Source organism: Deinococcus marmoris DSM 12784 (genome assembly GCF_000701405.1).
Lineage (GTDB): Bacteria > Deinococcota > Deinococci > Deinococcales > Deinococcaceae > Deinococcus > Deinococcus marmoris.
On sequence record NZ_JNIV01000007.1, the window covers coordinates 1 to 55,574 of the forward strand.

Consider the following 55,574-nt stretch of genomic DNA (forward strand, 5'->3'; position numbering starts at 1 on the left):
GCAAAACAGTTTGCAGGGCTGACCACCTGCCAGCTTCGTCAGACGCAGGCTCTGGAGAACCATTGGAATACTGCGTTCTTCGCGCTCAGTCTGGGACGGGCAGAAGTGCTGCTGGAGGCCGCTGGCCTCCAGGGTCGCCCGGCCACTTCACTGGTGTTTTCCTACGAAGACATCAAGCGGCGGGCCTTCAACCGGCTCTTTGCGTGGCGAATACTGAGCAATCTAGGTCTCCAGGCACGATTTGCCGAATTAGGAAAACATCCGTCCAGGCCGCTGGATTTGGGGGTCAAAGCGGCTTGAGGGTGGTCAAAACTGTCCGAACCATTGATTAGAGGGTGACGATCAGAGAATGCCCCCCACCACCTTCACCACGTTTTCCACGCTGAAGCCGAACTTTTCAAACAGGATTTTGGCGGGGGCGCTGAGAGAAGGGTTCGGATTCGGAAGACAGGCACCGTTCGGGCAGAGGACGCTTTATTCTGCTCAGCAATGACTCCTGCCCAGTCCAGTGTCGCCCAGGCCAGAGCCGCGTTCACGGAATATGTCAAGGCGATCCGCAAGGCGCACGGCAAGGGCACGCCGGAAAACACCTATCTGCCGCTGCTCAAGCCTTTATTTGAGGGGCTGCTGCCCGAATATCAGGTCATCACGCATCCCGGCAAGGATGAGCAGGGGCTGCCCGACTTTGCCCTGCGCGAGCCGGGCGGCGCGGAGAATCTGGTGCTGGGCGAGGCCGAGGCGCTGGACGTGCCGCTGGAGAAGAACAAGCACGGCTGGGAACAGGCACGCGGCTACGCGAAACAAGCGCCCACCCTCCTGACCAATTTCCATGATTTCGTGGTGCTGGACGGCGACACCGAGCTGGGCCGCTACACCATCCCGCACGCCGAGCTGACCGGCACGGCCAAACCCGCCGCGCTGGCCGACGCGCATCTGGAGAACCTGAGCGGGCTGCTGGGCGTCTGGGCCAGTGCCAGGGGAAGCCTGAGCCGCCCGCAGAAGATCGCCGGACTGCTGGCCTACCACGCCCGGCAGGCGCTGGCGGCGCTGGACAGCCACGATACCGCCGCCCTCAGTTCGCTGCGAAAGGCGATGGAGGACGCGCTGGGCAGCAGTTTCAGCGTGCCCAAGCCCAAGGCGAGCGGCAAGGCAAACGCCGAGAAGCAGCGGCGCGACGAGGCGAAATGGCGTGAGAAGCAGGAGCATCTGGACCATTTTTTCCGTTCCAGTCTGGTGCAGGCGCTGTTTTACGGGCTGTTCTCGGCGTGGGTGATGGCGGCGCGGCAGGGGCAGGGGGCGCACTTTACCCACAGCGAGGCGGGCCGGTATCTGCGGGTGCCAGTGATTAACCTGCTGTTTGACCAACTGACCGCCAGCAAGCTGGACAAACTGGGGATGCGCCCCGCCGTGGAACGCGCCGTGTCGCTGCTGCGCCGGGTGGACCCGGAGGCGTTCCTCAAGGGGTTTCAGGACGGGCAGGCGGTCACGTACTTCTACGAGCCGTTTCTGGACGCCTTCGATCCGGGGCTGCGCGAGGAACTGGGCGTGTGGTACACCCCGCCCGAACTGATCGCCTACCAGATTCGCCGCGTTCACGCCCTGCTGCAATCCGAACTGGGCATTGCCGACGGGCTGCTGGACCCGCGCGTGACCATTCTGGACCCCGCCACCGGCACGGGCGGCTACCTGCTGGAACTCGGCCACTTCTTGCAGGCCGAGATGCAGCGCCAGGGCACGAAGTTTATTGGGGCCAGACTCAAGGAAGCCTTTCAGACCCGGATTTTTGGCTTCGAGCTGCTTCCGGCCCCCTTCAGCATCGCGCATGTGCAACTGGCGCTGCTGCTTCAGAACGCGGGCGGCGAGTTGAAGGGCAATGAGCGGGTGAACGTGCTGCTGACCAACAGTCTGAACGGCTGGACCCCACAGGGCGACAAGCAGCCCCCGGTGTTTTCCGAGCTGGCCGAGGAACAGACCGCCGCCGAGCAGGTCAAGGGGCAGCAGCAGATCATGGTCATGATCGGCAACCCGCCCTACGCCCGCTTTGCCGACATGCCCGACAACCCGGAAGAACAGGCCCTGATCGCCCCCTACAAACAATGCCTGCGCGAGAGCTGGGGCGTGAAAAAACAACTGCTGGACGATCTGTACATCCGGTTTCTGCGGCTGGCCGAGTGGCGCGTGGCCGAGAACGGCAAGGAAGGCATCGTCAGTTTCGTGACCAACCGCAGTTACCTGACGGGCATCAGCCATCCGGTGATGCGCCAGCACCTGCTGAGCAGCTTCGACCAGATTTACATTGACGATCTGCACGGCAATCAGCGGGCCAACAAAGCGGGAGACGGCAGCGTGTTTACCACCGCCACCAACGGCGGCATTCGCGTGGGCGTGGCGATTGGCACCTTTGTGAAGAAGGCAGGCGTGAAAGGGACAGAGGGAGAACCTGCCGAACCCGCCCAGGTCCATTACCGCGAGTTTTATGGCAGCGGCGCAGGCAAACGGGCCGCGCTGACCGAGGACGAAACGCCCTACGCCCCCGCCTTCACGCCTAAACGGGAACACCGCTACGTCCTGAGACCCCTGAAGGGTGAAGATGCGTACTGGGACTGGCCGACGATTGATGATCTTTTCCCAGTTAGCTTTGATGGCATTAACACCAACTTGGACGCGCACCTAATAAATATTGAATCCGAACAACTTATTTCTAAAATGCAACGTTATTTTGATAAAAGCGTCACATCCGAAGCTCTAAGCGAGAGCTATCCAGGTATTACGGCAGACTTAGGATATAAAAATCTCAAAGACGTTCGCCAGAATCTGTTAAAAATGGGGGGGGGGGTTCGATCATAAGAAAATTCGTCCCTACTCTTATCGCCCGTTTGATAACCGCCACATCTATTTGCATCACGGCGATTCTTTGCTTAATCGCAGCCGCCCGGATTACGATGAGCAAATTGATTCTGAGACAGTCCAGATTTGTATAGCTCAGACCATGAGAAGAGGGTACGACGCCCCGTATTTTTCACGTTCGCCTATCGATTTGCATCTCTCTGACCCGGACGCCGACGCCTTCCCCCTCCGCCTCCGCTTCAAAGAGTTCGTCTCCGACACTGACTATCAATACCTGCCCAACAGCGCCGATTTTTACGATGATCTGGCGCGGGCGGGCGTGCTGAAAGTGTCTGCGCCCAAAGCGGATTCGGCGTGTACGCCCATGCCCAAGCCTGCGCCGGTGCTGTCTCGCTACGGCGTGGTGCGCGGCCCGGACGGCAAACCCAATGCGCTGGCGTGGGAACTGGTCTTTTACCACACGCTGGCGGTCCTCAGCGCCCCCGCCTACCGCGAGGAACACGCCGAATATCTGGCCGAGGACTGGCCGCGCGTGCCCATGCCGCCCCGGCGCGAAACGCTGGAACAGAGCGCGGCGGTGGGGCGGCGCGTGGCGGCCCTGCTGGACCCACAGGCGCGGCCTGAATTGCCGGGCGCGGTGGGCCGTCTGGTACGCGCCGGAACCGATGAGGAAGCGGTGCAGGACCTCCTGACCATTGGCCCCAAGCCCAGTTACGACAGGGTGCGGGAGGTCTACGTGCTGTCGGACACGCTGGAACTGGCCGGGGTGCCGGAACGGGTCTGGGCGTTTACGCTGGGCGGGTATCCGGTGCTGAAAAACTGGGTGGAATACCGCAAGGGCCGCACGCTGACGCTGGACGACGCCGAATGGCTGGAGGGCATCGTGCGGCGGGTGTCGGCGCTGCTGGACCTGGGCGGCGAGCTGGATTTGGCGTATGCGGGGGCGACGGGCCTGAGCTGATTGACGGACAGGCAGAAATACTGCACGGTGCGGTTTCCAGTCTGCCCTGCCCGTCTGACCCCTCCGGCCCTCCGGGCCACCTCCCCTCAAAAGGGAGGCAAGAGTTGCGGAATTGCCCGGCCAGCAGCGCACTCCTGGCTCCCTTTGAGGGGAGCTGGCTGCGAAGCAGACTGGCTGGCACAGCTCCGCAGGAGAGGGGTTCGCCTTCCAACTGGCCGCAGGTTCCGCCTCTTCACTTTGATTTCGCAGTAAGCCCAAGCGCTCTGACCTGCGTCTCAAATGCCTCCCGGCGCATCCCGTATGCTGATTTCCAAACCCGGAGCGTGCGCTCAAGAATTTCTGTCTTCTTCCAGTGTCCCGAAAACCCTGGGCTTTTTGCTCCTCCCTCCTTGCGGGGGAGGCTGGGAGGGGGGAACCGCAAACGCCGTCCCAGCGACGCTCGAAAGTGATGGCATCCAACACACGAACCGCCTCCCACGCTCCCCTACCCCTTTGCCCCCAGGAGTCCCCATGACCACTCAGACCCAACCCAAAATCCTTCGCCCAGCCTCCTATATCTCCGGCCAGTGGCACGCCAACGCCGAGGGGCAGACCCTCGTGGACGCCGTGTATGGCCGCCCCGTCGCCGTGATTTCCTCTGAAGGCGTGGACTTTGCCGGGGCGCTGGCGTATGGCCGCAAAACGGGCGCGGCGCTGCGGAAGATGACCTTTCACACGCGGGCGCGGGCGCTGAAGGCCCTGGGCCTGTACCTGATGGAGCGCAAGGAGGAGTACTACGCCCTGAACCTGCTGACCGGCGCAACCCGCCGCGACGGCTGGGTGGACATCGAGGGCGGCATCGGCACCCTGCTCAGTTACAGCAGCATGGCCCGCCGCGAACTGCCCGACGAGCGCTTTTTGCCCGACGGCAATGTGGAGACGCTGGGCCGGGCCGGAACCTTCGTGGCCCGCCACCTGCTGGTCCCGCGCGAGGGCGTGGCTGTGCAGATCAACGCCTTCAACTTCCCGGTGTGGGGGATGCTGGAAAAACTCGCTCCCGCCTTCATTGCCGGAATGCCCAGTCTGGTCAAGCCCGCCCCCCAGACCGCCTACCTGACCGAGCGCGTGGTGCGCGACATCATCGAATCCGGCCTGCTACCGGAGGGGGCGCTGCAACTGGTGATCGGTGAGCCGGGCGATTTGCTGGACCATGTGCGCGAGCAGGACATGGTGGCCTTCACAGGTTCGGCGGCGACGGCGGCCAAACTCAAGGTCCACCCCAACATCATCGCCCACTCGGTGCCGTTCAACGCCGAGGCCGACAGCCTGAATGCCTCCGTGCTGGGGCTGACCGTCACCCCTAACAGCCCCGAATTCATGCTGTACGTCAAGGAAGTGGCCCGCGAGATCACCGGGAAAGCGGGCCAGAAATGCACCGCCATCCGCCGCGCCATCGTGCCGCAGGGAATGGTGGAGGCGGTGACCGAGGCGCTTCGCAAGGAGTTGGGCAAGGTGACTTTGGGCGATCCGGCGCGCGACGACGTGCGAATGGGCGCACTGGTCAGCGTGGAGCAGCGGGACCGCGTGCGGCAAACGCTGGAGGAACTGGGCAAGGAGGCGCGAGTCGTGATCGGTGGCGGCGCGGAAAGCGAATTGCTGGGCGGGGACCGCGAGAAAGGCGCGTTCCTCGATCCCACCGTGCTGCTGTGCGACTCGCCCCTGACGGCGACGGGACCGCATGAGCTGGAAGCGTTCGGCCCAGTGGCGACGCTGCTGCCCTATGACTCGCTGGACGATGCCATTACGCTGGCCCGCATGGGACGCGGTTCGCTGGCCGGAAGCGTCATCACCCATGACCGCGCCGAGGCCACCGAGCTGGTGCTGGGGCTGGCGAGTACGCACGGGCGAATTCTGGTCCTCAACCGCGACGACGCCAAGGAAAGCACCGGCCACGGCTCCCCGCTGCCCCAGCTTCTGCACGGTGGCCCCGGACGCGCGGGCGGCGGCGCGGAACTGGGCGGCATCGCGGGCGTCAAGCACCACATGAACAAGGTGGCGGTGCAGGCAGACCCCACCACCCTGGCCACGATCACCCGCGAATTCGTGCCGGGCGGTGAGGTACGCGAGGACGTGGTTCACCCCTTCCGCAAATCCTTTGACGAGATTCAGGTTGGGGATAGCCTCCTGACGCACCGCCGCACCGTCACCGAGGCCGACATCGTGAACTTCGCGGGCCTGACTGGCGATCACTTTTACGCCCATGTGGACGAGATCGGTGCAAGGGAGGGCATCTTCGGCAAGCGGGTGGCGCACGGCTACTTCCTGATTTCCGCCGCCGCCGGAATGTTCGTCTCGCCTGCGCCGGGGCCAGTGCTGGCGAACTATGGGCTGGAAAACCTGCGTTTCGTGGAACCGGTGGGCATCGGCGACACCATCCGCACCCGCCTGACCTGCAAGCGCAAGATTCGCAAGGACCTGCGCCCGGACGACAAGCAGTCCACGGGCGTGGTGGAATGGCATTCCGAAATCACCAACCAGAACGATGAACTCGTCGCCACCTACGACATCCTGACCCTGGTGGTGCGGGCGCGCGACAGCTTCGATCCTCCAGCGCAGGGTGGGGGAGAGGGGGCGGCGCAGGCGTAATCCCGAATTGTTGTCTCTGAAGTAGTAGCAAGCTAACTCGATTCTGCTTGCTACGCTTTCTTATATGGCAACCCTGATTACCGGATTCGATCATTTTCAAGTGGAGGCCCCCGCCGGATGCGAGGCCGACGCCCGCGCCTTTTACGGCGGCTTTCTGGGATTGCCCGAACTGCGGAAACCCGCTGCCTTTCTCAACAACGGCGGCGTGTGGTTTGCCCTGCCTGACGGGCGGCAGCTCCATGTGGGCGTCGCTCCCGACTTCGCGCCGCGCGAGAAGGGCCATCCGGCGCTGCGTTGCGACGATATTGGCGCGTTCGGGGCGCACTGCGACACGCACGGCATTCCCTATGTCTCCGATGCGGAGGCAGGTGTGCCGCGCATCTTCCTTAAAGACATCTTCGGCAACCGTCTGGAAGTCGTCGAGGGTTCGCACCCCAGCGTTCTGCTGGAATGACGGAGGACGCGCGGGGAGAACTGCTGGACGGGCGTTTCGATTACCGGGCGCTGAAGGATGGGCGGGTGATCGTGTCTCATTACGGGCGGCCTGTGACGACCCTGGCAGGCAAAGATGCCGAGAGGTTTATCAAAAGGGTGGACGGGCTGGAAGACCACGCCGCGCAACTGCTGATGGCGCGCGTGACCGGGAATTTCAAGCGGGGCAACGAGCGCTGAGCGGGGGGCCGTGCAGGCTGTCCCCATCACGCTTGCGCTGTTTCCTGGCGGCGTCCGAATCTCCCGGCGCGCTGCCCCGCCTGCCGTTTCGCCTATTCTGTGAGAAATGTCCAAGAATGCAACCGATCTGATCCAGTCCTTCTTTGACCCCGGCGCGGTGGTGCGGCTGGCCCAGGCGGTGGGTCTGGAGCCGGAAGTGGCCGGGCGGGTGCTGGAGGCCGGGTTGCCATTGCAGCTCGCGGCGCTGGCCGAATCGGCGAAAACGCCGGACGGCGAGGCCATGATCGCCGAGGCCGTTGGGGCCTTGCCCCCTTTCGGCAGCGTGGCCGAGGCGCTGGAGGAATCGGGCGGCGCGGACAACCTGCGGCAGGCCGGGGAAATGCTGGCCCCCGTGCTGCTGGGAGAGGTGGCAGACGGTCTGCCCGCGCAGGTTTCTACCCAGACGCAGGCGGACCCGGCCAGGGTCCAGACCCTGCTCCAGATAGCGCTGCCGCTGCTGCTGAGCGCGCTGGGTCAGCATGGAATGAAGGCGGGAAATATTGCCCCGATGCTGGCGGGCTTGGGTGGTCTGGGGCTGGCCGGGGCGGCTGGCGCGGATGCAGTCGTCCCAGAGGCGGCAGAGACGGTCATCCCAGCGGCAGTCGAGGCCCCTGAAACGGCCCCCGTCGCGCCAGTTGCGGAAGTGCCAGCCGAAGAAGTGCCAGCCGAAGCACCAGCAGTCGAGCCGCCACCAGTCGTGCCAGTTCCAGTTGAGTCTGCTCCTGTCGCACTGGAGAAACCTGCGTCAGAGGCCATGCCGCCAGAATCGGTGCCAGCAGAGGCCCCAGCGGCACCTGCCGACACCAGCCCTCCTGATCCCAGCACGCCGGAAGGCTTGCTCAAGTACCTCCAGGCGCGGTTTGGTGGTCCGGTGGGGCAGAAGATCGGCGCGGTGGCGGGTTTTGGCGGTGGGGTCCGCAAGCAGGCGGCACTGGCCGCGCTCCCGGTGGTGCTGGCTGCGCTGGTGGGCAAGGCCAGTGGTCAGGGGAATGGGGCCGGAGGAGACCTGGACAAACTGGCCCGTCCCTTCGCGCCGCTGACGGGTGAGGACGGTCAGGTCAACACGGACCTGCTGGACAGCCCGGTGGAGGTCTCGCGCATCGAGGGGCAGGGGCGTGGGCTGCTGGCCTCGTTGTTTGGAGACGTCAATGCCGTGACCGGACGGTTGGGCAGTGCGCTGGGCGGCAGCGGCGACAGCTCGCGCCGCCTGCTGGCGCTGCTAACCCCGCTGGTGCTGTCTGCCCTGACCCGCGCCCATGCGGGCGGCCTGGGTGCGCTGCCCATCGCCGGTCTGGCGGACGGCTTGAAAGCGGCGTTGCCGTCCGGCTTCTCCAGCCTGGGCGTGCTGGTCGGCAGTCTGGTCAGCGGGACGCCTCTGCCTGGAGCGGTCTCCAGCACGGTCCAGACCACGCCGCGCGCCGTCGTGCAGCAGGGTTCGCCCGCCACGCCGCCCAGGCCCTCACCCCTCAAGCCTCCCCGGCCCGCCCGCTTCGAGAAGCCCGCGCCGCCCGTGGCTCCACCGCCCCGCAGGCGCGGCTTTCCGCTGTGGCTGATTCCCTTGCTGCTGCTGTTGCTGCTGGGCGGCTGCTGGGTGCTGCAAAACCGCCAGCCTGCCGTTCCCGCTGTGCCCACGCCCACGTCTCCCACCACGCTTGGCGACAGCGGGACCCTGCCCGGCCTGCCCGTGCAGACGGTCTTCACGGAGCCGCAGCCCGGCGCGGCGGTTCCGGCGAGCGGCTTTACCCTGCGCGGCACGGGCACTGCTGGAGAGAATGTGGACGTCTTCCTGGGTGACGGCAAGGTGGGCAGCGCCCCCGTCGCCCCGGACGGCACCTGGAGTCTGGACGTGGGAGCAGACGCGCCCCAGGGTCCGCAGACCTACACCCTGAAGAACGCGGCGGGCGGGGAAATGGCCACGCTGCCTGTCGTGGTGGGCGGGGCAGACGCCACAGGTGCAGGGTCCACCGAAACCCCGCCCGTGACCGCAGCGCCCACCGATACGCAAGGTGGGGCACTGCCGGAAACTCCAGGGACTGCGCCGGATACGACTGTGCCAGATGCGACAACTCCAGACGCGACAACTCCAGACGCGACAACCCCGCAAATGCCCTCCGCCGATGGCACCACTCCGGCCACTCCCGGCGCAACCGCTCCTGGCACGGTTCCTGTCGTCATCAGCGAACCCTCAGAAGGGGCGCAGGTGCCCTCGGGCGGGCTGACCTTGCGCGGCACCGGTCCGGCGGGCGAGCAGTTCGTACTGTTCCACAGCGGCCTGCGCGCGGGCAGCGTGACCGTGGGACTGGACGGCAACTGGAAGGCCGACATTCTGGCCGGGGCCGCGCTGCCGGGGCCGCAGAGCTATGACCTGCGGAATGCGGCGGGACAGGTCGTCGCCCGCGTGCGCCTTCAGGTCGCGCCGAGTGGTCAGGGCGCGGCGGGGGGCGCATCGGGCAGCGCCTTAGACAGCGCTGGGGCAACTCCGGCAGGCGCGGGCGGGGTCACCGTCAGCAGCCCGGCCAGCGGCGCGCAGGTAGATGGCGCGGGCTTTGCCCTATCGGGGACTGGCCCGGCAGGACAGACCTTCGAGGTGCTGGAGGACGGCGTCAGCATCGGCAGCTTCACCGTGGGCGCGGATGGCAACTGGACCCGGCAGGTATCTGGCCCCAGCGCGGGCGCGAAAACCTACACGGTTCGTTCGGCAGATGGTCAGCAGGTGGCCGCCGTGCCAGTGACCGTGGGTGCGGCCCCCGCCAATGCCCAGGGAGCCGCCTGTACCCAGCCCCTCAGCGTCAGCCTGAAAGACGGCGAGACCGTGACCGCGCCGTACCGTTTCGGCGGCGTGGGGGGCGGCGACGCCTACACCATCACCGTCAAACGCGGCGAGCGGACGGTGGGCAGCAAGACGGTGCCAGTGGGCGCGGGCTGTGTCTGGAATTTTACCAGCAACCCCGGCTCCAGCGCGGGGCAGGCCAGCACGGTCACTTATGAGGTGCGCCCGGCAACCGCCAGCCCCAGCGATGCGCCCGCCGCGAAGCTGACCTTGAACGTCCGGTAGTTTTTCCCGTTGTGTCGCGCCGTCCACCTCTCTTGCCGGGGTGGGCGGCCTCTTTTCTCAGATCAGGGGGCTTGACATGCAGTTCACTGCACGTTCCAACATGGACAGCATGGGAGGCACCTCATATGCCACACCATGAACTGGACTGTTGATCCTCTACCGTCCCGCGATCAGCCCCGCGCCCACCAGCGCCAGCACCACGCCCACCCACTGCGCGGCGCGCAAACCCTCGCGCAGCACGGTCACGGCCAGCAGGGTGGTAAAGGCCGGGTACAGGCTGGACAGCAGCGAACCCACCGCCAGCCCGCCGCCCTGCACCGCCAGCAGATAAAACAGGTTGCCCAGCGTGTCCCCCGGCGCGGAAGACAGGATCAGCAACGGGTTTTTGGGGCGTAGACCCACCAGTCGCGCGGCCAGCGGCAGGGCGATCAGCGAGGACGTGACGCGGGCGGCCCCCAGTGTCCAGAACACCCCCGGCGACTGCGCCTGCCCCAGCAGCGCGAAGAAGAAGCCGAAGCCCAGGCCCGCTGCTAGCCCGATCAGCACGCCGTTGTCCTGCCACCGAACCGCGCCGCCGCCCTCTCCCGGCGTGTAACTGAGCAGGCCCGTGCCCAGCAGCACGCCCAGCGCGCCCAGCCAGCCCAGCAGCCCCAGCACCTCGCCGCCCAGCACGCCGATCACCACAGGCACCAGCGCCGACAGCGCGCCCGCGCCCACCGACACCGCGCCCATCGGTCCCATTGCCAGCGCGCGGTAAAAGGCCAGCACGGCAAACAGGCCCACCGCCCCGGCCAGCGCGCCCCACAGCAGATCGCCCACAGGCGGCAGCGCCTGACCCATCAGCACCGCCAGCAGCAGCATGATCGCCGCGCTGATCGGGTGGGTCAGCGCCACCACCCGCAGCGGCGAATCACGCCGACTGGCCAGCCCCGCCAGAAAATCGCCGACGCCGTAGGTCAGCGCCGACAACAGGCCGGTCACTGCCGGATTCAAGGAAAAAGCCTCACCGCAGGAGTGTACAGGGGGCGCAGATCAGGGGATGGAACCCAGTCCCCGTCACCTGGACAACAAAAAAGACCGGGATGTTTCTCCCGGCCCTCTACTTGCTCAGATGCTTACTTACTCGTCGTTGCCAGTGCGGTTGTTGCTCCAGCCCCGGTCAGCGCGGGCGCGCGGGCGGAAGCCGCCGTCGGTGCCGCCCTCGCTGCCTTCGCGGGGTGCCGGTGCGGCGTCACGGGGGCGGTCATTGCTGGGACGGTCATCGCGCGGGCGGAAGGCCGGACGGTCATCACGGGGCTGATCGCTCCGGGGACGGAAGCCGCCACCCTGTGAACCGCCACGGTCATTGCTGCCCTGGTAGCCGCCGCTGCTCTGTCCACCACGGTCACTGTTGCCACGGTAGCCACCGCCGCCGCCCTGTCCGCCACGGTCCTCGCGGGGACGGAAGCTGCCACCCTGCGAACCGCCACGGTCATCACGGCCCTGGTAGCCGCCGCTGCTCTGGCCGCCACGGTCACTGTTGCCACGGTAGCCGCCGCCGCCCTGTCCACCACGGTCTTCACGGGGACGGAAGCCGCCACCCTGTGAACCGCCACGGTCATCCCGGCCCTGGTAGCCGCCGCTGCTCTGCCCACCACGGTCACTGTTGCCACGGTAGCCGCCGCCCTGGCCGCCACCCTGACGGTCTCCGCCGCCATAGCCGCCCTGCCCGCCACGGTCTTCGCGGGGACGGAAGCTGCCGCCCTGGGGAGCAGGACGGTCACCGCTGGGACGGTCACCCGCAGGACGCTCGCCGCTCTTGAAGCCGCCCTGGCCCTGGCCCTCGCGCATTTCCTTGATCTCGCGGCGCAGGCCACGCAGTTCCTTGCCCTGGGCTTCCAGCATTTCCTTGATCTCGCCCAGCATTTCCAGCAGGTCGTCGGCGTCAATGTACTCGTCTTCCTCGCTTTCCTCACCGTCTTCCGCGCCCTCTCCGTCGTCCTTACCCTGCATCTGCATGGCGTCGTCGCTTTCGTCAGCGTCACTGTCGTCAGCATCATGGTCTTGGCCCTCGGCCTGGGCTTCCTGGGCGTCCAGCACCAGATCCTCGTCTATCTCGCCCTGAAGCTGGGGCAGGATGTCGCGCACTTCGGCGGGCATCTGGTCGTCGGCGGGCTGGCCCTGGTGCGTCTCGTTGTTGTCGGTCATGGTGTTTCTCCTTTTGGCGCGGCCTGAGGTTCATTTTAAACCCGTGCCGCGCTGTTTCCCTGCTGCTGTCGTTCATGACGCTGGCGGCGAAGTCTTCTCACATTCTCGGCCTGTCTGTTTCGGCCAGTGGCACACATTCTGCGTGCCGGGCGCGGGCGCACCCCCGAGTGTATCACTGTCGGGCCTGGGCGGGCACAGGGCAGAAGGCAGCGCTCTGACGATTCTCCTGCCGTCCGGGTACGCTGAACCATGACCCAACCCCTGATAGATGAACAGCCCCAGCACTGGCTTGAGGGCATCCTCGACATCCTGACCGAGGCCGTGGAGGGCGGCACCCCCGGCGAGGGCACCGCGTTTCTGGACGGCACGGCCCAGGACGGCAGCGGCAACCACGGCCTGCTGGCCACCCTGGACAACCTGAGCGCGGCGCAGGCCAGCACGGTCATCCACGGCACTTCTATTGCCGGACATGCCCGCCACTGCGCCCTGCATATGGACGTGGTGGTGCGCTGGGAACGTGACGGTGAGCGGGGGCCGTTCGACTGGAAGGGCAGCTTTCACCCGGCAGAGGTGGACGATGAGGCGTGGGATGATCTGCGCGTCCGCCTGCGCGGGGCCTACGACGCCCTGTGCGCCTTCGCCCGCACCCAGAAGGAGGGCGAGGCGACGGGGGACGCCACTGGAGGCATGACCGGCGCGGTGGCCCACGTCGCCTACCATCTGGGGGCCATCCGGCAGATGGTCAAGGCGCTGGCTTGAGCGGAGGCGCACCCCTGCGGGTCATCATCGGTGCGGGCGAGCAGCGCTGGGACGGCTGGATCCCCACCCAGCAGGCAGACCTGGATCTGCTGGACCGCGCCACCTGGGCCGTGTGGTTCGGGGGCCGCCGGGCCGACGCGCTGCTGTGCGAACACGTCTGGGAACACCTGAGTGAGGCGCAGGGCCGCGCTGCCGCCCACCTGTGCTTCGAGTTCCTCAAGCCTGGCGGTTTCTTGCGCGTGGCCGTGCCGGACGCCAACTTTCCAGATGCTGACTATCAGCGCACCGTGCAGATCGGTGGACCGGGGCCAGCCGATCACCCCGCCGCCGATCACAGAATCGTTTACGACGCCCCGCTGCTGGCCGACGTATTCCGGGGGGCTGGATTCACTGTAAACCTGCTGGAATACTGTGACATGCAGGGCCAGTTTCACGCTCAGGACTGGGACGTGACCACTGGACCGATCTACCGCTCCCTGCGACTGGACCACCGCAATCTGGATCACCGCAATGCGGGCGGGCGGCTGGGTTTCGTTTCCATCATCCTGGACGCCACGAAACCCCTGAAGGTGCCGTGACCGATTCATTTTCCGTTTGCCCCTGCTGACGATGAAGAGGCGGCTGGGTTGCGTGTCGCTGCCGGGTCAGGCTGTCCTGTACCGGAGCGGGTCAGGGAAGGATTGGAAACGGTGGAATCTCCTGGCGGAGAGGAGGCGAGATCCTGTCAGAAGGTCCGCCCTACCTCTTCCCGCCCTGCCTCTTCCAGCTTGTCTTCAGGGTCTCGTCCAGTACGCGCACGCCGCCGCCGCCGCCGCCCTCGGCCACCGCGAAGGTGCCGTCTGACAGGGCCACGACGTCCATCGGGTGGGTCAGGGGCATGGGCTGAATCTCACCGCTGACCAGATCGATGCGGGTCAGTTGTCCGGCGCGGTCCGTGACCAGGGCCACGCTGCCGTTGACGCCCAGTTTGTCCGGGTGGCCGGGCAGGGGCCAGCTCCTGATGACCTCGCCGCCCGCGTTCAGGCGCAGCAACCTTCCCGCTGCATCCAGCGCCAGCACGGTGCCGCCTGCCTCGGGGGCCAGGTCCACGGGCGCGCCGCCCACCACCACGCGCCCGACGACATTCAGGGTTTCGGGGTCCAGCAGGCAGATCTCGCCGGTCAGATGATGGGTCACGAACAGCCTGCCCCCTGAGAGCAGCACACCGTCCATCACGTCGGCCAGCGGCATTCCGTCCTCGCGGGCCACCGTGATCTGGTGCTGCGGGTCGCCCAGGCGGCCTACCGAGCCGCGCACCGTCTTGAAATACACGCGCCCGCCGTCCGCATCGCTGGAAGCGGTCAGCCCCGCCACGCCGTCTGGCACAGGATAGCTGCGGACCACCCTGAGCGGACCCGTCCCCACTTCCAGCACGCGGTCGTTGGCGGCGTCGGCCAGATACACCCGGTCCCCCAGCCGCACGCCCTGGGTGAACCATGCCGGCTGCGCCCCGCCGGAGCGCAGGCTGGCGGTGACCTGATCGCCGCGTAGCAGGTTCAGCGTGCCGCCGCCATCGTTGCTGGCCACCAGCAGGCCGCCTGCCGCCGCCACCACCACCGCCGGGTCTGGCAACGCCGCCGCCGTCCCGCGTGAGGGTGTCAGCAGCGCCCCGAAGGCCAGCAGGCCAGACACCGCCGCCGCGCCCAGCATCAGCGGCCACCAACGGCGGGCGGCGTGTGGGCGGGCCTGGGCTGCCGGGGCCACGGTCTGGGTCTGAATCCGGGTCTGGCGGGCCGCGCTCAGCACCTGCGTTTTCAGGTGGGCGGGCGGCTGCATGGGCGGCACATCTTCTAGCAGTGCCGCTTCCAGCTCACGGAGCAGCGTCAGGTGGGCGTGGCACCCGGGGCAGCCCGCCAGATGGGCGCGCAGTTCGGGGGTGAGAGACTGGCCCAGGCCGACGCGTTCCTCCAGTTGTTGCTGCACCATCTCGCAATGTTGCGCGTCGTTCTCGTTCATTCCAGCCATGTCTCCACCTCCTTTCCCGGTCCTGCTTTCTCCAGCCCTGCACTTTCCAACACCACCCGCAGATGCTTGAGGGCGTAATTCAGCCGGCTCTTGACCGTTCCCACCGGCACGTTCATCGCGCCCGAGATTTCCTCGCGGGATTCCCCGGCCAGATAGGCGCGTTCCACCGTCTCGCGGTGGGCCGCCGACAGTTGCGATAGCGCGGCGCGAATCTGCTCGCGGCGCTGGGCGTCCTCGCTGCGGGCCACCGGTCCCGGCCCGCTGTCGGGCAGGGGCAATTCCGCGCCTTCCTCGGTGAACAGCGGCAGGGTGGCCTTGGTCGCCCGCAGGCGGTCCAGCGCCCGCGAACGCGCCATGACCAGCAAAAAGGTCTTGAGGCCCGCCCGCGCCGGGTCATAACTTTCGGGACGCTCCCACAGCCGCAAAAACACGTCCTGCAATACTTCCTGGGCTGCCGCGTCGCCCAGCAGACGGTTCAGCACTCCGAACACCGCCCCGGAATGCTGGTCATACACCTCCGAGAGTGCTGCCTCGTCGCGCTGGCGCAGGCGCAGGGCCAGCGCAGCGTCGGCCTCCTGCGTCTTCGGTGGCCCGGCCTGGGCGGCCTGAAGACGGCTTTCATCCTGCTCTGCCGCCGCCGGGGGCGGGGAGCGCAGGGAAAAGCGGGAATCAGGCACGGCCAGCCACGTCATATCCAGCATACGGGTCCGGGGGGTGGGAAAGTTCAATGGGCGCTACCAGGACAGGACTGCGGGGGGCGGCTTCCGGCCTGCCCGCCTCAGTTCGCCCGCTTGCCCTGCGCCTGCCGGACCGCGTGCCGGGCGGCCTCGCGGACCTCGGCGTCCTGCCCGCTGGCCAGGGTATCCAGCACCTTGCGGTAACGGTCCTCGACGTCGGCGCGGTCCGACGAGTTCTCGATGTTGGCCAGCGCGTCCTCGCGCACCAGTTCGGCGTGGCGGCGGATCACGGCGCGGCGCTCACCGTCTTTCAGGCACGAGGCGGTGGTGCCGAAGACCTCCAGCATTCGGACCATCACGCTGGGGCTGCCCTTGCCGTACTGGCGGATCATGGAAAACATGCTGTCGGTCAGGCCGCTGAAATCGGTCACGGGGACCACCAGCCGCAGCACCTGCTCCCGGTAGGACACGCCGTCGGGCCAGCGGCGGTCCTGTAAGCTGCACAGCGCGTCGCCGAAGCGGTCCACCACGTCAATGGCCGTCACGGGGTCATTCACGCCGGGGCTGAGGGCGCGGGCGGCCACCTCTGCAAGCTGGCGCACGCTGTATTCCAGGTCCTGCCCCACGGTGCGGCGGTCTCCCAGGCTCAGCGCATCCAGCACGCCTGCGGGCAACCGGGGCACGCCCACCGCGATCACCGAGTTGGGGAACACGTAGTCGCCGGGCCGGACGTGCAGCAGCAGGGCCACGTCCGCCTCCTCGGCCTTCCTGATCAGCAGGTTATTGTCGGTGAGTTGCAGGTAGCCGCCGCTGGGGGCGTGCAGCACCTCGCCGCCCGCCCAGAATTCCGGTGGGGGGGCCACGGCCATGTGGCGGTCCGGGTCCTCTTTCAACGTGGCGCGCATCAGCGAGTCGCGCATGTCGTCTCGCAGCAGGTTGGCCACATGGGTCATGTTGATCGAAGCGGTGATGTGCGCCAGGTAATACACCAGCATGGCGACGCTGGCCAGCGCCAGCCCCAGCGCGAAGGTGACGTTGTAGTGCGGCACGAACGGCTGATCCTCGCTGCCCGTCACCGAGCGCAACGTGTACAAAGAGAAGGCGAAGGTGGCAATAAACGTGCCCAGCGTGAGCTGATTGCCCCGGTCCCGCGTGAAGTTGTCCAGCAGGCGCGGTCCCATCGAACCCGCCGCATACGACAGCGCGGCGATGGTGATGGAAAAAACCGTGCCCGCCACGCCGATGCTGCTGCCCGCGATGGCCGACAGCAGGCTGCGCGAACCTGTCTCGCCTCCGCCGTAGACGAAATTCAGTCCGTCCAGCACGCCGTAGGTTTCCTCGGCGCTGATGCCCGCCTCGGCCAGGACCAGGGCCAGCACGGTCATGACCGCCGGGATGAACCAGAATTCCTGGGTGATCTGGCGAAGGCGCAGCCAGGTGCGTTTCATGGTTGCCGGGCTTCTGGCTGGGGCTGTGCCTGCTCTGGACTTGACTGTGTCTGTCCCTGATTCCGCTGCGCCTCGTGTTCAAGCTGCTGCCTGCTCTTCGGGTTGTCCTGACGGGCGGGCCAGCCCTCGCGCTGCTCCTGGCGGTCCCCGTCCGCCGTCTCGGTCTGATCGTGAAACAGCACCTGCTGGGTGGGGAAGGGCAGATCGAAGCCAGCGGCGGGCAGGGCGTTTTTAATGGCCTCCAGCACGCTGTCCTGCGCCTCCACGGCCTCCTTGCGGATCGGCGGGTCGATCCAGAAGCGCACGTCCAGATTCACCGAGAAGTCGCCCAACTCCTTGACCAGCACATTGGGGGCGGGGTCTTTCAGCAGGCCGTCCAGACCGTCCAGGGTGTCCAGAATCAGCTTGCGGGCCGCCGCGATGTCGTCGCCGTAGCCGATGCCCACCGTGACGGACAGGCGGCGCTGCGGGTAGGCGGTGTTCACGGTCACGCGGTTGGTGTACAGCTCGGAATTGGGGATGACCACCCGGCGGTTGTCGTAGGTCCGCAGCAGCGTGGCGCGCACCTGAATGTCCTCCACGACGCCCTCGTGATCGCCGGACACGATCTGGTCTCCTATGCGGAAGGGCCGCGTGACCAGAATCAGGATGCCTGCCAGCAGGTTCTGGAAGATGTCCTTGAAGGCAAAGCCAATCGCCACGCCGCTGACGCCCAAAGCCCCGAACAGGGAGGCGGCGGTCAGCGTGGGAAAGATCACGGTGAGGGACACCAGCACGCCCACCGCCAGCACCAGCCACGACACGATGCGCGAGAACACCAGTGAGATGCCCTTGGATTGCCCGGCACGCTGCGACAAACTGGTCACGGCGTTGCGGGCAATCCGGGCGATCCCCAGAAAGATCAGGAAGACCAGCAGGCCGATCAGGATGTTGGGAATGGTGACGATAAAGCTCTGGACGAGGTTCTGCACCCGAGTCCAGACGGCGCTCAATTCGAGATTCATGCGCTGTCCAGCGTACTGTGTGGGCGGTCAGCGGCGTGTTCGGGGGGTGTTCATGTCCCTTTGGCCGTTGGCCGGATGGCCCGGCTGATGCTTCCAGCCTGCGGCTCCTGCAACACGCTGATGCGCCCGCCGGATTCCAGCACCGCGAAGGCCACGCCGTCCACGCTGTTGACTCCTGCCTGCCGCAGTTCCTCGTACAGAATGGCGTCCGAGATGCGGGCCTGTTTCATGGCCTCCCGGCGAATCTGCCCGCGTTCCACCAGCACCACCGGCCCGTTGTCGAAGACCCGCTGGGCACGTTTCGAGCGGGCGCTGAGGGCCGAGACAACCGCCTGTAAACCCACCAGCACCAGCACGCTCAGGCTGCTTTCCACGATGCTCTTGCCCAGAATCGCGCTGGCGACCAGCGACCCGGAAGCCACGTTGGTCAGAAAGTCATACGAGGTAAAGGTGGCGAAGGTCCGTGACCCGAAGGTGCGCGCCAGCACGACGATGTACCCGAACAGCAGCAGCGTGCTGAGGACGATCCGCACCACCAGCTGCACGGACCAGCCGTTTTCCGGGGTCAGCAGATCGATGAAGACGGTCCACAGAAGTTCCATACCCCAGTCTGCGGGCTGGGCGCGGCGGGGCCGTGTGCGGGGTGTAGAGGCGGACCTCACGAACAGTCAGAGCGTTGTCGGCGTTGCCTACGCAGGTATGCTGGCACGATGACCGCGCCCGACGCCGAGAAACCCAACTCCTCCACGCCCACTGTGCCCACTTCGGCGCGGGCGGCTTCCCCCCAGCTCGACAACTTCATCACCGAGACCATCGAACGCGACCTGCAAAGCGGCAAGTACGCGGGCGTCGTGACCCGCTTTCCGCCCGAGCCGAACGGCTACCTGCACCTGGGCCACACATTCGCGTCGTTTCTGGACTTCCAGACCGCCGTACAGTACGGGGGCCGCTACCACCTGCGCCTGGACGACACCAACCCGGAGGGAGAGTCCCAGGAATTTGCAGACGGCATCATGGACGATCTGCGCTGGATGGGCTGGGACTGGGGCGAGAACCTGTTCTACGCGTCGGATAACTTCGAGCGGTATTACGGGTATGCCGAGCAACTGATCACTCAGGGCGACGCCTACGTGGACAGCGTCAGCGGTGACGAGATGGCCCGCCTGCGCGGTGACGCCCACACGTCCGGCACGCCCAGCGAATACCGGGAGCGGGGCGTGGAGGAAAATCTGGACCTGTTCCGCCGGATGCGGGCCGGGGAATTTGCGGACGGCGCACACGTCCTGCGTGGCAGGATCGATCTGTCCAGCGCCAACATGAAGTTGCGCGATCCGGTGCTGTACCGCATCAAGCGGGCGTGGCACTACCGCGCCGGGGACGCGTGGTGCATCTATCCCATGTACGACTTCCAGCACCCCCTTCAGGACGCCATCGAGGGCGTGACCCACAGCATGTGCAGCCTGGAATTTGTGGACAACCGCGCCATCTACGATTGGCTGATGGAACGGCTGGCCTTTGCCCCGCGCCCCCACCAGTACGAGTTCGGGCGGCGCAGCCTGGAATACACGATTGTCAGCAAGCGCAAACTGCGCCAGCTCGTCAATGAAGGCCATGTCAGCGGCTGGGACGATCCGCGCATGCCCACCCTGCGCGCCCAGCAGCGGTTGGGGGTCACGCCGGAAGCGGTGCGTGCCTTTGCCAGCCAGATCGGCGTGAGCCGGACCAACCGCACCGTGGACATCGCCGTCTACGAGAACGCCGTGCGCGACGATCTGAACCACAAGGCCCCTCGCGTGATGGCCGTGCTAGACCCGGTGCGCGTGACGCTGGGAAATCTGGACGGGGCACGTACCCTCCAGATTCCGTACTGGCCGCATGACGTGATCGAGGCGTCGGGTGACGGTCTGGTGGCCCTGCCGAATGGCGCGCGGGTTGCGTCTGAACAGGCCGTGCGCGACGTGGCACTGACCCGCGAACTGTTCATCGAGCGCGAGGATTTCAGCGCCGAGCCGCCCAAGGGCTACAAGCGCCTGACCCCTGGCGGCACGGTACGTCTGCGCGGCGCAGGCATCATCCGCGCGGACCGTTTCGACACCGATGACAGCGGCAACGTGACCCACATCCACGCCACGCTGCTCGAAGAGGGCGCGAAGGCAGGCGGCGTGATCCACTGGGTCAGTGCCGAACACGCCATTCCTGCCGAGTTCCGCCTGTATGACCGCCTGTTCCGCGTCGCCAACCCCGAGGGTGAGAACCCGGATGACATCCTCCCCGACTTCGATCCCGAACAGCCCGGCCACGAGAGCGGGCCAGTTGATACTGGATTCCTGCGCTACCTGAACCCTGGCAGCCTGCGGGTCACGCGCGGTTACGTGGAGGCCAGCGTGACCAGCGATTCCCAGGACACCCGCTATCAGTTTGAGCGGCAGGGCTACTTCTGGCGCGATCCGGTGGATAGCCGTGAGGACGCCCTGGTGTTCGGGCGGATCATCACCCTGAAAGACGCCTGGGCGCAGACGCAGAAAGCGGAGAGCGGCAAGCCGAAAGGGGAGGGGAAGAAGCCGAAAGCGGAAGCCGTTGTCGCAGGCGGCGTGCAGCCTGCCCTGACCCCCCAGCAGGAGGCCGGGGTGACGCGCCTGACAGGTCTGGGCGCTGCCGAAGGTGACGCGCGGACGATTGCGCGCGATGAAACGCTGCTGGCCTTCCTGACCGATGCCGCGCCGGGCGATACCTTCGCGCAGGTGGCGTCGTGGACGGTCAACGATCTGGCGACACCATTGCGCGCCGGAGAGGTCAAGGTGCGGGCCGCCGATCTCGCGACGCTGGCGGAACTACTGGCTTCCGGCAAGGTCACGACGCGCGTGGCCCGCGACGCCCTGGCCCTCGCCGCCGCTTCCGGCGAGGCTCCCGCCGCCCTGATCGAGCGCGAGGGCCTGGGTGCCGGGCTGAGTGAGGCCGAACTGGAACGCATCGTGGCCGGGATACTGGAAAAGAACCCTGCCGAGGTGGAGGCGTACCGGGGTGGCAAGACCGCGCTGCTGGGCTTTTTCACGGGTCAGGTCATGCGCGCCACCCAGGGCAAGGCCGAACCGGGGCGCGTGTCGGGCGTGCTGAAAGGGGCGCTGGCGGCCAAGTAGGACGGGCGCTGGTTGGTAATACGGACGCTGGTTGCTGCCGAATCGCTCGAATCTGGCCTCAACCAGACCTGGGCAAGAAGAATCTGCGGCAGGGTTCCAGACCCGTCACTGTTACCGTTATCTGTTGACTCCGCTCCCAGCTTTCCCGCGTGAGGCGTAGGCGGTCCGAGACGACGGGCTGGCCGTCCAGCACATCCCGCGAGAGGCCGTCAGGGCGGTAGCCCAGCTTGCGCGAGACGCCCTGGGAAGCCGCATTGTCCTGAAACACTTCGCTGAGTGCGGCCACTGCGCCCAGTTCGGCAAAAGCCAGATGCAGCAGGGCGGCGCGGGCCTCGGTTCCAAACCCCTGGCCGTGGAAGTCCAGGCCGAGCCAGGAACTGGTTTTGACCTCCCGCAGAATGGAGAAATCGCGCCCCCGCAACGACACCATGCCGACAGGCTCGCCCCCGTGAAAAACGCCTAGTCCCAGACTCCACGCCTCTGGCCGCCACTGCCCGCGCGTCAGCCAGTGCTGCTGGATCACGTACAGGGCGCGTTCTCGGGGCGGAAGATGCGTCCAGGGTGTTAAGAAGGGGCGCTGATCGGGAAGGTGGATTCCCTGTGCCGCCACGTCCGCGATGGCCGCGAGTTCCTCATCATCTGGCGGGCGCAATTCCAGGCGCGGCGTCTGGAGGCGCAGGGCGGCCAGGGGCCAGTGATCGGTCAACACCTCCGCAGGGTAACCGTTTCCCAGGACTGGGCGCGCTAAACTCCGGCTCAATCCAAGTTCTGCCGAGGTTCCGCATGTCCATTCAAATTTCTCCGTTCCTGTGACCGCAAACCTTCCCCTTTCCGACATCCGGGTGGCCGACTTCACGCGCGTCCTGACTGGCCCGTTCTGCACCATGTTGCTGGGCGATCTGGGCGCAGACGTGATCAAGATCGAGCCGCCCGGCGGCGACGACACGCGCGCCTGGGGGCCACCGTTCCAGGAATCTGAGGGGGGGCGCGAGTCCAGCTATTTTCTGAGTGTCAACCGCAACAAGCGCAGCGTGGAGCTGGACCTCAAGACGCCGGAAGGCATGGACGCCGCCCGCAAGCTGATTGCCAGGAGTGACGTGCTGGTGGAGAACTTCCGCCCCGGCACGCTGGACCGCCTGGGCCTGGGCTGGGAGGCGTTACGCGCCGTGCATCCCCGGCTGATCTACGCCAGCATCTCCGGTTTCGGGCAGACCGGGCCGTACAAGGACCGCGCCGGATACGACGTGATCGCGCAGGGCATGGGCGGCATGATGAGCTACAACGGCGAGATTGGTGGCCCGCCGCTGCGGGTGGGGGTGGCGGTGGCTGACGTCTTCGCCGGATCGCTGATCACGCAGGCGATTCTGGCCGCGCTGTTTCAGAGGGAGCGCACCGGCAGGGGCGAACGGGTGGACGTGAACCTGCTGGAAAGCGTGATCGCGCTGGGGTCATCGCAGGTGGGGCGCTATCTGGCCACCGGGGAAATCCCTGTGCCCGTGGGCAATGACCACCGCTCAATCGTGCCGTATGGAACGGTGGCCTGCGGCGACGGCTTCGTGAATATCGCGGTGGGCAACGACGCGTTGTGGCGGCGCTTCTGTGCGGCGCTGGAGCTGGCCGAGCTGGGCGCAGACCCGCGCTTTGCCACCAACGAGGGCCGCGTGAACAGCCGTGCCGAGCTGGACGTGCTGATGCTGGGCGGTCTGGCCCGCTTTACCCGCCAGCAGATCATGGAGCGGCTGGAGCTGGCGGGCGTGCCGTGCGGCCCCGTCAACAACATGGCCGAGGTCTTTGCCGATCCGCATGTGCAGGCGCGTGGCGTGGCGGTGGAGGTGGAACATGCCTCGCTGGGCCACACCACCGTGACCTCGCCGCCGTGGGACATCGGGGGCCAGACGCTGCCTGTGCGCCGCGCCCCGCCCACGCTGGGGCAGCACACGGCAGAGATTCTGGGGGAGCTGGAAGGCTGAATCTGAGGAAACCTGAGCCGCCTTTCTCCCGAAAAAGTGGAGAAGTTCCTCCTACTCCAGCTTCTCCAGCGGCCCCAGCGCCACCACCGTCAACCTTTCCAGCGGACACAGCTTCAAGACCTCGCGCACATCGGCGGCGGTGATGCTGGCGTAGCGGTCCACCAGTTCCTGGGTCGTCTCGGCCCGCCCGGTGGCCATGTGGTCCATGCCCAGTGCGAACAGGCGGCCCTGTGGCGTCTCGGCCCGCAGCAAAGTGGACACGGCCAGCTTGCGGGCAGCGCGGCGCACGGCTGCGTCTGTAATGAGGGTGTCTGCACCTCGCAACACGGCCCGGAAGGTGTTCAACACCTCCTGGGCACGTTCGGGGTCACAGGAAAAGCCGCCTTCAAAACTCCCGGCGTCGCGGTATTCCAGGTGGGCCAGATCGGCGCTGTCGGCCAGTCCGGTGTCCAGCAGCGCCCAGTACAGCGCGCCGTTCTCGCCGCCGATCAGGTCCGCCAGCACGCCCGCCGCCTCACGCAGCGGATGGGTCACGCCCAGGCCGGGAGCCTCGGCGGCCACCTGCACGCGGCTCAGGTCCGGGTCAGCGATCACGCGCACCTGGGCCGGGTGGACCGGGGTGGGGGGCGGTCCGGCAGTGGGTGCGGCAGCAGCGGGCCAGTCGGCCAGATTCGCCCCAGCCCAGGCCAGCACCGCCTCTGAATCAAAAGCCCCCGTCAGCGCCAGCGTCACGCGGCCTGCACCGTAGCGGGCGCGGTGGTTTGCGGCCAGGGCGTCGCGGCTCAACGCGCCCACCGTCTCCGTCGTCCCCAGAATCAGATGCCCCAGCGGATGCGTTCCCCAGTAATCGGCCCGCAATTCATCAATCACGCGGATGCCCGGTTGATCGGCGTACATGGCGATTTCTTCCAGAATGACGCCGCGCTCGGCCTCCAGATCGCTTTCTCGCAACGCCGGGCGCATCAATTCGGTCAGGGTGTCCAGCAGCTCATCCGTCTGGTCAGGAAGGCAGGCGGCGTGGTAGACGGTGGCCTCCTCGCCCGTAAAGGCGTTGGACTGCCCGCCCAGATCGTCCAGCCGCTCATTCAGCACGCTGACGGACAGCCGCTCGGACCCCTTGAACATCAGGTGTTCCAGAAAATGACTCGCGCCCATTTCAGAGGGCACCTCATCCCGCGCCCCGGTGTTCACGAAATACCCGGCGGCGACAGTCTGTGCGCCTGGGTCTGCCTCCAGAAGAAGGGTCAGACCATTAGGCAGAACGTGGATAAGCGGTGTGACTGGAACCTCAGACATCCGATGGCCCCAGCGTCACAACGGTCATCTTAGAAACTGGATCGTAGTCGGCCAGAAAATCATTCACGCCCTCCAGTGTCAGCGCGTCCAGACTCGCGCGCAACCCGGCCAGCGGGCGCACCTGACCGAACACGGCCACGTCACGGGTCAGCGCTCCGGCGCGGGCGCGCATGGACTCTGCGCCAAAGACCACGCTGGCGCGCAGGCCGCTGCGGGCGCGGCGGAATTCGTCGGCGCTGAGACCCTGGGGCAGGCGCGCCAGTTCGGCCAGCATCACCTCCAGCGTTTCGGGGGCGCGGGCCGGGGTGCTGCCCGCATAGGCTGTCAGAAAGCCCTGGCCGCCCAGCAGCACCGGCGAGGCGCTGACCGCGTAGGCCAGCCCGCGTTCCTCGCGCACGGCATGGAACAGGCGGCTGGCACTGCCCCCGGACAGCGCCGTCAGCGCCACCTGCCACGCCAGCCAGCGCGGATCGGTGGGAGAGATGCCTGGGGCAGTCAGACTCAGGTGGGTCTGCTCGGCGTCCTCGTCAGGAACATGGACGCGCTGCCCCGCCTGAAAGCTGGCCTCGGCCCTCGGCTGACGGCCTGGGCGTAAGCTTCCCAGCGCCCCAGCAACCAGCCCCAGCGCCACCTCCGGCTCCAGATCGCCCACCAGCCCCAGCACCGCGCCCGCCTGCCCGTACGCCTCCAGATGCGCCCGTAAGGTGTCTGCCGTCAGGGCTTCCAGACCTTTGGGGGTGCCGCTGGGCGGGTGCGCGAAGCCGGCCAGCGGGGAACCGGCGGGGCGGGGAAAGGCCACGCGCCGCGCCTCCAGCGCCAGCAGGTCCGTCGGGCTGTCCTGAACGCTGTCCAGATCCTGCCGCGCCAGATCGGTCAGCACCGGGAGTTCATTCTCCGGCAGATTGGGGCGCAGCAGCACGTCGGCCACCAGCGTCAGCGAGGCCCCCAGATCGTCCAGCAGGCCCGAAACCCCCATCCGCGTCGCTTCCGGCCCCACGCCGCCGCCCCGGCGCACGCCCAGGTCATCGAAGGCGTCCTGGAGGGCGCGGGCGTCGCGGCCCGCCGCGCCCTTGAACAGCCATTCCTCCAGCACGCCCGACGAACCTTCCTGGCCCACCGGGTCATGGGCGCTGCCCACCGGAAGGCGCAGATCGAAGGCAAAGCCCGGCCCGCTCCGGCGTTCAAAAGCCAGCCGCAGACCGCCGGGCAGGGTCCACAGTTCAGAGGCGGGGAAAGCTTGGGACAGGGTAGGCATCCGGGGATTGTAGAGGGTTGTGGGGAAATTTGCCGGGGGAAGAGACCGGGGAAATGGGCATCTCTGCAACTTTTCCCTGATTCTTCCCTGGCCCCAGGGCGGCATCCTGAAACGGTGAGGCGTTTTCTCGGATTTATTGTTTTTCTGGCAGTACTGGGTGGGGCGCTGTACCTGCTGTGGCCGCAGATCAAGAATGCCCAGCGGTACTCGGCGCTGCTGTCTGCCCCCATGCCCATTGAAAACAGCCTTCCCAATCCGCTGCCCGGCCAGAACCTGACCGACACCTGGGGCGCGGCCCGCAGCCAGGGGCGCAGGCACGAGGGCATCGACATTTTCGCGGGGCGCAATACGCCCATTCGCGCCACCACGCGCGGCATCGTGCTGAATGTCGGCCCCAACGGGCTGGGCGGGCGCACGGTGATGATCCTCGGCCCTGGCGGGCAGCGGCACTATTACGCCCACCTGGAGAAATACCCGGATTTGACGCGTGGAGAGTGGATCGAGGCCGGAACCGTGGTGGGCTTCGTGGGTGACAGCGGCAACGCCAGGGGCACACCACCGCATCTGCACTACGGCATTTATACGATGGGCGGGGCGATCAATCCCTATCCATTTCTCAAGAAGAACGCAGCCGCGCCCTGACCTCCGGCCACTCGTCCGCCGTGATGGAGAACATCACCGTGTCGCGCAGGCTGCCGTCCTGACGCCGCTGATGCTTTCGCAACACGCCCTCGCGCACCGCACCGATTTTCTCGATGGCGCGCTGGGAGCGGGTGTTCAGGTTGTCGGTCTTGAGCTGCACGCGCTGCATGGCAAGCGTTTCAAAGGCGTGGGCCAGCAGCAACAGCTTCATGCGGCGGTTGATGCCTGTTTCCATGTAACGCGGGTGCAGCCACGTCCAGCCGATTTCCAGCCCCGCGTGCGCCGCGCGAATGTCGCCGTAGCGCGTGCTGCCTGCCAGTTCGCCGTCCACCACGATGGCGAAGGGTTGCTGATCGGGGGCGTCCAGAGCGGTCTGGTAATAGGCCGCGTCTGAAGGTGAGGTTCCCATCAGGGCCAGTTCCTCCGAGCAGTCCGCCGCCAGCGCGCACAGGCCGGGAAGATCAGCCCCCGTCAGCGGGCGCAGGGTCAATTCACCGTCGGTCAGGGTGATGGAATGGTGCATGGCTGGAGTTTAGGGCAGATGCGGGCAGAGGTTCACACCCGTCACCAGCGCCGTATGACTCCGCCGATTCAGGCGCAACGTGGCGAACGAGGTGTCCCCAAATTCGAACCAGCCGCGTTCCATCCGCAGCAGTTCACGCAACATGGAATTGAGAAAGCCGCCGTGAGAGACGACGAGAATCCGCTCGCCTTCGCCCGTCCAGATCAGTTCCAGCGCCAGCAGGGCACGCGCCCGGATCGCCGCCTGGGACTCGCCGCCCTCTGCCGTGAACGCGTCCAGCTCATGCCGGAAAGTGGGGATGGGATAGCGCCGTGCGGCTTCCTCGCGGCCCAGTCCGGCCAGCGGTCCGTTGTCCCATTCGCGCAGCAAATCGGACGGCACGAGCGGCATAGCCAGCGCGTCTGTCACGATACGGGCGGTTTCGTGGGCGCGGGCCAATGTGGACCAGTAGGCCCGGTCAAAGTCGGGCGGATGGGCGGCCCAGTACGAGGCCAGCGCCTGGGCCTGAGCGCGGCCCACCTCTGTCAGCGGCGAGTCGTAATGGCCCTCGTGAACGTTCTCGTCGTCGGCGCGGCTGCGTCCGTGGCGCAGGAGGTTCAGGTGCAATTCGCTCACGCCGTCTGCGCGGCCTTCCTAGGAGATCGCCCGAATACGGCCTGAACCCGAAAAGTTATGCGGCGTAGTCTCTGAACGATGGCCCTGATCGCAGTCGACGGCACAGACTGTCCACGCGCCATTAGCACCTGACACAGTTGCGGATCACACGCCCACCACAGCGATCCTGCATTCACCCATAGTACCGGACGCCCTTCCGGGCTGGCTTCCAGCCCCAGCAGACGCATGGGGTAGCAGTCCGCGCCCTCGGAGAGCCACACGGCCTCGCCTACCACCTCGCAATGTGCGCCGCACTCCTCCCATGCCTCGCGCACTGCGGCCTGCTGCGGGGTTTCGCCGGGGTGGATGCCGCCGCCCGGTAAGGTCCAGCCCCAGGAATCCCGCGCTACCATCAGCACGCACCCGTCCTCGCGTTCGATCCAGGCGGAAGCGCGGCCAATCCGGTCTTCACCCGGCGAGAGGTTGAGGAACGGTTGGCCGCTCATGCCAGCAGCTCCAGCGCCTCTTGCAACCTGCCCTGACGTTTACGCAGGGCAAGGAGCTGGCCGGATTGATAGAGCCGCTCTGCGAAGGCCACGTCTGCGGGAAATTGAGCGGCGAAGCTGTCCAAAACCTTTCTTTCATCCACAGGACTCTCTTCTTCCCACAACGCATGGGCCTTGAGCCGCAAGGCTACTCTCTGAACGTCCTCCGGCGCGCGGCCTACACGCATCTGCTTGCCCGAGACATACGGATCATCCGTCAGCAGGCGCGTGCAGCCAGCCCAGGGATCGGGGGCGGCATACGCCATACCGCGCACGCCGCTCATGGCGATGGCCCCGGCACATTGCGGGCAGGGTTCCACGGTGGTCAGCACGGTCCAGCCATAGCACTCCGGGCGCGGCGTGGCCGCCAGATTCAGCAGCGCATTGATCTCCGCGTGCGCCAGATCGTGTCCGGCGATAAAGCCGCCCTCCACGCTGCGAGGCTCGCCCAGACGGTTCCGCCCCCGTGCAATCACTGCCCCGTTTGCGTCCACCACGCACGCCCCAATCGGATACGAGCCGTGCAGATACGCCTCCCAGGCTTCGGCCAGGGCGGCGTGCCAGCCGGGAGACAGCGTTTCCAGAACCTCGCTCACAGCTCCGCCCGGTAACGCTCCACCAGATCGTCCAGCGCCTCGCGCAGAAGGCTGGCTTCCGTGCGGCTCAGCGCGCCGCTCAGCTTGCTCAGGCGTTCCAGTTGGCTCTTGGGGTAATAGTTGGATTTCAGCACCATCTTGGATTCCACGAAGATGCAGGCGCGGCCCCGGCCCTCGCGCTTGGCCCGTAAGAGTGCCTCGTCGGCGGCGCGGTACAGCTCGGCGTATTCGCTGGCGTGGGCGGGGCGTGAAGCCAGCCCCACGCTCAGGCCCAGGCTGCGTGGCCAGTGCGGATCGCGGTGGATGTGAAAGTGCCGGATGACCTCGTCGAACAGGATCAGCGCGGTTTCGGCGGCACTTTCGGGCAGAATCACGGCGTACTCGTCACCGCCGATGCGCCCGATGATGCTGCCCGACGGCAGGCTGCCCGACAGCAGGCGTTCCACAGCGCGCAGCACGCGGTCACCCTCGGTGTGGCCCAGCGTATCGTTGAGGGTCTTGAAGTGATCGAGGTCCAGCACCGCCAGCGTCAATGGGGCCGAGCCGAAGCGGGCGAAAGCGTCCTCGAAGGGGTTGCGGGACAGGATATCGGGGCGGGCCATAGGGGTTCCTCCTACTGTAAATTCTAGCTATATAGGTCTGACATATATATGTCATGCAGAGTAGATAGGATGGGTATACGTTGTTTAGACGTGCTGGCGCACCTTGAGCGCATCAGACTCAACTTCCTAGACTCCTGCGCTTGACATTTTTAGCCCGAAGAGACTATTCTCGCGTGCGGAACGGCGAAAACCTGCCGAGTACAACAGGTACGGTTAAGGCCCCAAACTTCATTCTCAGGAGGAATACCCATGCTTAAACCTTTAGGTGATCGTGTACTGGTAGAAATCGTCGAGGAAACCGAGCAGAAGACGGCGGGCGGCCTGTTCGTCCCCGATTCGGCCAAGGAAAAGAGCCAGCGCGGTAAGGTCATCGCCATCGGCACCGGCAAGATGCTGGACAACGGCACCCGCGTTGCGCTGGACGTCAAGGAAGGCGACACCGTGTACTTCGCCAAATACGGCGGCACCGAAGTGACGCTGGAAGGCAAGAACTACTCGATCCTGGCCGAGCGCGACATTCTCGCCATCGTCGAGTAAGGACGAGCAAGACCGTCTACTGTTGACCTCCACCCTCTCAAACTTTTAGAACCACTCCGAAGGAGTACTCCCAATGGCTAAACAACTCGTATTTGATGAAGTCGCCCGTCGCAGTCTGGAACGCGGTGTGAATGCCGTCGCCAACGCCGTTAAAGTGACCCTTGGCCCCCGTGGCCGCAACGTGGTTATCGAGAAGAAGTTCGGCAGCCCCACGATCACCAAGGACGGCGTCACCGTCGCCAAGGAAATCGAGCTGGAAGACAAGCTGGAGAACATCGGCGCGCAGCTCCTGAAGGAAGTCGCCAGCAAGACCAACGACATCACCGGGGACGGCACCACCACCGCCACCGTGCTGGGTCAGGCCATCGTCAAGGAAGGTCTTCGCAACGTTGCCGCCGGTGCAAACCCGCTGGCCCTCAAGCGCGGCATCGACAAGGCCGTACTGGTCGCCATCGAGGAAATCAAGAAGCTGGCCGTGCCGGTGGAAGATTCCGACGCCATCAAGAAAGTCGCGGGCATCAGCGCCAACGACGATCAGGTGGGCATTGAAATCGCCAATGCGATGGACAAGGTGGGCAAGGAAGGCGTCATCACCATCGAGGAATCGAAGGGCTTCGACACCGAAGTGGACGTCGTGGAAGGGATGCAGTTCGACAAGGGCTTTATCAACCCCTACTTCGTCACCAACCCCGAGAAGATGGAAGCCGTCCTCGAAGACGCCTACATCCTGATCGTGGAAAAGAAGATCAGCAACCTCAAGGACCTGCTGCCCGTGCTGGAAAAAGCCGCGCAGACTGGCCGCCCCCTGCTGATCATCGCTGAAGACGTGGAAGGCGAAGCGCTGGCCACCCTGGTGGTCAACAAGCTGCGCGGCACGCTGAACATCGCCGCCGTCAAGGCCCCCGGCTTCGGGGATCGCCGCAAGGAAATGCTGCGCGATATCGCCGCCGTTACCGGTGGTCAGGTCGTCAGTGAGGACATGGGCCACAAGCTGGAAAACACCACCCTGGACATGCTGGGCAGCGCCACGCGCATCCGCATCACCAAGGACGAAACCACCATCGTGGACGGCAAGGGTGAGCAGAGCGAGATCGACGCCCGCGTCAACGCCATCAAGGGCGAACTGGACACTACCGACAGCGACTACGCCAAGGAAAAGCTCCAGGAACGTCTGGCCAAGCTGGCGGGCGGCGTGGCCGTGATCCGCGTCGGCGCAGCCACCGAAACCGAACTGAAGGAAAAGAAGCACCGCTACGAGGACGCCCTGTCCACTGCCCGTTCGGCAGTTGAAGAAGGCATCGTCGCAGGCGGCGGCACCACGCTGCTGCGCATCATTCCCGCCGTCCGCAAGGCCGCCGAGAGCCTGGTGGGCGACGAGGCCACCGGCGCGCGCATCCTGATCCGCGCCTTGGAAGAACCCGCCCGCCAGATCGCCATCAACGCTGGTGAGGAAGGCAGCGTCATCGTGAACGCCGTCATCAACAGCGACAAGCCCCGCTACGGCTTCAACGCCGCGACGGGCGAGTACGTGGACGACATGGTGGCCGCCGGGATCGTCGATCCTGCCAAGGTGACGCGCACCGCGCTCCAGAACGCCGCCAGCATCGGTGCTTTGATCCTGACCACCGAAGCGATTGTCTCCGACAAGCCCGAAAAGCCCCAGGGTCAGCCCCAGGGCGGCATGGGCGGCGGCGACATGGGCGGAATGGACTTCTAAGCAAGTAGAGAATGAAAGAGGCCGGGGCGTGATGCTCCGGCTTTTTTGTCGTCTCAGGGTGGGCTGGTTGAACAGTAGACGGCGACAGGCACCCCACCCACCATCCGCGAACTGATCAAAAGCGACAGCGCTGTTCTGGGCAGCGGCATGGTGAACGCTCAGGCGTTGCTGTAGAAAGTCGGATCATCTGCATGGGCCGTTCTGAAGTCAGTCTCCTTGCATTTCCCGGCTTCCTCTAAGAATCCCCAGCCGACTGAGTCTGAGGATTTCTCTGCCAAATCTCAGTCTTCTCACGCTATGCTGTCGGGAACAATGTCAATGCTGGCTCAGACTTATATGCTGTGGCTTAACTGTGCCGGTGCGCTGGCCCTGCTGACCGCCGCCGTGGCATGGCGGCGGCGTGAGGTTCCGGGGGCGCTGGGTCTGTTCGCCTATCTCATGATGGTGGCGTTCTGGACACTGACCTACGCCGCGCACTGGGGCAGCTCTGGACCGCTGTGGCCGCAGGTGTGGCTGCTGGCCAGCTTTGTGGGGGCGGTCAGCAGTCCGGTGTGCGTGTGGCTGCTGACGCGCCTGCTCACCGCGCCGTCCCGCAAGGTCAGGTGGACGGAATGGACGGCGGTGCTGGCGATCAGCGTGATCACGGTAGCCCTGATGGTCACAAATGACCCGCTGGGCCTGCTGTTCGGGTCGGTTGCCGGTCTTGGCACGGCCCATACCCTGCTCAACGGTGGGCCGTGGTTCACGGTGGTGGTGATCCACGGGTATCTGTTGATCCTGCTCAGCGTCGTGCGTCTGATCCGGGCGCGGCGGGAGGCGGTGGGGCTGTACCGCCAGCAGGTGAGCTGGGTGTTGCTGGGCCTGACGGTGCCATGGGCCGGAAGCTTCGTGGGGGTGATGTGGGGACCGGTGTTTCCCGGACTGGACATCACGCCCATGTCGTTTCTGGTGACTGGAGCGATTTTTCTGTATGCCGTGCTGGGTCTGCGCCTCTTTGATCTGGTGCCGGTGGCGCGGCATCTCCTGATCGAGCAACTCCCCGACGGTGTCGTGGTACTGGACCGGCGACGGCGCGTGCTGGACCTGAACCAGGCCGCACGCCAGATGGTGGGCGAGAAGGTTCATTCCCCGCTGGGCCTGCCGGCAGCCGAGGTGTTCGGGCACTGGAGCGCGGCGCTGCATGACCTGCGTGACCTGGGCGATCAACAGCTTCGGCTGGCGCTGCCTGAGGGCCGTCATCTGGAGGTGCGGGTGTCCAGCCTGAGAGACGACCAGCAGGTGGTTCAGGGCCACATGGTGGTATGGCGTGACGTCACCGAGCAGCAGCGGGCTGAGGCCCGGATTCAAGCCGCCCATGAGGAACTTCAGCAACGCTTCCATGAAATCCAGAGTCTTCAGGTGCAGCTCAGAGAGCAGAGCCTGCGTGATCCCCTGACTGGGCTGCACAACCGCCGGTATCTCCAGAAGCAACTGGCCCTGCTGGAGACTGATGCAGAGACGTTCTACAGCGTCCTGATCTTCGACCTCGACCACTTCAAGGTGACGAACGACACCTACGGGCACGGTGGCGGGGACCGGGCCTTGCAGGAGGTGGCCGCCCTGCTGCAACGGCGCTTTCAGGACCAGCACACCCTGTGTCGTTACGGCGGGGAGGAATTCGTGATGGTGCTGACCGGGCCGCCAGCCGCCCAGGTCCAGTCGGTGGCCGAGACCATCCGGCGCGACATTGAGGGCCTCGACATTGACCATAACGGGCAGAGCCTGCGGATCACGGCGTCGTTCGGGGTGGCGACTGCGGCGGAACACGGCCCCGCTCCCGAGCAAGTTCTGCTGGCCGCCGATCGCGCCCTGTATGTGGCCAAGAACCAGGGGCGCAACCGGGTCTGCATGTCCCCGCCCGGCCCGTGGCTCACGCAGATGGGCGGGGCTGCCCTGGACTGATCTCCTGACAGCAACACCTGAGCAGCTCCGCCTGTATGGTGATCACGAAGCAGGCTGCGGGCCGGAAAATTTACAGTTGCCCCACCGCCCCCGTCAGATTCCACCGCGCCTGGGCTTCCAATTCCGCAAACTCCGGCGTCGTGTAAATCTGCCCACGGTTCAGGAAGCCGCGCAAGATTTTTTTACGGCCCACGCGGTATAGCAACGCGGAAACGTGCGCGTATTCCTGCCGGATGGCAGCGTCGTAGGCGGCAAAGTCAGCGGCAGATGCCCCCAGAATTGCCAGATCGGCGTCCACCAGCAACGCCTCGGCACGGGTGGCGGGCGGGGCAGCATGTTTCGTTGCCAGAATCAACACGTGAATTTCTTTCTGCAGGTCTGCTGGGGCGTTCTGAGACACCAGCCAGCCGTTAAACACCTCCGCGCTGCGTTCCTCGTTGTCGCCCGCCCTGGCGTCATAGATCAGATCGTGGCCCCACACCGCCAGGGCCAGGGCCGGAGTCAGCACGCCGCGCGATTCCAGTGCGTCCAGCATGGCGCGGACGTGGTCGGCATTGTGGTAGGCCCGCCCAGCCTCCGAATAAGAGGGCAGAGCGAACGCCTCAGCTTCCGCTACCAGATCAAGCTCAGCCGTTCCACTCATCCATACCGGGCGGCCAGCGCTGCCCCGATCACGCCCGCGTCCGGCCCCAGTTGGGCGCGGCGGATGGTGACGGGCGCAAAGCCCTTGGCATACTCGTCGGCTGCGGCCTGAACGCCGTGGAAGAAGTAGTCGCCCACGCTGGCGACGCCGCCGCCGATCACGAAGACTTCCGGGTCAATGACTTTTTGCAGGTCCGCCAGCGCCACGCCGATGTGCTTCATGGCCTGGGCCACCACCCGCCGCGCGCCGGGGTGGCCCTGCTGCGCCAGCGTGAATGCCTCGGCGGTACTCACGTCGCGGTTCAGGGCGTAGCTGGCGTCACGGGCAATGGCGGTGCCGCTGGCTACAGCTTCCAGCGCGCCGTCCAGCCCCGCGCCGCTGACCGGGCCGCCGGGCATGACCGTGATGTGCCCCAGTTCCCCGGCCACGCCGTGCCGCCCGCGCCAGATGCGCCCGTTCAGCACGATGCCTGCGCCGATGCCGGTGCTGACGGTCACGTAGATGCTGCTCTCGGTACCGCGCGCCGCGCCCAGATACGCCTCGGCCAGTGCGGCGGCCTTGGCGTCGTTTTCCAGCACGATCCGCTGAGACAGGCGTTCCAGCAGGCCGTCCACCATCGGCACGTCGTTGAAGCCGTAGATGTTGGGGGCGAACTTGACGCGGGTGCGGTCACTGTTCAGCGGCCCTGGAATCCCCACGCCGATCAGGCGGGCGTCGGGGTGCTTGCGCTGCAAATCGGTGATCTGCGCGGCGATGGCGTCCAGAACTGCCTCCCAGCCGGTCTCCGGGGTGGGCTGGACATGGCGGTCCTGCAATTCGTCGCCGCGCAGCACGCCGGTGGCGATCTTGGTGCCGCCGACATCCACGCCGATGCTGATCTGTTCGGGCAGGGGGAAAGTGGTCATAGAAACTCCTGAATGGGGAAGGGGAGGGACGGGGCGGATTATCAGTCCACTCTAGCCCGCCCCATCTCCCGCGTCTTCTGGATCGAAGCCCAGCAGTTCCAGCGCCTCGGCCAGTTGCACCTGCGGCACGTACAGGCCCACGTCGCCCATGTAGCCGCCGGTCTCGATCTCGATCACCGGGGAACCCATTGCCCACTGAAACGGCGTGCGGACCACGGTGACCACCCCGCCGTCCGCCAGGGTGCGCCGCCAGCCCTCGGCCAGCAGGCGCGGCAGGGTGTCCAGCCGCACCCAGGGATCGCCCTGGTACAGCACACGGTCATCGTACTGGTTGTTGCGCGAGGGACCGCTCATACGGACTCCGATTGAATCGTTTGCAAAAACGATGAAATCCGAGCGGACGCGAGAAGCAGAGGGACGGGTTCCGGGCGTGGAGTTAACAAATCGGCGCTTTCCCGGTTTGTTAACGAAACAGACGGAATCCGTATCATGGGGTTTTTTCCGGGGGAACGTCCAAACGGGCCAGCAGCGGTTTGACCAGTTCGCGGAAGCGTTCGGGCAGGGCTTCCGGGATGTGATCGGCGTTCACGCGCACCTGCACCGAGCGGGCAAAGGCGCAGGGCACGTTGTCGGCCACGAAGCGGGCGGCCACCGTCCAACTGCTGCGGCCCACCCGCTCCACCAGCGACTCGATGAACACAGTCTGCCCCAGCCGGATTTCATGCACGTAATCCAGTTCCAGGCGGGCCAGCATGGAGTGGTCATCGTCGCCCTGAATGCCCGTCGCCGCCGACATGTCCATGCGCGCCACCTCCAGAAACTCGGCGTAACGCGCGTTGTTGACATGGCCCATCGCGTCCACGTCGGCAAAACGGAGCTGGATGCTGGTGCGGTGGGCGTCATGCCAGTTCAGGGCCGGAATGCGGCTGGCAGACGGGGCCGGGGCTGGAGAGGCTGGGGCAGTCATGCCTCCCAGTCTAGCGGTCCGTGTGGATGCCCTCTGCCGCCCGCCTTCCAGACATCGGTATTCCAGACGTCGGCCTTTCAGCGCAGCTCTCAGAAGTGAACGCTATGCTGGGGCCGCATGACCGACGCGCCGCCCCCCCCACCTCCACCCCCACCGCCATTACAGCGCCGGGCGTGGTGGAGGCAACTCAGTTACCGGCGACTGTCCCGCCTGCCCCTGACCATGATCCTGACCAGCCTGCTGGCGGGCCTGGGCATCGTGCAGCTCAGTTTCCAACTGATCAACACCGGTTACCGCAGCGTCTCGTGGACCCGCCAGACCGCCGAGGCCCAGGCCAATATCCGGGGCCTGGAGCGCGACGTGCAGGTCTTGCAGGACGCGGAGACCAACGCCAACACTCCCGGTTACCTGCGAGAACTCGCCCGCTGTCAGGGCTTTGTGGGTGCCGACGAGCGCATCGTCGTCAGCCCCGATGCCCCCGAAAGCCCCGGCGAGAACTGCAAGGCGTTGCGGCTGCCGTAGGGGTTATGTGGTGTGGGCTGTAGGTTGTGGGAAGGGCCTGGGCGACTTGTTTGGTTAATTGGCCTGGGTGACGGCCTGCCCGGTGGCCCCCTCACCCCCTTGCTTCACAAGGCCCCTTTGCAAGCAGGTCTCTGACCCTCCCGCAGGGGCGAGGGGTCAAGAATGAGGCTTTGCCTGGCCTTTCCCACACCCCACAACCGACAGCCTACAACCCTTAAAATACCCGGTCCAGAATTAGTTTTTCTGCCTCTGGAGCGCTGTCCGCGATACTCAGCCCCTCGGTCAGCAGGCGCTGGGCCACCTCCAGGCCGCGTCCATCCCGGTGATACAGACGCAGCACCACGTCGCCTGCCGCCACTGCCTCGCCCGGCTTGCGTACCAGTTCCACGCCGACGCCGTGATCGATGGCCTCGCCCTTGCGCTCGCGTCCGCCGCCCAGGGCCAGCACGGCGCGGCCCACGCTCAGGGCGTCGATGCGGTCCACGAAACCGGCACGGGGCGCAGTCACCTCGGCACGTCCGGGGGCCACGTCCAGCAGGCTGGGATCGTCCACCAGCGCTGGATTGCCGCCCTGCGCTTCCACGAAGGCGCGGAACTTCGCCATTGCCGAGCCGTCGTGCAGGGTGGCGCGGGCGCGGGCCTCTGCCGCCGTTTCATCCTCGCCGTAAGCGGCCAGCGCTTCCACGGCCAGCGCCACGCACAGTTCGGTCAGGTCTTCCGGTCCCTCACCGCGCAGGGTCGCCAGGGCTTCCTGCACCTCCAGACTGTTGCCTGCCAGATGGCCCAGTGGGGTGTCCATGTCGGTCAGCACGGCGCGCACCAGCCGAGAGGCGTGGGTGCCAATGTCCACCATCGCGCGGGCCAGCGCACGCCCGTCGTCCAGGGTTTTCATGAACGCGCCCGCGCCCACCTTCACGTCCAGCACCACCGTGTGCGCCCCGGAAGCCAGTTTCTTGCTCATGATGCTGCTGGCGATCAGCGGCAGGCAGTCCACCGTGGCCGTCACGTCGCGCAGGGCGTACAGCTTGCCGTCGGCGGGGGCCAGATCCCTGCTCTGCCCCACCAGCGCGAGGCCGATGTTTTGGGCCTGCGCGATAAACCGTTCCTCGGACAGTTCAGAGGTCCAGCCGGGGAAACTTTCGAGTTTGTCGATGGTGCCGCCCGTGTGCGCCAGCCCGCGTCCGCTCATCTTCGCCACGGTCAGGCCCAGCGCCGCCAGCATGGGGGTCAGGATCAGGCTGGTCTTGTCGCCCACGCCCCCGGTGCTGTGCTTGTCCACGGTGCGCGGCAGGTCTCCCAGGTCCATCTGGTCACCACTTTCGGCCATCACCAGCGTCAGGTCCGCCGTTTCCTGGGCGGTCATGCCCTTCAGGTAGACGGCCATCAACCACGCGCTGATCTGGTAGTCGGGCACCTCACCGCGCGTGTAGCCGCCGATCAGGGCTTCCAGTTCGGCGCGGGAGTGGGGGTCGCCGTCGCGCTTCTTGCGGATCAGGTCAGGGACGTTGAAGGTGTCAGAGGAGGAAGTCATGGGGCAGTGTACGAGATCACTTCAAGGCGAAGACCAATTTCAAGCCCATATCCAGCAAATCCAGGCTGATTCTATCGAGCTGCCCCCGACACCGCTCCAGACGCGTCTTGTCCACCACCAACACCTGAGAGACGTTCAGAACGCTGTCCTGGGCCAGCCCGTTGTGTTCGTCCGCCAGCAGCAACACATTACCCGGCGCAGCCTGAAGCCGGATATTGGACGTCAACACGGCCACAAGGACAGTCTGGATGGCGCTGGCATTAAAGTCATCGGCAGAAACCACAACGACGGGTCCATGCCCGTATGGCTCCGCATTCTGGCGCTGGGTCAGCGGATACTCAATATCCCAGACCTCGCCGCGCTTCACTCTGCGTTCTGCCGTCGCAGCGCCTCAAAACCCAGTTCTGCCAGGGCGGGTGAAAGGCTGCTGTCCTCATTGGCATAAACAGCGTTGAGCTGGGCCGTTACCGTCTGCCCCTCGTTGCGTTCCAGAAATTCTTCAAGCGCGCGGGCATACAGCTCACTTCTGGAAAGCTGCTGGCCCTGCGCGAACTGTTCAGCCCTCCGGTACAGAGTGTCTGTCAGAGAAATAGCCGTTTTCATGGCTTAGTATAACATGGGTTATACCGGTTCGGGTTTTTCATCGCGCACCGCCGCGCAGCGTGCCCCCAGCCGTCCGAAGACGTCCAGCAGCTCCGGCGGGCCGTCCACCCGGAAATCGCAGTCCAGCCCCAGCAGAAAAGCGGCGAAGCTGGGCAGATTATCGCGTGTGCAGCTCAGCCGGGTGCCGCCCGCCTCGGCACTGATCTGGGTAAACCAGACTGAGACCCGGCCCTGCAAGGTCTCCGGCGGGGTGTCCAGCCACACGCTGACCTGGGCGGTGGGAGCTTCCGGCGGCAGGGTAGAACGCAGGTAGGCCAGCGCGTCGAAGTCGGGCGGCGCAGTAAACGAAGCGTCCAGCACGCACAGTTTGCCCATGCGGTCCAGCCGGAAGGAACGCAGGGCGTCCCGCAGATGGCAGCGGCCCACCGCGTACCAGCGCCCGTCCAGATGCAGCGCGCGGTACACGTCCACCCGGCGCGTCAGGGCGCTGGACTGCGGCGAGGCATACTGGAATTCAACGGTCTGCGCCCCGTGGACTGCGCCCAGCAGCGCAGACAGTAATGCCGCATCGGTGGACACCACCCACGGGGAAGAATCCAGTTGCACCGCGCTTTCCAGCGCCTCCACCGTCTCGCGCAGGGCGTGCGGCAGGGTGCGGGCCAGTTTGGCACCCGCCGCGTGCGCTGCCGGGGCCAGTGCGCCCAGCCCCAGCAGGCGCAGCGCCCGCAGCCCCAGCGCCAGACTCAGGGCTTCCTCGCCCGTGAACATCAGCGGCGGCAGCCGGAAGCCGGGTTTCAGGCAGTAGGCCCCGCCCACGCCGCGTTTTCCCTCTACCGGAATGCCCAGGTCTTGCAGCCGCGCGACGTAACGCTGCACGGTGCGCGGGCTGACCTCCAGCACGCGGGCCAGTTCCGCGCCGGTCACGCTTTCGCGGGCCTGAAGCAATTCCAGCACGGTCAGCACCCGCATCGAGGGGTCATACATGTTGGTATCCTGACATACAAAGAAGACAGGTTCTGACGGGAATCGGGGTTACGCTGTGGGCGGAGGTCAAGATGACGAATACGCCTGAAGTAGAAGTGTCTGGTGGAATAGCCCAGCCGGTGATCCTCTCGCCCGCCCAGTTTCTGGAACACTGGCAGGGCCACCGCCGATTGACCCGGCGCGTGATCCTGGCTTTTCCCGAAGATCAGTTGTTCAGCTACAGCATCGGCGGAATGCGCTCCTTCGGCATGCTGGCCTGGGAAATCCATCAGGTCAGCGAGTTCACGCTGAAGGGCATGCGGACAGACGACTGGGCCATGCCGGACTGGAGCGTCGGCACCCCGCAGGACCGCGCCGAGCTGCTGAAAGCCTGGGACGAACTGACCGCCCGTTTTGAAACTGAATTGCCACAGGTGGTCCCGGCGTTCTACCCGCAGATGCACACGCTGCCCTGGGGCGAGATGAGTGGCTGGGCGGCGGCGATCTACAGCATCGACAACGAGATTCATCACCGGGGTCAGGGCTACGTGTATCTGCGGGCGCTGGGAACCGAGCCGCCCGAGTTTCCCTCGTACATGGCACCATGAGCGCCGCCACAGGAACATTCACGGTCAGGCCCCGCGCCGACACGCCCGCGCAGACCATCCCCGAAATCGGGCGGATGGGGCTGGACAAAACGTGGAGCGGCGATCTAACCGGGCAGAGCGTGGTGGAGATGCTGACTTTCATGACGCCCGTGGAGGGTTCGGCGGTGTATGTCGCCATCGAGGTCGTGCAGGCCACACTCAGCGGCAGGCAGGGCGGATTTGCCTTCTTCCACGCGGGCGTCAGCGAGCGCGGCAGCCAGAGCCTGACTTACCGGGTGGTTCCCGATTCCGGCAGTGGGGAACTGGCGGGCCTGAGCGGAGCATTGACGCTGGAAATTGTGGACAGGGTGCATCATTACATCCTCGAGTACACGCTGGCCGAAGCCTGAGAGGCTGACATGACCGCCCCCTGTTGTCTCCGTCTTGCCTCACTGACTCATACGCAGATTCGTGTGCTGGGTGGGGAAACGCCAGAGTCTGGCAGCCACCTCAAACCGCCCCGCTCCCGCGCGCTGAACGCTCTGAAGCCGCTGCCCGGCCCCCTCGCGGGGCCACCACACTGGTCGCTCCTGCTTCAGCTTCCATGACACACTCTGCGGTGAACCATGCCCCTCATCCTTAACTTCAGCGGCCCCGTCTGGTACTGGCGCGGCCCCGCCCCGCATTACTTCGTGACCGTTCCCGCCGAGCAGGCCCAGCAGATCAGGGCCGCTGCCCGCCTCGTCACCTACGGCTGGGGCATGGTTCCAGTGCGGGCCAGGGTGGGCGACAGCGAATGGAAGACCTCGCTGTTTCCCAGGGAAGAGCTGTACATTCTGCCCATCAAGCTGATGATTCGAAAGGCCGAGAAGATTGAGGAAGGCGACGACGTGGCTGTGCAGCTAGAAGTGGGCTGAACGCCTGCCCAGAGGAGAAAAAATGACCGATCTGACCCTGCTCCATGAATCCTTCCACCGCAACGGGCGCGTCAACGACTTCTTGCTCAATGCTCTAACCGACGCCGACTTTGGCCTGTCCGACAATCAGGGTGGCTGGACCGTGGAAAAGCATCTGCGGCATATGGCGGGCTTCCGCGTGGGCTGGCTGTGGAATCTGTCTCGCCCCCACGCCGGGCCTCTGCTGGACCCGACCCAAAAAGATGCGGACGGCGATCCCCAGTGGCGCTGGCACGACTGTCCGCCCGGCGAGCTGGCCGCCGCCTTCACAGCCGGAGACGAGGCCGCCCTGAATGCCGTTCAGGCCGCGCTAGACGAGAATCGCGCCTTCGACGATCCCTGGAAGGAAGGGGCCTACGCCTCCAACCCGGCCCACTTCCTGCAACACACCATCGTCCACGACAGCCATCACCGGGGCCAGATCATGGCGCTGCTGCGCGCGGGCGGCCATACGGCAGAGGAAATGGACGCGCTGGACAACCACTGGGCCATCTGGCGGGAGTGATGAAGATTCCCGAACTGTACGACTACCTCGTTCGCGCCCGCCGCGATTTATGGGCCATCCTGGAAACCGTGCCGGATGAGGTTCTCTCTCGCCCGATGCTGGACGGTGACCGGATGCACAGCATTAAAGATCTGATTGCCCATACCGCAGGTGTTGAAGACGGCTGGCTGCATTACACCTTCTTGCAAGACGTGCCGGTGGAAGATTCCTTTCCCGTCATCAAAAATGCTGGAAGCGGCCCGGCCTACGCCGCTTTCCCACTCGCAGACCTGCTGGACTACTGGCGGGCGGTGGAGGCCAGCACCCTGACCTATCTGTCCACGCTGACCGACGCCGATCTGGAGCGGGTGATCGAGGACACCCCTGAAGAACACTTCAAACTGGACGGCCTGCTGTGGCACGTCATGCTGCATGAGGTCCGGCACACCGCGCAGATCGCTGCGCTGCTGCGGACACAGGGCATTAGGCCGCCATCTATGGACCTGCTGTTTTACCTGCCGAATCTCAAAGCGTAAGCGCAGGCCACAGGCAAACGCAGAAAGCCCCCGCCGAAATGCGGGGGCTTTTCGTTGAAGAGGAGGCTTATGCCGTCGTCTGGGGCATCGGCATCTTCGGGCTGGCAATCTTCGCCACCGCGTCGCGCACCACGTCGCCGGTGATCAGTTCCTGGGTCAGCAGGGCGTCGGCCACCTCGTGCATGGCGGCCTTGTATTCCACCACCAGATCACGGGCGCGCTCGAAAGCGGCGTTCAGAATGCGCTTGACGTCCTCGTCCACCAGTTGGCTGGTGTGTTCGCTGAACGCTTTGGGGCGGGCCATGTCCTCGCCCAGGAAGACCGGGCCGGAATCGCTGCTCAGGGCCATGTTCTTGAAGTTCTCGCCCATGCCCCATTCCAGCACCATCTTGCGGGCGATATTGGTGGCCTTGCGGAAGTCGTCGGCTGCGCCGGAAGTCACGCTGCCCATGAAGACTTCCTCGGCGGCGCGTCCGCCCAGGGCCACCACCAGTTGGTTTTCCAGGCGTTCCTTGCTCATCAGCACCTGTTCTTCGGGCAGATAGAACGCTGCGCCCAGGGCACGTCCGCGCGGAATGATGCTGACCTTCTGGAGCTTGTCGCTGCCGGGAATCACGGCTGCCGTTACGGCGTGTCCGGCCTCGTGGTAGGCGATGGCCTTGCGTTCCTCGGGGCTGACGGTCAGCGAGCTGTTTTCCAGGCCCAGCGTGATCTTGTCCAGCGCGCGGTAAAAGTCGCTCATGTCGATCTGGGTCTTGCTCAGGCGGGCAGCTTCCAGCGCAGCCTCGTTGGTGATGTTCTTGAGGTCCGCGCCGCTGAAGTACGGCGTGCTGCGGGCCACCTCGTTCACGTCCACGCCCTCGGCAATGGGCTTGTTGCGCAGGTGGACCTTCAGGATGGCCTCGCGCTCCTTCATGGTGGGCAGGTCGATGGTGACCTGACGGTCGAAGCGGCCAGGACGCAGCAGCGCCGGGTCCAGCACGTCCGGGCGGTTGGTCGCGCCCAGCACGATCACGTTGCTGGACTGATCGAAGCCGTCCATTTCCGACAGGATCTGGTTGAGGGTCTGCTCGCGCTCGTCGTGACCGCCGCCGATGCCCGCGCCACGCTTGCGGCCAATCGAGTCGATCTCGTCGATGAACATGATCGCGGGCGCACTCTTGCGGGCGTCCTCGAACAGGGCACGCACACGGCTGGCACCCACGCCGACGAACATTTCCATGAATTCGGAAGCGCTGACCGAGAAGAAGGGCACGTCCGCCTCCCCCGCAATCGCGCGGGCCAGCAGGGTTTTACCGGTACCGGGAGGGCCGACGAGCAGCACACCCTTGGGGATTTCCGCGCCGATCTGGTGGTACTTGCCGGGGTTCTTCAGGAAGTCCACGACCTCGATCAGTTCCTTCTTGGCTTCCTCGTGACCGGCCACGTCGGTGAACTTGGTCTGCACGCGGTTTTCCTTGCCGTACTTCTTGGCCTTGCTCTGCCCGAACTGCATGACGCCGCTCTGGCCGCCCTGCGCCCGCATGAAGAAGAAATACATCACGCCCAGCAGCAAGACGATGGGCAGGAAGCTCAGCAGGATGTTCAGCCACTGGCTGGGGGCCACGAAGCGGTAGTCGACGTTCTGGGTTTCCAGCGCGCCGATCAGGCTGCTGTCGGGCACCGCCAGGCTGCCGGGCAGGCGCACCGAGAAGCCCGGCACGGTCTTGGTCTGTTGCTGCTGGCCCGGATTGGTGGCGAGCTTGACTTCGGTGGGCGCTTTCAGGGTCACGGCGGCGTTGCTTTCCGTGATCACGACCTGTGAAACGCTGCCCTGATCCAGCAGGGATTTGAATTCGTTATAGTTGACGTTGACGCGCCCATTGGGCGTCTGCGAGAACATTAAAAAAAGTGCCAGGACAAATAGGACGATCAGCCAGGGATTGAGCCGCTTCAAGAACGTTCCTCCAGAGGAAAAGTGGGGAAATGGGGCGCATTTCGCCCCTTCTAGACTTGAGTGTACCAGACTCAAGGTGTATGAAATTGTCCCGCATTACAAGTGCTGAATGGGGGCCGTCTTTAGCGTTCCGAAAGGTTCTCCGGGGCCGTGCGGCGGCGCATCAGCCACAGCAGGAAGATGGTTAGGCAGAAGGCGGGAACGCCCAGCAAAAGCAGCAGCGGCAGGAAGGCAAGGAATAGGTTCAGCCACTGACCGGGAGTCTGAAATTGATACTCCACGTTCTGCCGGTCCAGTTCGGCGATCAGGGGGCTGTCTGGAACAGCGAGACTGCTTGGCAGGCGCAAACTTACAGAAGTAGGCCGTGCAGGGGGGCGCAGATTCACGGTGGCGCGGCTCTCCTGGATCACCACACGGCTGACCTGCCCGGTGTCCAGCAACGCCTGAAACTGTGCGTAGGTCACCGCTTGCGGCCTCAACACCTGCGTGAAGATCAGCCACAGCCCGGCGGTTGCCAGACACAGCACGGCCAGACCCGGCAAAAGCCAGCGCAGCAACGGCGAACGGGAGGCGGGCGGGGAGGTGTTCATTCGTCCCATCAGACTGCGGCGGCCCGCACACGGTCAACCCTCCAAAGGATGGACTATCCTAGCGGGGAATGATTGACGCGGAGACCACCTGGCAACAGGCTTGCACGGCCCTGGCTGGGGGCGACTACGAGACTGCTTTTGGCGTGCTGAGCGCCGCACTGGACGAGGCCATGCCAGCCGCAGTGGGCAAGGGCAAAAGTGCGGCGGTGTCCCCGGTTGCGGCGCGCATCTGCGTGTACCTGGGCAGCCTGCACGCCCTGTACGGCGACGCCGCAGCCGAGCAACTCGGTGTGGCGCTGGCAGAGGCGCTCGGGCTGAACCCTGCAGTGGGCGGCGACGCGCTGTATCTGGCCCTGAGCGCCGAGTTGGAGGCCCGCACGCGCGGCCCGGAAGCGGCCCCCCCCACGGAGGCCATACGCGAGGCGCTGGACCCGGTGGCCCGTTTTCACGCGCTGTGTGCGCTGGCGCTGGCCGAGCAACCGCAGGCGGCGCTGGACATCCATCTGGGGGCGGGCGAACTGCCCCTGCATCTGCGCTGGCGGCTGCGCTCGTGGCAGGCCGATTGCCAGGAGCAACTGGGCCACACGGCGGACGCCATTAATCTGTATGCCGAGGCCGCACATCTGGCAGGCGGCCTGGACCGCGCGGTGATGCTTCAGGAACAGGCCGCCCTGCTGATCCAGGACGGGCAGTCCGAGGAAGCCAAGAAGGTGCTGGACAGCGCGCGGCTGCTGTACGGCAGCAAGCAGGCCCCGCAGAACCCAGTGCAGGGCGAGGACGAGGGCCTGAATCTGGCGACGTGGCACTACCTGCGCGCCCAGGCGCTGCTCCAGATGGACCAACCTGACGCCGCCTACGAGATGATCCGCGAGGCGGACCGCCTGGAGCGGCAGTACGGCACCCCCGGTTACGTGGTGGCGCTGCTGACCGGCCAGATCCTGAGTCACCTGGGCCAGCAGGAAAAGGCCATCGTCGCCTTCGAGTCCGCTCTGCAACTGGCCGAGGACAGTGACCGCCCCTACGCCAATCACGAGCTGGGCGTGGTCCTGCTGGACATGGACCGCCCGGTGGAGGCGCGTGACCGGCTGGAAGTGGCCCTGAACGAACCCGATTACCCCTATCAGCCCGAGGTTCTGGCCGACATTGCCGAGTGTGACTACCGCCTGGGCCGCATGCCCGAAGCGCAACTGGCCGCTGAACAGGCGCTGGCGCAGGGCGCGGTCATTCCCGCCAGTTTGGTGCTGGGCAGCGTGGCCCTGGATTATTTCCAACTGGACGAGGCCCTGGAACACTATGAGCGCGTGGTCCGCGAGGCCGCCCCGGACAGCCGCGACTGGATCATCGGCCACCAGATGGCCGCCGACGTTATGGCGCAGCAGGGCTTCCCCAATCCCGCCGCCGCCGTCGCCCACGCCCAGCAGGCGCTGGACAACACCCCTGAGAGTGACGACTGGCACGGCACCTTGCAGGATCTATTGGCGCGGGCGCAGACGCTGATGGGACAGCAGGACGGGCGGATGCTGAACTAGCGCTCCTGCCATGAGATTCGCCGCCAGCAGCCCTACTGACGGCGAATCTCATGGCTTTCTGGTGGATGGTGGAAAACACAGCCCTGGCTCATCATCGTGAGTGGCTACCTGTTGGACAGGTCTGAAAGTTGACGGGTGGGCCACAAAAAACCGCCCCCAACTGGAGGCGGCTTTCTCTAAACTCAGGACTCAGTCTGCTGCCGAACCGTGGTTCTTGGCCTGCAAAAGCTCCTTGTCCTTCTTGGCGTCGGCTTCCAGCTTGGCCTTGATCTTCTTCAGGGTAAAGCTGGCCTCGCGTTCGCGCTGGTCCAGCACGCTGCGGATAAACCGAATGTCGTCCTGAATGCCGGGAATCAACACCTGCTCCAGCGCGTTCACGCGGCGCGAGGTCTTCTTGATCTCCTCGCCAATGCGGCGCAATTTGGTCTCGGTGGCGGCCACCTTGACGATGCCGTCCATCACGCCGCCGAAATCGGTAGCGGCCTGGATGGTGCGTGCGCCCACGTTGATCGGGCTGAACGTCGTGGTCTTGTCGCGCTCGGGAATCTCGATGCGCGGCACTTTCACGCCGTACAGGTTGTCGATCTGCATGTCGATGGAATAGTCGCCGCTGCCCGCCAGGCTCAGGCTCTCGACGGCCTCCGGCGTGTCCCACGCTTTCGCACCGAACAGGCTGGTGTACGCGCCGGTGCTGACGCCCGAAAGTTCCTCGCGGGCGGCCAGCGCGTCCTTGACCAGCGCAAAGAACTCGCCGATCAGGGCGTCGCGCTTGCGCTTGAGCAAATCCGCGCCGCTCTGCGCGGTCTTGAGGCTGGCCTTGCTCGCCAGCATGGCGCTGCGGGTGGGGCTGATCTGTCCTGCCATTTGTGTTCACCTCCTTTGTCGGTGAATACCTGAAGGTCCAACTGCCGTGGAGACTGGCAATTAGACTTTCAGACTTGTTTACAGGCTCATGCTCCGTCCGCCGCGCCACATCTCGTCCATCTTCTCGCCGTAGAACTTGTCGATGGAGTCCTTGGACAGGCGGGTCAACTGGCTCTGGGGCAGCTTGGACAGGATGCCCCAGGCGACGGTCAGGCTGTCGTCGATGCTGCGGTCCTGATCGCCCTGGCCGATGAAGTAGTTCTCGAAGTCGTCGGCAAAGCGCAGGTACAGCTTGTCGGTGTCGGTCAGGGCGTCTTCACCCGTGATCGCCACCAGCTTCCGCAGGTCCAGCCCGTTGGCGTAAGCCGCAAACAACTGATCGGAGACGTTCTTGTGGTCGGCGCGGGTCTTGCCCTTGCCGATGCCGTTGCCCTGGAGGCGGCTCAGGCTGGGCAATGGGTTAATCGGCGGGAACACGCCCTTGGCGTTCAGCGTGCGGTCCACCACGATCTGGCCTTCGGTGATGTAGCCGGTCAGGTCAGGAATGGGGTGGGTAATATCGTCGTCGGGCATGGACAGGATCGGAATCTGCGTGACCGAGCCGGGCTTGCCCTGCACCACGCCTGCGCGTTCGTACAGCGAGGCCAAATCGGTGTACATGTAGCCGGGGAAGCCGCGCCGTCCGGGGATTTCCTCGCGCGCACCGCCGATCTCACGCAGCGCCTCGCAGTAGTTGGTCAAATCGGTCAGGATCACGAGAACGTGGTAGCCGTGCTCGAAAGCCAGGTACTCTGCCGTCGTCAGGGCCATACGGGGGGTCAGCAGACGTTCCACGGCGGGATCGTCGGCGCGGTTCAGGAACAGTACGGCGCGGGCCAATGCCCCGGTGCGCTCGAACTCCTGCGTGAAGAAGGAGACCTCGCGCTGCGTCAGACCCATCGCCGCGAAGACCACCGCGAAGGGTTCATCCGAGCCGGGCACCTTCGCCTGACGCGCAATCTGGGCGGCCAGTTCGTTGTGTGGCAGACCGGAGCCGGAGAAGATCGGGAGCTTCTGCCCACGGATCAGGCTGGTGTTCACGTCGATGGTGGAAATCCCGGTCTGGATGAATTCCTCGGGCTTGGCGCGGGCGGTGGGGTTCATGGCCTGACCGTTGATGCTCAGGCGCTTCTCGGCCACTACGGCGGGCAGCCCGTCGATGGGGCGGCCCAGGCCGTCGAAGCGGCGTCCGATCATTTCCTTGCTGACGCCCAGGCGGGCCACGTCTTCCACCAGGCTCACCGAGGCGGTGGCGAGGTCCAGGCCACGCGTTTCGCCGAACACCTGGATCACGGCGTTCTGGTCGCTCACGGTGATGACCTGACCGCCACGCAGCTTGCCGCTGGCGTCCTTGATGTTGACGATTGCGCCGTAGGCCAGATCAGACGCGGCGTTTACGAACAGCAGCGGCCCGGAGATATAGGCGACGTCGTTGTATTCCTTCTGGAGAAGGGTCATGCGGTTACTCCCTTGAAGGTCTGGTCGAGTTCGTCCATGACGCCCTCGCCGTAGGCATTGAACTCGGTCTCGGCCACGTAGCGGGCGCGGGCCAGCTTCTCGATGACCGGGTTCTGGATGATGTCGTCGATGGTGGCCCCGTCCTTGAGGGCCGAACCGGCCTCCTCGTAGAACTTCAGGAACATCTTCATCAGGCCGTAGTTCTTGGGCATCGAGGAAGAGGCGTCCACGGCATCGAAGCCGTTCTGCTGAAGGAAGTCCTGACGCAGCATGCGTCCGGCCTCAATGATCAGACGCTCGTTGTCCTGCAAAGCGTCCGGCCCGACGAGCTGCACCACTTCCTGCAAGGAGGCTTCTTCCTGAAGGATGTTCTGGATGCGCTGGCGCAGTTCGGGGAAATCGGCACCGACGTTCTTGCGGTACCAGCCGTCCAGGATGGGCGTGAACAGGCTGTACGAGCCGTTCCAGTTGATCGCTGGGAAGTGACGGCGGCGGGCCAGACCTGCGTCCAGACGCCAGAATGCGCCAGTAATACGCAGCGTGGCCTGGGTGACGGGTTCGGACATGTCGCCGCCTGCGGGCGAGACTGCGCCGATCACGCTGACCGCGCCGTCCTCGCCGCCCAGGGTCTTGACGGCCCCGGCCCGCTCGTAGAACGCCGCCAGCTTCGCGCCCAGGTAAGGCGGGTAGCCTTCTTCTGCGGGCATTTCTTCCAGACGCGAGGAGATTTCGCGCAGCGCCTCGGCCCAGCGGCTGGTGCTGTCGGCCATCAGTGACACGCTGTAGCCCTGATCGCGGAAGTACTCGGCCAGGGTAATACCGGTGTACACGCTGGCTTCACGCGCCGCCACCGGCATGTTGGAGGTGTTGGCGATCAGGATGGTGCGCTGCATCAGCGGATTGCCCGTCTTGGGATCTTCCAGTTCGGGGAATTCCACCAGCACGTCGGTCATCTCGTTGCCGCGCTCGCCGCAGCCCACGTACACCACGATGTCGGCGTTGCCGTACTTGGCGACGCTCTGCTGGGTCACGGTCTTGCCCGAGCCGAAAGGGCCGGGAATCGCTGCTGCGCCGCCCATCACCAGGGGGAACAGCACGTCCAGAATGCGCATTCCGGTCAGGAAGGGCAGGCTGGGATCGAGCTTCTTGGCCACCGGACGGGGGGCACGGACGGGCCAGTAGTGGGCCATCCGCAGCTTGGTGCCGTCTTCCAGTTCGGCAATCGTGTCGTCGATGTTGTATTCGCCGGCAGGCACGATGCTTCTAATCCTGCCGCTGCTTTCCGGCGGGACCAGGATCTTGTGGGTGAAGGCAAATTCCGGCACGGTGCCCAGGATGGCGCTGCCGATCACTTCGTCGCCGACCTGCACGCTGGGAGTGAAGTTCCACATGCGGGTACGGTCCAGACTGGAAACCTCGATACCGCGAGCGATAAAGTCGCCCGACAGTTCGCGGATCTTGTCCAGTGGGCGCTGAATGCCGTCGTAGATGCCGTTGAGCATCCCTGGCCCCAGTTCCACCGACAGGGGCAGCCCGGTGGTTTCCACGGGTTCGCCCACGGTCAGGCCGGAGGTATCCTCGTACACCTGCACGAAGGCGGTGTTGCCGTCCAGACGAATAATCTCGCCCACCAGGCGCTCGGTGCCCACGCGCACGATGTCGTACATCTTCGCGCCGTACATGCCGTCCGCGATTACTGCGGGTCCGGCAATGCTCTGCACGACGCCGCTCTTGTTCTGAGTCATTGGGTCTCCTTGGGAGAGGTCGAAAAGGCTGAGGTCAAACAGCCTAGAGGCGGGACAGGACAGCATTTGTGCTTTTTGCCGTCTGGCCGGTAGACGGTTTGACCTTCAGCCCGTTTACAGCTTGATATCGAAGCCGATGGTTTCGCGCACCAGTTTGCCCATGTACGCCTTGGCGTCCACGGTATCCGGTGAGAAAGCGTCCTTGAGGCTGGGAATGGGGAGCAAAATAGGGAGGTCACGGCCCCGCATGACGCGGGTGGTGGAGGCCAGTGGATCAGCGATCAATCCAGTGTCCACCGCCACCAGACCGTAGTTGCCCTCGGTGATCAGCTTTTCCAGTTCCGCCTGCGCGGTCTCTGGCGTGGCTTCCATCACGAAGACTCCGGCCAGACGGTAACCGGTGGCGGTCTCGGCGTCGCTCAGAACGGCCACGCGGCGGGTGTTGCCTGCGGCTGAACTGCCTTTCTTGGGCGTGGAGGGAGCGGTCATGCCTGAACCTCCTTGCGAATCTGCTCGGTGCTGAGGTCATAGAACTTGCCGCGTGCGATCAGTCGCAGTTTGGCGATTTCAATTTCCTTGCGCCGCAGGAAGTCCACGATGATGCCCACGCCCTCTGGATCGCCGGCGGAGCTGTTGCGGGCGGCGCGGTCCAGCGTGCCCCGCGCGGCCACTTCCGCCTCTTCCAGAGAGGGGGCTTCGAGGATGGCGGCAATGTCGCTGTTGCCGCCCGCGTCCCCGCCCGCCAGTCGGCTGTACCCGGCGGCGTCCAGACTGCCCCCGGCCACGAACAGGCTGGGATCGAGGGTCTGGCCCTTCTGGGTCCGTGCGATCAGGGCGTTGGTCACGTCGATCTCGCGGGTCAGGTAGCGGCGCAGACTGGTGTTGCGGGAGACGCCCAGGGCGTAGCGGTAATAGCCCTGATCCAGCGCCACTTCCAGGTCCAGCAGGCGGTTGCTGCTGCTGTAGGCGGCGGCCCCGTCGCGCATGGCTTTTGCCAGCGGGTGTCCGCTGACGGCAATGGCGGCGGCGGCGCTGGGCAGATCGGTGCTGGCGGCGGCGGCCTGGAGGGCAGCAGGCTTAAGGGTGCCGCCCTCGATCAGTCCGCCCTGGATCGCCTCGACGCCCCGGTTCCCGGCAATGCCGCGCGCCACGGTCTTGAGGTTGACCAGATCCCACTTCATCAGCAGGGTCTGGATCTCGCGTTTGGCGTCGCCGTCCGCGAAGCCCAGCACCCGCTGGGAGGTGTCGTAGAAGTTGCGGCTCAGGGCCTTGTCCAGCTCGCCCAGACCCGCGCCCTCGCCGGTGGTTTCACGCAGGTTGGCCGCCAGATCGGTCTCGGTCAGCACCCGCAGGAATTCCGCGTAACTGCCCGACGCGAGCGCCGAGTCCAGGGCGCGCCCGTCCAGCAGCTTGGTACGCATGATGCGCACGCGCGTATTGATATACGAATAATCGTCGGGCATCGCGTCTCCTACTCGGCCAGCAGCCGGGTGATCTGCGGGGCCAGTTCTTCACGCACGCGTTCCAGACGGCCCACCAGCGTGTTCTGAATGCTGGTCTTGCCGTCCGGGCCGAGCAGGCGCACGCCGGTCTGCACGGTGTTGTTCACGCGCACTTCCAGCCCGGCAGCCTCGCCGCCCAGGAAATCCAGGGCGCGGCGTGCGGCGTCCTGCTCACTGGCCTGGGTTTCCACCACGGTTGCGCCGGGCAGCGCCTGAAGGCCCTCGCTGATCAGCTTGATGATGATCTGCGGGTACTCCGGGGCGCTGACCGAGCTGCGGATGTACTGCTCGGCGGTCTGAAAGGCCTGGGTCTGGAGGGAATCAGTGGCCGACAGACGCTGGGCATTGCTGTCCAGGTCGGCGGCGCTGCGTGCGCGGACCAGCCCGGCCTGATGGGCGGACTCCAGCGCGCGGGTGCGGCCCGAGATCATCGACTCGGCACGCTCGGTGGCCCCGGCCAGGATGGTCCTGGCGCGTTCCCCGGCCTCGGCGCGGATGCGCTCGATTTCGGTCTGGGCTTCGTTTTCCAGCAGCTTGTCCAGGGCCATATCAGTTCAGGATGAACAGCGCGAGGAAGCCGAAGATCACGAGCGTTTCAGGAATCAGGAAGTACAGCAGCAGGCTACCGGCCTTGCTGGGGTCCTCGGCGACAGCGCCGACCAGCGAGGAGCCGATACGGGCCTGTGCGATGCCGGTGCCGACAGCGCCGAGGCCCAGGGCCAGACCCGCGCCCAGGGCGCGCAGACCACGGTACATCTCGTCGTTGCCAGCGGCTTCGGTCTGGGCCAGACCGGTGGTGGCGAGGGCGAGGACGAGGGAAGCGAGGACGATCTTGTTGTATTTGGTCATGGGGAACACTCCTGAAGGGTTATTTGACCTGCCCACTACTGTCTGTAGTCGGGCTAAGGCGGCGAAGGGGGTTGTAGGCGGGGCTGGTCTCGGTGTTGAAGCCGGTGGGGTTAAGAAACTCCACCATCTGAAGACGGATGGGCTGCACGATGTGGCCGATCAATGTGAGTGCCAGCACGAAAAAGTGCAGTGCAATGCCCACGATCAGTCCCAGAATGATGCCCAGCACGCCGATGTTCTCGTACAGGCTCCAGCCCAGATCAGTGGAGAGCCGGGCCAGAATGGCGCTGACCAGACCGACGGCGAAGATTCGGGCGTAGCTGACCACCGCGCCGCCCTGCGACAGCAGTTCGATGGGCAGCAGCGGGTACTGCTTGATCACGCGGATCCAGCCGATCAGGAACAGCGCGAAGCCGATGTACATCACGATGATCAGGGGGTTGGCGAAGTTGGTGAACTGGCCGAAGTCCTTGCCCGCCTGCGTGGCGAAGGCCAGCATGATCAGGGCCAGCACGCCGCCGAACAGCGCGATGCCTTCCCAGGTGTGGACGGGGTCTTTGTGCTTGACACCCTGCTGAATGCGGATGCCCCAGCCCCACAGCACCTGAAGGATGCCGAACAGCAGCGCGAATACCAGCGCGACGTTGCTGAAGTAGCTGGTTTCCAGACGTGGGAACAGAATCGGGATCAGGCCGTAATACTTGCCTTCTGGTTCGGGAACGAAGGTAACGCCTGTCCAGCTCCACAGGTTGTTGAGCAGGTCCGGGTTGATGTAGAAGAAATGCATGTGTTCCAGCAGCGTGCCGAAAAACTCGCCAGTCAGGAAGCCCCAGGCGATGCACCACGAGGCCATCACGTTCACCACATATCCCAGATTGCTCAGGGTGGCGGGCGGCACGTAGGCCCCGAAGAAACTCAGGTCCCAGCCCTCGCCCCGTTTGGCCTTGCCCAGCAGCCACAGCCCAAAGAACAGGAACATCAGGCCGTAGGCGATGTCGGCGATGATGATGCCGAAGAACAACGGGAAGAAGATGGCGATGACCCAGGTGGGATCAAAGGTGCCGTACTTGGGCAGGCTGAGCAGCCCCATGACCACGCTGAAGCGGCTGACATAGTCGCTGTTCTTCAACTGGACCGGGACCGCGTCGTCGTGCAACTCGTCGACGGGGTGCATTTCATAGCTGACCGCGTCGCCAAACTTGCCCAGCGCCGAGGTCAGGGCCGGAACCCGGTCCACCGGCACGAAGCCCTGCATGACCAGACTGTACTTGCCGCGTGCCGAGACGGCGCGGACGTCGTGAACCGCCACGCGGTCCTTGAGGGCGTCGCGCACCGCGTACAGCGCCGGACCGTGTTGACGGGCCAGCGCGTCGCGCTCGGTGTTCAGTTGGCCCTGACGTCCCGCGCTATCGCGCTTGATGCGGTCCATCTCGGCGGCGGCGTCGCCCAGCGGCATGTTGTCGAAGCGGCCCGGCAGGCGCAGTTCACCCAGCCGGACCTTACCCAGCGCTGCGCGGGCGTCGTCGCGTTCGCGGGTCAGCGAGACGATCAATCCCACGCGGTTTTGCCCCACGGTTTCGGTGGCCAGCGCGTAACGCTCGGGCAGGGCCTCACGCAGCGCGGCGTCCAGTTCCGCGATGTTGTCGCTGGGTTGCAGCAGGAAGGGCAGCAGGCTCAGGCGGCGGCTGCGGTCCAGCTCCCCCGCCATCCGGGCCAGGGCACGCACGGCGTCGCCGTAAGCCTGCTCGGCGTCGGCGTCGGCCTGCATTTCCTGGCGGCCCCGTGCCAGGGCAGAGACAGGCTGGGCCGCACGTTCCACGATCTCGCCCCACTGGCCAGGATCTGGCAGCGGGGCGGGGGCGGGACGGTAGCTGCCCAGTTCGGCAATGGTGCTGTCGGCGCGGGCCAGCAGCCGCTCGTCTTCACGGCGCGACTGCGCGGCCCCCTCGGTCAATGAGCCGGTGTTCAGGGGTCCGCCCGTGATGGGCTTGAGGTGCAACACCCCAGCGTCTTGCAGGGCCGTGATGACCGCGTCGCTGCTGCGGCTGCGGGTCGCGATCACGACTTGCTGCATCGGGTTGATCACGGCAGCACCGCCCGCATGATGGTTTCGACGGCCTGCCCCAGCTTGCTGCCGGCCTGCTCACGCGTGGCCTGCGCCTGCGCGCGGGCCTGCGCCCCCGATTCTTCACGAATCCGGGTCACCTCTGCCGAGAGCTGCTCGTCGTGCCGGGTCTGCATGGCGTTCGCCTGCGCCTCGGCGTCGCGCATGATCTGCGCGGCCTGGGCCTCGGCAGCCGCAACCGTTTGCCGGGCTTCCTCGCGCGCCGCTTCGATCTGCGCGTCCAGCGCCGCTTCCCGCTGCGCCAGTTCGTTCAAGACCTTACTTGAGACGTCCAAAACTTCACTCCTCCTTTTCCTGCTGTTCCGGCAAGACCCCTGCACTTCAGCCGCTTCAAAAGCCCCATCCCTTGCAGGATGAGGTATCTGGGGTGAGCTTGGGGAATTGCGGCGGCCCGACCCGTTTGTAATAGTTGCGTCAGACTCGTCCACCATCGTAACACAGGCTCCACAGCCGCCAATGGGGGCAAGCGTCCCTGAAACGCCCGTATTCACCAGTTCTGGACAGACGATTGACCACACAGACGATTGACCACTGCTGAATTTCCCACTGGCCCGCTCCGGGAGTGCCGACATGAAAACAGCCAGCCACCGGGGATGCGGGCGGGGCT

The 55,574-nt window shown here is 65.6% G+C and carries 55 protein-coding genes and 1 pseudogene; 22 read left to right on the top strand and 34 right to left on the bottom strand.

Annotation, left to right across the window (positions count from 1 at the left end; all coding sequences use genetic code 11):
- The 7 genes and pseudogenes from Q319_RS27800 to Q319_RS24170 all read left to right on the top strand — a co-directional run.
- A pseudogene (locus tag Q319_RS27800) lies at positions 1–300 on the top strand (IS4 family transposase); the annotation flags it as partial.
- Positions 301–489: 189 nt separating this feature from the next.
- Positions 490–2,847 carry an Eco57I restriction-modification methylase domain-containing protein gene (locus Q319_RS0102265; protein ID WP_051655030.1) on the top strand — a complete coding sequence of 786 codons (2,358 nt, stop codon included), beginning with the start codon at positions 490–492 and terminating at the stop codon, positions 2,845–2,847.
- 49 nt (positions 2,848–2,896) lie between these two features.
- Positions 2,897–3,808: a type ISP restriction/modification enzyme gene (locus Q319_RS0102270; RefSeq protein ID WP_245618906.1), complete on the top strand. Its 912-nt coding sequence runs from the start codon at positions 2,897–2,899 to the stop codon at positions 3,806–3,808.
- Between the two features lie 510 nt (positions 3,809–4,318).
- On the top strand, positions 4,319–6,433 hold the full coding sequence (gene paaZ, locus Q319_RS0102275) for a phenylacetic acid degradation bifunctional protein PaaZ (RefSeq protein WP_029480236.1): 2,115 nt from the start codon (positions 4,319–4,321) through the stop codon (positions 6,431–6,433).
- 64 nt (positions 6,434–6,497) lie between these two features.
- A complete protein-coding gene (locus tag Q319_RS0102280; RefSeq protein ID WP_029480237.1) occupies positions 6,498–6,887 on the top strand; it encodes a VOC family protein in 390 nt (129 codons plus the stop codon).
- A complete protein-coding gene (locus Q319_RS0102285) occupies positions 6,884–7,105 on the top strand; it encodes a hypothetical protein (RefSeq protein WP_029480238.1) in 222 nt (73 codons plus the stop codon). Before Q319_RS0102280 ends, Q319_RS0102285 begins: the two co-directional genes overlap by 4 nt.
- Positions 7,106–7,211: 106 nt before the next feature.
- Positions 7,212–10,199, top strand: coding sequence for a DUF937 domain-containing protein (locus Q319_RS24170; protein ID WP_034413426.1), 2,988 nt, complete (start codon positions 7,212–7,214; stop codon positions 10,197–10,199).
- A 156-nt stretch (positions 10,200–10,355) separates the two neighbouring features.
- Here Q319_RS24170 and Q319_RS0102295 read toward each other — a convergent pair whose 3' ends face one another.
- Both Q319_RS0102295 and Q319_RS0102300 read right to left on the bottom strand, forming a co-directional pair.
- A complete protein-coding gene (locus Q319_RS0102295; protein ID WP_245618907.1) occupies positions 10,356–11,180 on the bottom strand; it encodes a DMT family transporter in 825 nt (274 codons plus the stop codon).
- Positions 11,181–11,318: 138 nt separating this feature from the next.
- The gene (locus tag Q319_RS0102300; protein WP_029480241.1) at positions 11,319–12,386 is read right to left on the bottom strand and encodes a hypothetical protein; all 1,068 of its coding nucleotides are present in this window, start codon (positions 12,384–12,386) and stop codon (positions 11,319–11,321) included.
- Between the two features lie 249 nt (positions 12,387–12,635).
- On the opposite strand from Q319_RS0102300, the gene Q319_RS0102305 reads away from it, so the two are divergent.
- Positions 12,636–13,145 (top strand): DinB family protein, encoded by a 510-nt coding sequence (locus tag Q319_RS0102305; RefSeq protein WP_051655031.1) that lies wholly within the window; start codon positions 12,636–12,638, stop codon positions 13,143–13,145.
- A complete protein-coding gene (locus Q319_RS0102310; RefSeq protein ID WP_029480243.1) occupies positions 13,142–13,723 on the top strand; it encodes a class I SAM-dependent methyltransferase in 582 nt (193 codons plus the stop codon). Before Q319_RS0102305 ends, Q319_RS0102310 begins: the two co-directional genes overlap by 4 nt.
- A gap of 160 nt (positions 13,724–13,883) precedes the next feature.
- Here Q319_RS0102310 and Q319_RS0102315 read toward each other — a convergent pair whose 3' ends face one another.
- From Q319_RS0102315 to Q319_RS0102335, 5 genes are read right to left on the bottom strand one after another with little or no spacing between them, the layout of a single operon-like run.
- Complete coding sequence (locus Q319_RS0102315; RefSeq protein WP_156039135.1) at positions 13,884–15,149, bottom strand: hypothetical protein; 1,266 nt, start codon at positions 15,147–15,149, stop codon at positions 13,884–13,886.
- The gene (locus Q319_RS0102320; protein WP_156039136.1) at positions 15,137–15,877 is read right to left on the bottom strand and encodes an RNA polymerase sigma factor; all 741 of its coding nucleotides are present in this window, start codon (positions 15,875–15,877) and stop codon (positions 15,137–15,139) included. The genes Q319_RS0102315 and Q319_RS0102320 overlap by 13 nt, the downstream gene beginning before the upstream one ends.
- 50 nt (positions 15,878–15,927) lie before the next feature.
- On the bottom strand, positions 15,928–17,274 hold the full coding sequence (locus tag Q319_RS0102325; protein ID WP_081845852.1) for a DUF2254 domain-containing protein: 1,347 nt from the start codon (positions 17,272–17,274) through the stop codon (positions 15,928–15,930).
- A complete protein-coding gene (locus Q319_RS0102330) occupies positions 17,271–18,278 on the bottom strand; it encodes a mechanosensitive ion channel family protein (RefSeq protein WP_051655033.1) in 1,008 nt (335 codons plus the stop codon). The genes Q319_RS0102325 and Q319_RS0102330 overlap by 4 nt, the downstream gene beginning before the upstream one ends.
- Before the next feature lie 50 nt (positions 18,279–18,328).
- Complete coding sequence (locus Q319_RS0102335; protein ID WP_051655034.1) at positions 18,329–18,880, bottom strand: DUF421 domain-containing protein; 552 nt, start codon at positions 18,878–18,880, stop codon at positions 18,329–18,331.
- Between the two features lie 108 nt (positions 18,881–18,988).
- Here Q319_RS0102335 and Q319_RS0102340 point away from each other — a divergent pair, with 108 nt between their 5' ends.
- Complete coding sequence (locus tag Q319_RS0102340; RefSeq protein WP_029480249.1) at positions 18,989–21,415, top strand: glutamine--tRNA ligase/YqeY domain fusion protein; 2,427 nt, start codon at positions 18,989–18,991, stop codon at positions 21,413–21,415.
- A 58-nt stretch (positions 21,416–21,473) separates the two neighbouring features.
- Here the strand turns inward: Q319_RS0102340 and Q319_RS0102345 are convergent, their stop codons facing one another.
- Entirely contained in the window at positions 21,474–22,124 is a 651-nt protein-coding gene (locus tag Q319_RS0102345) for a GNAT family N-acetyltransferase (protein ID WP_029480250.1), read from the bottom strand.
- Positions 22,125–22,224: 100 nt separating this feature from the next.
- On the opposite strand from Q319_RS0102345, the gene Q319_RS0102350 reads away from it, so the two are divergent.
- Positions 22,225–23,385 carry a CaiB/BaiF CoA transferase family protein gene (locus Q319_RS0102350; RefSeq protein ID WP_034413433.1) on the top strand — a complete coding sequence of 387 codons (1,161 nt, stop codon included), beginning with the start codon at positions 22,225–22,227 and terminating at the stop codon, positions 23,383–23,385.
- A gap of 51 nt (positions 23,386–23,436) precedes the next feature.
- Here the strand turns inward: Q319_RS0102350 and Q319_RS0102355 are convergent, their stop codons facing one another.
- Positions 23,437–24,681, bottom strand: coding sequence for a M16 family metallopeptidase (locus tag Q319_RS0102355; RefSeq protein WP_029480252.1), 1,245 nt, complete (start codon positions 24,679–24,681; stop codon positions 23,437–23,439).
- Entirely contained in the window at positions 24,674–25,936 is a 1,263-nt protein-coding gene (locus tag Q319_RS0102360; RefSeq protein ID WP_029480253.1) for a M16 family metallopeptidase, read from the bottom strand. Before Q319_RS0102360 ends, Q319_RS0102355 begins: the two co-directional genes overlap by 8 nt.
- A gap of 114 nt (positions 25,937–26,050) precedes the next feature.
- Between Q319_RS0102360 and Q319_RS0102365 the strand changes: the two genes are divergently transcribed.
- Positions 26,051–26,578, top strand: a complete 528-nt coding sequence (locus Q319_RS0102365) for a M23 family metallopeptidase (protein WP_034413439.1) — start codon at positions 26,051–26,053, stop codon at positions 26,576–26,578.
- Here Q319_RS0102365 and Q319_RS0102370 read toward each other — a convergent pair.
- The 5 genes from Q319_RS0102370 to Q319_RS0102390 are packed head-to-tail and all read right to left on the bottom strand — an operon-like array spanning position 26,553 to position 29,438.
- On the bottom strand, positions 26,553–27,101 hold the full coding sequence (locus Q319_RS0102370) for a GNAT family N-acetyltransferase (protein WP_029480254.1): 549 nt from the start codon (positions 27,099–27,101) through the stop codon (positions 26,553–26,555). The two genes, Q319_RS0102365 and Q319_RS0102370, sit on opposite strands and share 26 nt — an antisense overlap.
- 9 nt (positions 27,102–27,110) lie before the next feature.
- Complete coding sequence (locus tag Q319_RS0102375) at positions 27,111–27,716, bottom strand: histidine phosphatase family protein (RefSeq protein ID WP_034413441.1); 606 nt, start codon at positions 27,714–27,716, stop codon at positions 27,111–27,113.
- Complete coding sequence (locus tag Q319_RS28555; protein ID WP_029480256.1) at positions 27,713–28,201, bottom strand: NUDIX hydrolase; 489 nt, start codon at positions 28,199–28,201, stop codon at positions 27,713–27,715. Before Q319_RS28555 ends, Q319_RS0102375 begins: the two co-directional genes overlap by 4 nt.
- A complete protein-coding gene (locus Q319_RS28560; RefSeq protein WP_051655035.1) occupies positions 28,198–28,836 on the bottom strand; it encodes a nucleoside deaminase in 639 nt (212 codons plus the stop codon). The genes Q319_RS28555 and Q319_RS28560 overlap by 4 nt, the downstream gene beginning before the upstream one ends.
- A complete protein-coding gene (locus Q319_RS0102390) occupies positions 28,833–29,438 on the bottom strand; it encodes a GGDEF domain-containing protein (RefSeq protein ID WP_029480258.1) in 606 nt (201 codons plus the stop codon). The genes Q319_RS28560 and Q319_RS0102390 overlap by 4 nt, the downstream gene beginning before the upstream one ends.
- A 249-nt stretch (positions 29,439–29,687) precedes the next feature.
- On the opposite strand from Q319_RS0102390, the gene groES reads away from it, so the two are divergent.
- The 3 genes from groES (at position 29,688) to Q319_RS0102405 (ending at position 33,633) form a co-directional block, all read left to right on the top strand.
- Complete coding sequence (gene groES, locus Q319_RS0102395; protein WP_029480259.1) at positions 29,688–29,975, top strand: co-chaperone GroES; 288 nt, start codon at positions 29,688–29,690, stop codon at positions 29,973–29,975.
- Positions 29,976–30,048: 73 nt separating this feature from the next.
- Complete coding sequence (groL, locus tag Q319_RS0102400) at positions 30,049–31,692, top strand: chaperonin GroEL (protein ID WP_029480260.1); 1,644 nt, start codon at positions 30,049–30,051, stop codon at positions 31,690–31,692.
- Between the two features lie 336 nt (positions 31,693–32,028).
- Complete coding sequence (locus Q319_RS0102405) at positions 32,029–33,633, top strand: histidine kinase N-terminal 7TM domain-containing diguanylate cyclase (protein ID WP_051655036.1); 1,605 nt, start codon at positions 32,029–32,031, stop codon at positions 33,631–33,633.
- Between the two features lie 70 nt (positions 33,634–33,703).
- On the opposite strand, the gene Q319_RS0102410 is transcribed toward Q319_RS0102405, so the two are convergent.
- From Q319_RS0102410 to Q319_RS0102425, 4 genes are all read right to left on the bottom strand, one after another.
- Positions 33,704–34,276, bottom strand: coding sequence for an HD domain-containing protein (locus tag Q319_RS0102410; RefSeq protein ID WP_029480262.1), 573 nt, complete (start codon positions 34,274–34,276; stop codon positions 33,704–33,706).
- A complete protein-coding gene (locus Q319_RS0102415) occupies positions 34,273–35,181 on the bottom strand; it encodes an ROK family protein (RefSeq protein WP_029480263.1) in 909 nt (302 codons plus the stop codon). Before Q319_RS0102415 ends, Q319_RS0102410 begins: the two co-directional genes overlap by 4 nt.
- A 51-nt stretch (positions 35,182–35,232) precedes the next feature.
- Positions 35,233–35,535: a hypothetical protein gene (locus Q319_RS0102420; protein ID WP_029480264.1), complete on the bottom strand. Its 303-nt coding sequence runs from the start codon at positions 35,533–35,535 to the stop codon at positions 35,233–35,235.
- Positions 35,536–35,668: 133 nt separating this feature from the next.
- Positions 35,669–36,148 carry an acyl-CoA thioesterase gene (locus tag Q319_RS0102425; protein ID WP_029480265.1) on the bottom strand — a complete coding sequence of 160 codons (480 nt, stop codon included), beginning with the start codon at positions 36,146–36,148 and terminating at the stop codon, positions 35,669–35,671.
- A gap of 117 nt (positions 36,149–36,265) precedes the next feature.
- Between Q319_RS0102425 and Q319_RS0102430 the strand changes: the two genes are divergently transcribed.
- A complete protein-coding gene (locus tag Q319_RS0102430) occupies positions 36,266–36,670 on the top strand; it encodes a hypothetical protein (RefSeq protein ID WP_029480267.1) in 405 nt (134 codons plus the stop codon).
- A gap of 214 nt (positions 36,671–36,884) precedes the next feature.
- On the opposite strand, the gene Q319_RS0102435 is transcribed toward Q319_RS0102430, so the two are convergent.
- The 4 genes from Q319_RS0102435 to Q319_RS0102450 are packed head-to-tail and all read right to left on the bottom strand — an operon-like array spanning position 36,885 to position 39,788.
- Positions 36,885–38,201, bottom strand: a complete 1,317-nt coding sequence (locus Q319_RS0102435; RefSeq protein ID WP_029480268.1) for a thymidine phosphorylase — start codon at positions 38,199–38,201, stop codon at positions 36,885–36,887.
- A 16-nt stretch (positions 38,202–38,217) separates the two neighbouring features.
- Positions 38,218–38,568, bottom strand: coding sequence for a type II toxin-antitoxin system PemK/MazF family toxin (locus tag Q319_RS0102440; protein WP_029480270.1), 351 nt, complete (start codon positions 38,566–38,568; stop codon positions 38,218–38,220).
- Positions 38,565–38,804, bottom strand: a complete 240-nt coding sequence (locus tag Q319_RS0102445; RefSeq protein WP_029480271.1) for a hypothetical protein — start codon at positions 38,802–38,804, stop codon at positions 38,565–38,567. Before Q319_RS0102445 ends, Q319_RS0102440 begins: the two co-directional genes overlap by 4 nt.
- Positions 38,805–38,822: 18 nt before the next feature.
- Positions 38,823–39,788 carry a helix-turn-helix transcriptional regulator gene (locus Q319_RS0102450; RefSeq protein ID WP_029480273.1) on the bottom strand — a complete coding sequence of 322 codons (966 nt, stop codon included), beginning with the start codon at positions 39,786–39,788 and terminating at the stop codon, positions 38,823–38,825.
- 71 nt (positions 39,789–39,859) lie between these two features.
- Here Q319_RS0102450 and Q319_RS0102455 point away from each other — a divergent pair, with 71 nt between their 5' ends.
- The 5 genes from Q319_RS0102455 to Q319_RS0102475 all read left to right on the top strand — a co-directional run bounded on the left by Q319_RS0102455 (position 39,860) and on the right by Q319_RS0102475 (position 42,330).
- Complete coding sequence (locus Q319_RS0102455) at positions 39,860–40,375, top strand: DinB family protein (protein WP_029480275.1); 516 nt, start codon at positions 39,860–39,862, stop codon at positions 40,373–40,375.
- Positions 40,372–40,764: a DUF3224 domain-containing protein gene (locus tag Q319_RS0102460; protein ID WP_029480276.1), complete on the top strand. Its 393-nt coding sequence runs from the start codon at positions 40,372–40,374 to the stop codon at positions 40,762–40,764. Before Q319_RS0102455 ends, Q319_RS0102460 begins: the two co-directional genes overlap by 4 nt.
- 216 nt (positions 40,765–40,980) lie before the next feature.
- Positions 40,981–41,271 carry a DUF1905 domain-containing protein gene (locus tag Q319_RS0102465; RefSeq protein WP_029480277.1) on the top strand — a complete coding sequence of 97 codons (291 nt, stop codon included), beginning with the start codon at positions 40,981–40,983 and terminating at the stop codon, positions 41,269–41,271.
- Between the two features lie 22 nt (positions 41,272–41,293).
- Positions 41,294–41,815, top strand: a complete 522-nt coding sequence (locus Q319_RS0102470; RefSeq protein WP_029480279.1) for a DinB family protein — start codon at positions 41,294–41,296, stop codon at positions 41,813–41,815.
- Positions 41,815–42,330: a DinB family protein gene (locus tag Q319_RS0102475; RefSeq protein ID WP_051655037.1), complete on the top strand. Its 516-nt coding sequence runs from the start codon at positions 41,815–41,817 to the stop codon at positions 42,328–42,330. Before Q319_RS0102470 ends, Q319_RS0102475 begins: the two co-directional genes overlap by 1 nt.
- A 67-nt stretch (positions 42,331–42,397) precedes the next feature.
- On the opposite strand, the gene ftsH is transcribed toward Q319_RS0102475, so the two are convergent.
- The gene (gene ftsH / locus Q319_RS0102480) at positions 42,398–44,266 is read right to left on the bottom strand and encodes an ATP-dependent zinc metalloprotease FtsH (RefSeq protein ID WP_029480282.1); all 1,869 of its coding nucleotides are present in this window, start codon (positions 44,264–44,266) and stop codon (positions 42,398–42,400) included.
- Between the two features lie 122 nt (positions 44,267–44,388).
- Positions 44,389–44,856 (bottom strand): ATP-dependent metallopeptidase FtsH/Yme1/Tma family protein, encoded by a 468-nt coding sequence (locus Q319_RS0102485; protein WP_029480285.1) that lies wholly within the window; start codon positions 44,854–44,856, stop codon positions 44,389–44,391.
- A 68-nt stretch (positions 44,857–44,924) separates the two neighbouring features.
- On the opposite strand from Q319_RS0102485, the gene Q319_RS0102490 reads away from it, so the two are divergent.
- The gene (locus Q319_RS0102490; protein WP_029480287.1) at positions 44,925–46,385 is read left to right on the top strand and encodes a tetratricopeptide repeat protein; all 1,461 of its coding nucleotides are present in this window, start codon (positions 44,925–44,927) and stop codon (positions 46,383–46,385) included.
- 189 nt (positions 46,386–46,574) lie between these two features.
- Here Q319_RS0102490 and Q319_RS0102495 read toward each other — a convergent pair whose 3' ends face one another.
- The 9 genes from Q319_RS0102495 to Q319_RS0102535 form a co-directional block, all read right to left on the bottom strand.
- A complete protein-coding gene (locus tag Q319_RS0102495; RefSeq protein ID WP_029480288.1) occupies positions 46,575–47,249 on the bottom strand; it encodes a V-type ATP synthase subunit D in 675 nt (224 codons plus the stop codon).
- A 78-nt stretch (positions 47,250–47,327) separates the two neighbouring features.
- Positions 47,328–48,746, bottom strand: coding sequence for a V-type ATP synthase subunit B (locus tag Q319_RS0102500; RefSeq protein WP_029480289.1), 1,419 nt, complete (start codon positions 48,744–48,746; stop codon positions 47,328–47,330).
- Complete coding sequence (locus Q319_RS0102505) at positions 48,743–50,491, bottom strand: V-type ATP synthase subunit A (protein WP_029480290.1); 1,749 nt, start codon at positions 50,489–50,491, stop codon at positions 48,743–48,745. Before Q319_RS0102505 ends, Q319_RS0102500 begins: the two co-directional genes overlap by 4 nt.
- 114 nt (positions 50,492–50,605) lie before the next feature.
- Complete coding sequence (locus tag Q319_RS0102510; protein WP_051655038.1) at positions 50,606–50,980, bottom strand: V-type ATP synthase subunit F; 375 nt, start codon at positions 50,978–50,980, stop codon at positions 50,606–50,608.
- A complete protein-coding gene (locus tag Q319_RS0102515; protein ID WP_029480292.1) occupies positions 50,977–51,954 on the bottom strand; it encodes a V0D/AC39 family V-type ATPase subunit in 978 nt (325 codons plus the stop codon). Before Q319_RS0102515 ends, Q319_RS0102510 begins: the two co-directional genes overlap by 4 nt.
- An 8-nt stretch (positions 51,955–51,962) precedes the next feature.
- Positions 51,963–52,541, bottom strand: coding sequence for a V-type ATP synthase subunit E (locus Q319_RS0102520; protein WP_029480293.1), 579 nt, complete (start codon positions 52,539–52,541; stop codon positions 51,963–51,965).
- Between the two features lies 1 nt (position 52,542).
- A complete protein-coding gene (locus Q319_RS0102525; protein ID WP_029480294.1) occupies positions 52,543–52,842 on the bottom strand; it encodes an ATP synthase subunit K in 300 nt (99 codons plus the stop codon).
- 19 nt (positions 52,843–52,861) lie between these two features.
- Positions 52,862–54,928 (bottom strand): V-type ATP synthase subunit I, encoded by a 2,067-nt coding sequence (locus Q319_RS0102530; protein WP_029480295.1) that lies wholly within the window; start codon positions 54,926–54,928, stop codon positions 52,862–52,864.
- Entirely contained in the window at positions 54,925–55,242 is a 318-nt protein-coding gene (locus Q319_RS0102535; protein WP_029480296.1) for a V-type ATPase subunit subunit G family protein, read from the bottom strand. The genes Q319_RS0102530 and Q319_RS0102535 overlap by 4 nt, the downstream gene beginning before the upstream one ends.
- Positions 55,243–55,574 lie beyond the last annotated feature (332 nt).

Excerpts from the sequence above, each read along its gene's own strand:
- groL (WP_029480260.1), top strand. The coding sequence starts at position 30,049 with ATGGCTAAACAACTCGTATTTGATGAAGTCGCCCGTCGCAGTCTGGAA.
- Q319_RS0102300 (WP_029480241.1), bottom strand. The coding sequence starts at position 12,386 with ATGACCGACAACAACGAGACGCACCAGGGCCAGCCCGCCGACGACCAG.
- Q319_RS0102465 (WP_029480277.1), top strand. The coding sequence starts at position 40,981 with ATGCCCCTCATCCTTAACTTCAGCGGCCCCGTCTGGTACTGGCGCGGC.
- Q319_RS0102430 (WP_029480267.1), top strand. The coding sequence starts at position 36,266 with ATGACCGACGCGCCGCCCCCCCCACCTCCACCCCCACCGCCATTACAG.
- Q319_RS0102265 (WP_051655030.1), top strand. The coding sequence starts at position 490 with ATGACTCCTGCCCAGTCCAGTGTCGCCCAGGCCAGAGCCGCGTTCACG.
- Q319_RS0102495 (WP_029480288.1), bottom strand. The coding sequence starts at position 47,249 with ATGGCAGGACAGATCAGCCCCACCCGCAGCGCCATGCTGGCGAGCAAG.
- Q319_RS0102470 (WP_029480279.1), top strand. The coding sequence starts at position 41,294 with ATGACCGATCTGACCCTGCTCCATGAATCCTTCCACCGCAACGGGCGC.
- Q319_RS0102500 (WP_029480289.1), bottom strand. The coding sequence starts at position 48,746 with ATGACCCTTCTCCAGAAGGAATACAACGACGTCGCCTATATCTCCGGG.
- Q319_RS0102340 (WP_029480249.1), top strand. The coding sequence starts at position 18,989 with ATGACCGCGCCCGACGCCGAGAAACCCAACTCCTCCACGCCCACTGTG.
- Q319_RS0102325 (WP_081845852.1), bottom strand. The coding sequence starts at position 17,274 with ATGAAACGCACCTGGCTGCGCCTTCGCCAGATCACCCAGGAATTCTGG.
- Q319_RS0102515 (WP_029480292.1), bottom strand. The coding sequence starts at position 51,954 with ATGCCCGACGATTATTCGTATATCAATACGCGCGTGCGCATCATGCGT.
- Q319_RS28555 (WP_029480256.1), bottom strand. The coding sequence starts at position 28,201 with ATGAGCGGCCAACCGTTCCTCAACCTCTCGCCGGGTGAAGACCGGATT.
- paaZ (WP_029480236.1), top strand. The coding sequence starts at position 4,319 with ATGACCACTCAGACCCAACCCAAAATCCTTCGCCCAGCCTCCTATATC.
- Q319_RS0102335 (WP_051655034.1), bottom strand. The coding sequence starts at position 18,880 with ATGGAACTTCTGTGGACCGTCTTCATCGATCTGCTGACCCCGGAAAAC.
- Q319_RS0102510 (WP_051655038.1), bottom strand. The coding sequence starts at position 50,980 with ATGACCGCTCCCTCCACGCCCAAGAAAGGCAGTTCAGCCGCAGGCAAC.
- Q319_RS0102460 (WP_029480276.1), top strand. The coding sequence starts at position 40,372 with ATGAGCGCCGCCACAGGAACATTCACGGTCAGGCCCCGCGCCGACACG.
- Q319_RS0102445 (WP_029480271.1), bottom strand. The coding sequence starts at position 38,804 with ATGAAAACGGCTATTTCTCTGACAGACACTCTGTACCGGAGGGCTGAA.
- Q319_RS0102485 (WP_029480285.1), bottom strand. The coding sequence starts at position 44,856 with ATGAACACCTCCCCGCCCGCCTCCCGTTCGCCGTTGCTGCGCTGGCTT.
- Q319_RS0102525 (WP_029480294.1), bottom strand. The coding sequence starts at position 52,842 with ATGACCAAATACAACAAGATCGTCCTCGCTTCCCTCGTCCTCGCCCTC.
- Q319_RS0102405 (WP_051655036.1), top strand. The coding sequence starts at position 32,029 with ATGCTGTGGCTTAACTGTGCCGGTGCGCTGGCCCTGCTGACCGCCGCC.
- Q319_RS0102410 (WP_029480262.1), bottom strand. The coding sequence starts at position 34,276 with ATGAGTGGAACGGCTGAGCTTGATCTGGTAGCGGAAGCTGAGGCGTTC.
- Q319_RS0102490 (WP_029480287.1), top strand. The coding sequence starts at position 44,925 with ATGATTGACGCGGAGACCACCTGGCAACAGGCTTGCACGGCCCTGGCT.
- Q319_RS0102285 (WP_029480238.1), top strand. The coding sequence starts at position 6,884 with ATGACGGAGGACGCGCGGGGAGAACTGCTGGACGGGCGTTTCGATTAC.
- Q319_RS24170 (WP_034413426.1), top strand. The coding sequence starts at position 7,212 with ATGTCCAAGAATGCAACCGATCTGATCCAGTCCTTCTTTGACCCCGGC.
- Q319_RS0102505 (WP_029480290.1), bottom strand. The coding sequence starts at position 50,491 with ATGACTCAGAACAAGAGCGGCGTCGTGCAGAGCATTGCCGGACCCGCA.
- Q319_RS0102520 (WP_029480293.1), bottom strand. The coding sequence starts at position 52,541 with ATGGCCCTGGACAAGCTGCTGGAAAACGAAGCCCAGACCGAAATCGAG.
- Q319_RS0102415 (WP_029480263.1), bottom strand. The coding sequence starts at position 35,181 with ATGACCACTTTCCCCCTGCCCGAACAGATCAGCATCGGCGTGGATGTC.
- Q319_RS0102355 (WP_029480252.1), bottom strand. The coding sequence starts at position 24,681 with ATGTCTGAGGTTCCAGTCACACCGCTTATCCACGTTCTGCCTAATGGT.
- Q319_RS0102360 (WP_029480253.1), bottom strand. The coding sequence starts at position 25,936 with ATGCCTACCCTGTCCCAAGCTTTCCCCGCCTCTGAACTGTGGACCCTG.
- Q319_RS0102450 (WP_029480273.1), bottom strand. The coding sequence starts at position 39,788 with ATGTATGACCCCTCGATGCGGGTGCTGACCGTGCTGGAATTGCTTCAG.
- Q319_RS0102305 (WP_051655031.1), top strand. The coding sequence starts at position 12,636 with ATGACCCAACCCCTGATAGATGAACAGCCCCAGCACTGGCTTGAGGGC.
- Q319_RS0102330 (WP_051655033.1), bottom strand. The coding sequence starts at position 18,278 with ATGAATCTCGAATTGAGCGCCGTCTGGACTCGGGTGCAGAACCTCGTC.
- Q319_RS0102425 (WP_029480265.1), bottom strand. The coding sequence starts at position 36,148 with ATGACTGCCCCAGCCTCTCCAGCCCCGGCCCCGTCTGCCAGCCGCATT.
- groES (WP_029480259.1), top strand. The coding sequence starts at position 29,688 with ATGCTTAAACCTTTAGGTGATCGTGTACTGGTAGAAATCGTCGAGGAA.
- Q319_RS0102435 (WP_029480268.1), bottom strand. The coding sequence starts at position 38,201 with ATGACTTCCTCCTCTGACACCTTCAACGTCCCTGACCTGATCCGCAAG.
- Q319_RS0102455 (WP_029480275.1), top strand. The coding sequence starts at position 39,860 with ATGACGAATACGCCTGAAGTAGAAGTGTCTGGTGGAATAGCCCAGCCG.
- Q319_RS0102390 (WP_029480258.1), bottom strand. The coding sequence starts at position 29,438 with ATGGCCCGCCCCGATATCCTGTCCCGCAACCCCTTCGAGGACGCTTTC.
- Q319_RS0102475 (WP_051655037.1), top strand. The coding sequence starts at position 41,815 with ATGAAGATTCCCGAACTGTACGACTACCTCGTTCGCGCCCGCCGCGAT.
- Q319_RS0102280 (WP_029480237.1), top strand. The coding sequence starts at position 6,498 with ATGGCAACCCTGATTACCGGATTCGATCATTTTCAAGTGGAGGCCCCC.
- Q319_RS0102420 (WP_029480264.1), bottom strand. The coding sequence starts at position 35,535 with ATGAGCGGTCCCTCGCGCAACAACCAGTACGATGACCGTGTGCTGTAC.
- Q319_RS0102370 (WP_029480254.1), bottom strand. The coding sequence starts at position 27,101 with ATGCACCATTCCATCACCCTGACCGACGGTGAATTGACCCTGCGCCCG.
- Q319_RS0102315 (WP_156039135.1), bottom strand. The coding sequence starts at position 15,149 with ATGGCTGGAATGAACGAGAACGACGCGCAACATTGCGAGATGGTGCAG.